We start from the raw sequence: 55,831 nt of genomic DNA, 5'->3' as shown, positions 1-55,831 counted from the left end.
AGCGTCGGATAGGCCGCCGCCTCGCCCTTGGCGAATTTGTTGATGGTGAATTCGCCGAGCCGCGACACCAGCGCGCCGTTGTGCTCGCGGTACTGGATCGACGCCGCGGGCGAGCAGACGCCGTCCATGTTGGGCGACTTGCCGGTGGCGTAGGACGACAGCGAGCAGCGGCCTTCTTCCATCACGCACAGACCGCCGAAGATGAACACCTCGGTCTCGCAGTTCACCTCTTTGGTGATCGCCGCGATCTCCTGCACGCTCAGCACGCGCGGCAGCACCACACGCTTGGCGTTGAAGCTGTCGATGTAGAACTTGATCGAATCCGCATTGGCGGCGGCCGCCTGCACCGAGACGTGCAGACGCTGCTGCGGATGCTTCCGCGCGCAGTAATCCATCACGCCGACGTCGGCGAGGATCAGTGCGTCCGCCTCGGCCTCGACCGCGTCGTCCACGGCGCGCTGCCACAGCTCGACATTGCCGGCGCGTGCGAAGGTGTTGATCGCCACCAGCACGCTGACGCCGTAACGATGCGCGTGGGCGATCGACTCGCGCATCTCCTGCCGGCTGAAATTCAGTCCGGGAAAATTGCGCGCGTTGGTCTCGTCGTTGAAGCCGCAATAGATCGCGTCGGCGCCCGCCGCGACGGCGTCGTGCAGGGCGGCGGGCGTGCCGGCCGGACAGATCAGTTCCATGGTCTAACCTCCGCCTCCGACGCCCATCTCTTCGCGATAGCTCGGCTGCGCGCCCACCAGGCTGCGCAGGATTCGTTCGATCGGCGCCGCCAGCGGGCCGAACCACGCCACCGACTCCTTGAGAAAATCGACGCGGGAATCGTCGATCGCGTTGCGCAGCGCCACCACGGCTTCCATGTCGCCGTCGATCTCGATGTCGCGCGAGAAGAACAGCGCGTCGCCATCATAGGAGCCGTCGGTCATGCCGATCAGCGCCGACAGCGGTCCGGCGATGCGCGCGTCGATGTTCGACGGCAGCGTGCGCACCACGGTGACGCGCGGGTTCATCCGCCGCGGCTCGAGCACGAAGGCCAGCGGCAGATCGGTCGGCGCGAGGCCGTAGCGCTTGCCGGTGTGGGTGCCGAGACGATCGAAGATGCGGGGATGCCGACTGCGGATCTCCCGCAGGCAAATGCCGAGCAACACCTGCAGGGGCAACAGCGGCAGAACCCGCGTTGCGAGGGCAAGCGGCGCGGGCATCCTGGAGACGGACGAATTGGATACCGACATGGGCCACCTTATGAGGAACCATTCGTTTAAACAGTCCCACCGGTACTTCTTTGCGCCTGATCAAAGACAGCTCCGATCGCAGGTGCTGACCAGAGGTGTCCGCACGGAGACACCATGCTCAGCCGCGTCAAACCGCCCTTCCCGGACCTCCGCGCTTTCACCGCCTATCTGGAATCCCGCGGGCAATTGCACCGGATCCGCAAGCCGGTGTCGGTGGTCCACGACCTCACCGAGATTCATCGCCGCGTGCTGCACGCCGGCGGCCCGGCGCTGTTGATCGAACATCCGATCAAGGCCGACGGCACGCCGTCGCAGATGCCGATCCTGGTCAATCTGTTCGGCACGGTCGAGCGCGTCGCCTGGGGGCTCGGCATCCTGCCGGAGAACCTGTCGCGGCTCGGCGAGGCGCTCGCCGAGATGCGCGAGCCGGCGCCGCCGCAGAGCCTCACCGACGCACTGAGCAAATTGCCGATGGCCAAGGCCGCGCTGGCGATGCGGCCGAAGCTCGCCAAATCGGCGCCGGTGCAGGATGTCGTGCTGACCGGCGATGCGGTCGATCTCGGCCGGCTGCCGGTGCAGATTCCCTGGCCGGGCGAACCGGCGCCGCTGATTACCTGGGGACTGGTGTTCACCAAGCCGGCCCCCGGCGCCGGTGGCACCGACAATGTCGGCGTGTACCGGATGCAGGTGCTCGGCAAGGACCGCCTCATCATGCGCTGGCTGGCGCATCGCGGCGGCGCCAAGCATCATCACCAATGGAAGGCCGGCAATCGCGAGATGCCGGTGGCGATCGTGATCGGCGCCGATCCGTCGATGATCCTGTCCGCGGTGCTGCCGCTGCCGGAGACCGTGTCGGAAATCAAATTCGCCGGCTTGCTCAGCGGCGAGCGGCCCAGCCTGACCTCGTGCGTGTCGATCCCGCTGCAGGTGCCGGCCGACGCCGAGATCGTGCTGGAAGGCTTCGTGTCGCCGACCGAAACCGCGCCGGAAGGCCCCTATGGCGACCACACCGGCTACTACAACGCGGTCGAGGAATTCCCGGTGATGCGGATCACCGCGATCACCATGCGGCGCAATCCGATCTATCTGTCGACCTATACGGGCCGGCCGCCGGACGAGCCGTCGCGACTCGGCGAGGCGTTCAACGACGTGTTCCTGCCGGTGGCGCGCCGGCAATTCCCCGAGATCGTCGATCTGTGGCTGCCGCCGGAAGCGTGCTCGTACCGGATCGCCGTCGCCTCGATCAAGAAGCGCTATCCCGGCCAGGCGCGGCGGCTGATGATGGGGCTGTGGTCGATGCTGCCGCAGTTCAGCTACACCAAGCTCTTGATCATCGTGGACGACGACGTCGATGTCCGCGAATGGGCCGACGTGATGTGGGCGGTGTCGACGCGCTGCGACACCTCGCGCGACATGGTGTCGATAAGCGACACCCCGATCGACTATCTCGATTTCGCCTCGCCGAAATCCGGCCTCGGCGGCAAGCTGGGGATCGACGCCACCAACAAGATCGGCACCGAGACCGAGCGCGAATGGGGCAAGGTGCTGGAGATGGATCAGGACGTGATCGCGCGGGTCGACGCGATGTGGACCAGCCTCGGCCTCAGCCCCGCGCCGACACCTGGCGCGGCGCAGCGCAGGCTGCTGCGATGAGCGCGCCGCGCCGCATCGTCGTCGGCATCAGCGGCGCGTCCGGCGCCGCGGTCGGCCTGCGCATCGTCGAATTGCTCGCCACCACCGACTGCGAGATCCATCTCGTGGTGTCGGCGGCGGCGGAACGTACCATCGCCTACGAGGTCGGCGCCCACGCACTGGCGCACACGATCGAGATTGTCGACCGCTATCACGACTTCAACGACGTCGGTGCCAGCATCGCCTCGGGCTCGTTCCGCACCGCCGGCATGATCGTGGCGCCGTGCTCCATCCGCACATTGTCGGCGATCGCCACGGGCAATCTCGACAATCTGCTGGTCCGCGCCGCCGACGTGCAGTTGAAGGAGCGACGGCGCCTGGTGCTGATGCTGCGCGAGACGCCGCTGCATCTGGGGCACCTCCGCAGCATGGCGCAGGTGACCGAAATCGGCGGCATCGTGGCGCCGATCTCGCCGGCATTCTATCAGCGGCCGCGCTCGATCAGCGAGATGATCGACCACATCGCGCTCCGCGCCATCGGCCTGCTCGGCCTCGACGACCTCGACCTCGCCGCGCCGGAATGGTCGGACGACACGCCGCCGACCTGCCCGAAGAGCTAAATAACTCGGGCAGCAGACAGCGCCGAACACAGACTATCAGCCGCCATTGCGAGGAGCACCCGGATCGGCGCTTCGCGCCGTCCGAGCACAGGCTCCGCGACGACGCAATCCAGCTCAGTGCACGGAGCGCTGGATTGCTTCGCTTCGCTCGCAATGACGGCGGCAGCGTCAGTCTTGCGGCTCATTTCAGGGAATCTCACCCGCACAGCGGAATCCGTTCGGGCGCGGCTTCCTTCGGCACGTCCTTGCGCAGATCGACGTCGCGCGTCAGCGGGAAGAAATCGCCGGTGCGCTCGGTCTTGAGATAGGTCGTGATCAGCGTTTTGGCCGGCAACGCACCGAGGCGGCAGGCTTCGGCGCCGACGCCGATCGTGAGCGAGCCGCGTTCGCCCTTCGCCTTATGGGCGGCCATCTCGTCGCGCACGGCGAGCAGCCGCGGCACATCGGCCGGCGCGATACGGAAGGCGTAGATCATGCTGTCGTTGGTCACTTCGCCGGCCAGCGACAGCAGTTCTCCGGGATCGTCGAGATCGGCCAGCACGAACGCCTGCTCGCGCTTGTCGGCGCCGACCGCCACGGTGACCCGCAGCGTGACGCGGCGCGGCCGCAGGCCCTGCGGCAGCCGCACGGCGATCCGCAACGCCGCCGGATCGGTCGCGGCCAGATCGGTGCGGGCCAGCTTGACCATCGACGTCACCGGAACCGAGCTGCAGGCAGTCAGAACGCCGAGCGCCAGAGCGGCGGCGGCGAGTTTGAACGAAACCGGGAAGCGCATCACTCTCATCCAATCTTGACGATGATAAATTATCGTTCTACGATAATTTCATCTCGAAATAGATGATGGAGCTCCCCAATGCAAGCAGGACTGTCGAGCCCTCCAACTGGACTGGCTGGTCCGGCCGCGGCGAAGCTCGTGCGGCTGTCGAGGGCGATGCAATGGGTGACGACCATTGGGATCGTGCTGATCGTGGGGCTGGTCGGCGCCGCCTTCGTGGTGCCGAGCTGGACCCGCAATGTTTTGCTGACGAAACTCGGCGAGATCGGCGCGCGGCTGCCGCTCGACGCCGGCAATCAGGCGCTGGCGGCGATCATCATCGCGGTGCCGGTCGCGGTGATGCTGTGGGGGCTGATCAATGTGCGGACTCTGTTCGGTGAATTCGCTCGCGGCCACGTGTTCACCGCCACGGCCGCAAGCCACCTGCAGCGCTTCGGCATCGCGGTGCTGGCGCAGGGCCTGCTCGGTCCCGTCACGGCGACCGCCCTCGCGTTGGCGCTGTCCCTGAGTAATCCGGCAGGCCAGCGGATGCTGGTGCTGACCTTCTCGAGCAACGACTACGTCTCGGTGATCGTCGGCGGCGTGCTGATCGCGGTCGCCGCGGTAATGCGCGAGGCGACGCGGCTCGCCGACGAGAATGCGAGCTTCGTGTAGTCGATGGCGATCGTGGTCAATCTCGACGTGATGCTGGCGCGGCGCAAGATGCGCTCGAAGGAACTCGCCGAGCGCATCGGCATCACCGAGCAGAACGTCTCGCTGCTGAAGTCCGGCAAGGTCAAAGGCATCCGCTTCGACACGCTGGAGCGGATCTGCGCGGCGCTCGACTGTCAGCCCGGCGATATTCTGGAGTTCGTCGCCGATCGCGCCGAATGAAAAACCGGCACCCACCCGAAGGGTGGATGCCGGCAGGTCTTGAACAGGGCAGATCGAACAGAACCAGGACGGATTCCTGGATGCGCTGCCTCAGCGCATCTGTCCCGCGGCGAGATGCTCATGGGGCCGCCAGTCTTCTGCGGCGGCGTCCCAGTAGTGCGCCTCGTCGAACCGCTTCCAGCGCGCGGTCTCGGACACCATCTCGCGTCCGCCATACACCAGCGCGACGAGGCCGATCAGGCCGACCAGCACGTAGATCGCGGCGATCAATGCAACAATGGTCAAGGCTTCACCCTCACTGTCGTGGTTGATGAACTGCACCCGGATCACTCGCGGCGGGTGCGCCGCGTTTCATCGAAGGTCAGGAATTCGCCCAGGCGAACCAACCGGACCGACGCGCCTGCACCGGCACGGGCGCCCGCACGACGGGCTCCGGCTGCCGCAACTGCGCACGCCGGAATAACCGCTGACGAATGTCGTCGAGAACCAGATACGCGATCAACGCGGGTGCGACGGCACAGGCCAGAAACAACACAAGCGAACCAAGCGAATCCAGATACACGCTACAATCTCCTGCCGTTGTTGAGCCGGAAACCTAGACGTGGGTACCTCTGGCTGCATTGCGCCGGATCAATTCCAACCGGCCGCAACGGCCCGATCCGGATCTAACAGATGATGTAGTTAGTTGATTATTAATCGATTTTCCGCGCCGTGGCAACGCTGCATTGAACTTCAACAGCTCGTGACCATCACGCCGCGTCACAACATCGCACGAGGGATGTGGCGATCATCTAGACCGGCTTCAGCCGGTAGTGACTGACGCCCCATTCGTCGCCATCGGCGTAGCCGAATAAGCCCGAGGTCGCGAGGAAGAACCAGCGCCAGCGCCGCATCCACAGCGCGGTGTCGTCGCCATAGACCGGACGCAGGATGGTTTCGATCTCGGTCTCGTGCTTGTCGAAATTCGTCAGCCAGTCCTCGGCGGTCCGCTGATAGTGCCGCCCGCTCCAGCGCCACTGCTCATCGATGCTGAACAGATCGCCGTACTGCCGGATCAGCTTGTGGCTCGGCATTACGCCGCCGGTGAAGAAGTGCTGCGCGATCCAGTCGGCGCGGTCGGCGCGATCGAACAGATAGGCGCCGCTGCGATGCGTGAAGATGTGCATGAAGAACAGCCCGCCCGGATTGAGCCAGCCGCGGATCCAGCCGAGCAGCTTGCGCCAGTTCATCATGTGCTCGAACATCTCGACCGAGACGATGCGATCGAACTTCTCGTGCGGCTCGAACGCGTTCATGTCGCAGGTGATGACCCGCAGATTGAGCAGCCCGCGCGCCGCGGCCTCGCTCTCGATGTAGTGCCGTTGCGAGGCCGAGTTCGACACCGCCACGATGCGCGAACTCGGCAGGTGGCGCGCCATCGCCAGCGACAGCGAACCCCAGCCGCAGCCGAGTTCGAGAATCGACTGGCCGTCGCGCAGATCGGCGTGCTCCATGGTGATCCGCAGCGCTTCGTCTTCGGCCTGCGCCAGCGTGGTGTCGGCCTCGCGATAGAAGCACGACGAGTACTTGCGGTTCGGCCCCAGCACCTTGCCGAAGAACGCGGCCGGCACCTCGTAGTGCTGGGCGTTGGCCGCGTCGGTGTGTTCGGCGACCGCGCGCGACGCCATCTCGCGGGCGAAGGCGGCGTCGGCGGCCTCGTTGCCCTGCGCCAGCCTGGCGGCGGTGCGGGCACACAGACGGTTGATGCCGGCGCGGATCACCGCATCCGGCAGCGGCACGCGCTCGGCGACGCCGATGATCGAGGAAACGAAACTCATAGTCCGGTCAGCCTCCGGGCGGCAGCGGGAAGAACTTGCTGGTCCGCGCCTGATACGCCTTATAGCGCTCGCCGCGTGATTTGAGCATCTGCTCTTCGAGCGGCGGGATGCCGGTGACGTGGACCAGGATCCAGTACATGAACAACGGCGCCAGCAGCGCGGCGTAGCCCCATGGATAGGACAGCGGGTCGGCGAACGGTATCGCGATCACCGGATAGCTCAGCCAGCCGAACCACTGGAAGAAGTAGTTCGGATGCCGCGACCAGCGCCACAGCCCGGCGTTGCAGACCTGCCCCTTGTTGGCCGGATTGTCGCGGAATGCCTTGAGCTGCGAGTCCGCCAGCCCCTCGCCGGCGATGCCGATCGCGAGGATCAGGAGACCGAGCCAGTCCTGCAGCCGCAACCCGCCGGCCGGCGCGCGGGCGGCGACGAAGATCGCGAACACCAGCGGCACCGAGCCGTAGGCCTGCTGCTGCAGGAACACGAACATCTTCCTCGGCGCATCCGCGCCCCAATCCTTGGCGAAGGCGGCATAGCGCGGATCGTCGGTGATGTGCCGGGTGCGCGCCGCGATATGCGAACCGAGCCGCACCGACCAGGCAACCACCAGCGCCGCCACCAGCCATTGCCGCGCGTTCGGCGAGGCACCCTCCACCGGCCACAGCGCCGCGCCGGCGCCGGTGAGGCCGAGCGAGAACGTCCAGATGGTGTCGACCCAGCCGGAGTTGCCGGTCTTCTGCTGCACCAGCCAGGCGCCCGCCATCAGCACGCCGAGCGCAAGCGCAATCGCCACCAGAGCTTCGAGATACAAAACCGTCATCAGCTGTCCATTCATTCCCGCGCCACGCAGCCGACATACGGTCGCGCCAAACGTCCGGTTTCACGGACACGGCCCGGCGCCTCGCGCGGTCGAGCAGTAGCGGAAAACCTCTGCTGAGACTTCCTTCCGCGTCGCACTGTGCCATATTGATAGAAACAGCCGCTTCCGGCAAACCGGAGATCGAACGCGCGATGGCATCTGGCCCCTCTTCCCGCTCGGCGATGGAGATCGAACTCACCAAGCTGTCGTCGCCGCGGATCTTCCTGGTGCGGATGCTGGTCTTCCTGGTGCTGTGCGGGCTGATCGCTGTCGTGCTGTACAAGCAGGTGGTGGCGGCGTTCCTCGCCAATCCGGGGCTCAACGCGCTGATCCTGGCGGTGCTGGCGATCGGCATCGTGCTGGCGTTCCGCCAGGTGATCCGACTGTATCCGGAGGTCGCCTGGGTCAACAATTTCCGCCTCGCCGATCCCGGCCTCGCTCTCGACCGCCGGCCGACGCTGCTGGCGCCGATGGCGGCGATGCTGGGCGGCGAGCGCAACGGCCGGATCTCGATCTCGCCGCAGATCATGCGGCATCTGCTGGATTCGATCGCCACACGGCTCGACGAGGCGCGCGACATCTCGCGCTACATGACCGGCCTGCTGGTGTTTCTCGGCCTGCTCGGCACCTTCTGGGGACTGATCGAAACCGTCGGGTCGATCGGCGGCGTGATCAGCGGCCTCAAGGTGACCGGCGACGCCGGCTCGCTGTTCGACACGCTGAAGGAAGGCCTCGCCGCGCCGCTCGGCGGCATGGGCATCTCGTTCTCGTCGTCGCTGTTTGGCCTCGCCGGCTCGCTGGTGCTCGGCTTTCTCGACCTGCAATCGAGCCAGGCGCAGAACCGGTTCTACACCGACCTCGAGGACTGGCTGGCCTCGACGGTGCGCGGCGCCACGCCGGAGGGCGCGCTCGCCGGCAGCGCCGAGCTGCAGACCGCGATCGAACGGCTGCGGCTGACGATGGAGGACGGCGGCGCCAACCGCGCCACCACGGCGGCGATGGCCAACCTGGCCGACGCCATCCAGAACCTCGTCGCCCATATGCGCAACGAGCAGCAGATGATCCGCGAATGGGCCGACGCCCAGGGTGAACAGAACCGCGAGATCAAGGAACTGCTGACCGCCCTGGTGCGCCAGCGGGAGAAGAGCTGATGGGACTGGCGCGCGGACGCCGTCAGGAGGCCGGCTTCAACTACTGGCCCGGCTTCGTCGACGCGCTGTCGACCCTGATCCTCGGCATCGTGTTTCTGCTGTCGGTGTTCCTGGTGGTGCAGTTCTTCCTGTCGCAGGAGGTCACCGGCAAGGACAAGGCGCTGCAGGAGCTGAACGCCCGCATCGCCCAGCTCAACGATCTGCTGTCGCTGGAAAAGCTCGGCAAGCTGAACCTCGAGGAGCAGCTCTCGCAGGTCCGCGCCGGCCTCACCGCCGCGGAGGGCGAGCGCGACCGCGTCAAAAGCCTGTATGACGGCCTCGCCGGCGCCGGCAACGACGCGGCCGGCCGCGCCGGCGAACTCGGCAAGGCGCTCGACTCGGAGAAGCAGATTTCGGCCCGCGCGCTGGCGCAGGTCGAGGTGCTGAATCAGCAGATCGCGGCGCTGCGCCGCCAGCTCGCCGCGCTCGAGGAGGCGCTCGACGCCTCCGAGAAACGCGACAAGGAATCCCAGGGCCGGATCGCCGATCTTGGCCAGCGGCTGAATGTCGCGCTGGCGCAGCGGGTGCAGGAGCTGTCGCGCTATCGCTCGGAATTCTTCGGCCGGCTGCGCGCGATCCTCGGCGACCGCCCCGATATCCGCATCGTCGGTGACCGCTTCGTGTTCCAGTCCGAAGTGTTCTTCGATACCGGACAGGCGGTGCTGCTACCCGAGGGCCGCGCCGAACTCGACAAGGTCGCGCAGGCGCTGATCGAGATCGGCAAGAAGATCCCCGAGGAGATCCCGTGGGTGATCCGCGTCGACGGCCACACCGACAAGCGGCCGATCTTCGGCGCGTTCAAGTCGAACTGGGAATTGTCGAGCGCGCGCGCCATCGCGGTGGTGCAATATCTGATCACGCTGGGCGTCCCGGCGCAGCGCCTGCTCGCCGCCGGCTTCGCCGAATTCCAGCCGCTCGACACTGCCAACACCGAAGACGCCTTCAAGCGCAATCGCCGCATCGAGCTGAAGCTGACGGAGCGGTGAGTCCCGGCATGTTAGCAAAGCGTCATGGCCGGCTTGACCCGGCCCTCCATCCGACGAATGCTTCCGAACAAGATGGATGCCTGGATCACGTCCGGGCATGACGAATGTGCCCGGATGACAGCAGCCTTCACGCTCCGCCCCTATGCCGACACTGACGAAGACGCCGCGATCGGCCTGTGGCTGCGTACCTGGCGGCTGGCCTATCCCGACATCGACTTCGACAAGCGCGTCGACTGGTGGCGCGAGCGATGGCGCAGCGAACTCGTCCCCAAGGCCGAGATCATGATCGCCGAAAACAGCGGCGGCATGATCGGCTTCGTGACGATCGATGGCGCGGGCTATCTCGATCAGCTCGTGGTCGAGCCCGAGCATTGGGGCTGGGGCGTTGCCGAAGCTCTGGTCGACGAGGCCAAGCGGCTGTCGCCCCGCGAGGTGACGCTCAAGGTCAACGCTGACAATTATCGCGCCATCAAGTTCTACCGCCGCGCCGGCTTCGCCGTCACCGGCGAGGAAACCAACAGCTCCGGGCGCGCGGTGCTGAACATGCTGTGGCGGCCTGCGCCGTAAGACTTCGTAGTCCACAGCCGGACGTCATCCCCCCGCGAAAGCGGAGGATCAAGTACGCTGCGGCGTCGCGACTTGAATGAACGCTCTGGAATACTGGGTCGCCCGCTTTAGCGGGCGATGACCGGCGGTGAGCGCAACTCAGGAAAAGTCTACGCCGCCTCGAACTGCAGCTTCGCCAGCCGTGCATAGAGCCCGCCGCGGGCGACGAGTTGGGCGTGGGTGCCTTGTTCGACGATGCGGCCGTGCTCCATCACCAGGATGCGGTCGCAAGACAGTACGGTGGCGAGGCGATGGGCGATCACCAGCGTGGTGCGATCGCGCATCAGGCCCTGCAGCGCGGTCTGCACCAGCGTCTCGCTTTCGGCGTCGAGCGACGAAGTCGCTTCGTCCAGCAGCAGCAGCGGCGCGTCGCGCAGGATCGCGCGGGCGATCGCGATGCGCTGGCGCTGGCCGCCCGACAGCATCACGCCGCGTTCGCCGAGCTTGGTGTCGAAGCCGTCCGGCAGGCGGTGGATGAATTCGGTCGCATGGGCTTGCTGGGCGGCACGCTCGACTTCGGCATCGCTGGCCTCGTCGCGGCCGAAGCGGATGTTGTCGCGGGCCGAGGCGGCGAACACCACCGAGTCCTGCGGCACCAGCGCCATGCGTTCGCGCACCGCCTGCGGATCGGCCTCGGTGATCGGCACGCCGTCGAGCGAAATCTTGCCGGCGACCGGGTCGTAGAACCGCAGCAGCAGATGGAACAGCGTGCTCTTGCCGGCGCCCGAGGGGCCGACGATCGCGACCTTCTCGCCGGCCTTGATCGACAGCGACAGCCCGTTCAGCGCCAGATAGTCCGGGCGGGTCGGATAGGCGAAGCTGACATTGTCGAACGCGACGTCGCCGCGCACCGGCAGCGGCAGCGCGCGCGGCTTGGCGGGAGCGGCGATCTGAGGCTTGACGCGCAGGATCTCGAACAGCCGCTCGGCGGCGCCTGAGGCAGCCGAGACTTCGCCCCAGACCTCGCTGAGCTGGCCGAGGCTGGAGGCCGCGAACGCCGCGTACAGGATGAACTGGCCGAGCCGGCCGGGCGTGATCGCCCCGGAGGCGACGTCGTGCGAGCCGACCCACAGGATCGCCACGACGCTGGCGAACACGATGAAGATGATGATGGCGGTGAGGATCGCGCGCGCCTGCGTCGAGCTGCGCGCCGCCTCGTAGGATTGCTCGACCTCGACGCCGAACCGGGCGTTGGCGAGCTTCTCGTTGGTGTAGGCCTGCACGGTGCGCATCGAGCCGACCAGCTCGGATGCGAAGGCGGTGGCGTCCGCCAGCGTATCCTGCGCGTTGCGCGACAACCGCCGCACCCAGCGGCCGAACGCGACCAGCGGGATCACGATCAGCGGGATCGCCGCGACGACGAAGCCGGACAGGCGCGGGCTTGAGATCACCATCATCGAGATGGCGCCGACGAACAGCAGGATGTTGCGCAGCGCGATCGACACCGAGGCGCCGACCGCGGACTTAATCTGCGTGGTATCCGCGGTGAGCCGGGAAATCAGTTCACCGCTGCGGGCGGAATCGAAAAACGCCGGCGACAGCGCGGTGAGATGGGCGAACACGTCGCGGCGGACGTCGGCGACGATGCGTTCGCCGATGGTCATTACGAGATAGTAGCGCGCCGCGCTGGCGACCGCGAGCACTCCGACGACGCCGAGCATCACCGAGAAGTAGCTGTTGATCAGCTCGATGCCTTCCTGGCTGAAGCCGAAATCGATCAGCCGGCGCACCGCCAGCGGCACCACCAGGGTCGTCACCGCCGCGACGATCAGCGCGATCAGCGCCAGCGTCGCCCGGGTCCGGTAGCGGCCCACATAGGGGAGCAATTCAAGCAGAGGCCGCAGCCGGCTTCGCTTGGCCACCGCCTCGACCTGCTCGACCTGGCTGACATCCGCGTCGGCGCGGAACGTGCCGGTGCGCGGCCCGACATTCTCGGTCGCCGCGATCGCGTCGAGCGACAGGCCGATCGGAGAGGCCTGAGGTTCGGACGTTTGCCGTTTGCTTGCTGTCGTCATCGGAACTGCCGCGTTTAGTCTAGAGGCCTTCCAGCCACTCCCCCACATAGGCAGCATCGGTGGCGACTGGCAAATCCGGTACAATGCGGTATCCGGATGAAGTCTGCGCCGATACCTTGTCTAAGTGGCGTCGCTGCGATATAGAGCGCGCCAATTCGCCCCGAAATCATCGAGACTGAGGCGCCGGCGCGCGCAAGGATAGCCCATGAAGACCGAAATTCACCCGGATTATCATAACATTACGGTCGTGATGACCGATGGCACCGAATATCAGACGCGTTCGACCTGGGGCAAGGAAGGCGACAAGCTGAACCTCGATATCGATCCCAAGTCGCATCCGGCCTGGACTGGCGGCACCCAGCAGGTGCTCGACCGCGGCGGCCGCGTGTCGCGCTTCCAGAAGAAGTTCTCGGGCTTCCTCAAGAAAGATTGATGGTTCGGCGGCCCTCGAGGCCCTGAATTGCAAACGCCCCGCGGGTCTCGCGGGGCGTTTTCGTTTTCAGGATAGGGTCAGCTCGACATCCGGGCCCGACGTCGTCGGACCCGGGTCAGATCGCCGTCACAGACTCAGCCTTCGAACGCCGCTTTCAGCATATTCAGCTGCGGCACCAGCGGGTTGCCGATCGACGGGCGCTCCGACGGCGGCGGCAGGTGCATCGTGGCGTCGAGACGGCGGATCCGCGCCTGCAAGCTCATCGAGCGGCCGATCAGGGCCTGAAGCTGTTCCGGCAGCCGCTCCAGCGTATCCGGCGCGCCGGGATCGGCGGCCGACAGCTTGACCTTGGATTTCTCGCGGTTGGCCTGGATCAGCGTCATCTCGCCTTCCTTCACCGCCCGGTGCAGCAGCAGCCAGGAGGCGAGCTGCATCAGCCGCGTGGTGAGGCGCATGCTCTCGGTCGCATAGGTCAGGCTGACCGAGCGTTCGAGGGTTTTGGCCTCGGCCCGTCCATCGCCGTCGAGATAGGCCGCGGTTTCCTCGACGAGGTCCATTCCCTCGCGAAACAACGCGCTGAAAGCGGCCGAATTGGTCAGCCGTTCGCTCAGCACGACGAGCGGGGCTTCGCTTTGCGAAACTTCCGACATGGTTAACGCCTCACGCTAACGATTAAGTGCCGGCTTCTGCCGCCGACTTATGATGAACAAATCATTGCGCGCGCGACGCCGGGAGTCCAGCGCGCGCGCTTGCAACGGTTAACGCGGCTTACGTTGGAAGGATCACCGCGCGCCATGACCAAACTGTGACGGGGTGAAGAAAGCGCAAAAAAGAGCCGCCGTTTCCGGCGGCTTTGAAGTTGATAACAGGGAGGCGTCAAAACAGAGTGGACAGGAGCCACTCGGTCCAAAGATGGACAATGAAAGTAATACGCGGGAAAGCTTAATCGCTCGTAAATAAGCGATCAGCTTAACGAAGCATTTGCCATAAGCCGGCCCGCGTGTGGCGCGACCGGAGCTACGCGTCCCGCGCGAGATCGCAGCTTGCGACCCGTCAGGTCTTGAAGAAGCGGTCGGCCGCCTCGCGGGTGGCCCGCTTCATGGTCATCGCGGTCTCCAGCCGGCCGATCTCTTCCTTGAGCAGAGCGATCCGGTGGCCGAGTTCTTCGACCGAGAGCAGCGAGAGATCCTGACCGATCTCGTGGCTGACTTTGGTCCTCGGCTTGTCGTCCTGTTCGATTGCCATCGCACCCTCCGCCGTTCGTGATCCGGTCCGGTTGCCAGCCGGGCCCGCGCTGTCTAAGCAGGCTGTCTCATCGCATGACACCCGTCACCCCGCCAGCCAAGGACAAATCATGGAACCGGTCCCTTCGCAAATGACCGTGATCGGAATCAGCAAACCTGGCGGACCGGAGGTGCTGTTGCCGGAAACCCGTGCGGTCCCGCAGCCCGGCCCCGGAGAAATCCTGGTCAAGGTGGCGGCCGCCGGCGTCAACCGTCCCGATGTGGCACAGCGCTCCGGCAGCTATCCGCCGCCGCCCGGCGCCAGCGACCTGCCCGGCCTGGAAATTTCCGGTGAGGTGGTGGCGCTCGGCGAGGGTGCGACGAAGCACAAGCTCGGCGACAAGGTGATGTCGCTGGTCGCCGGCGGCGGCTACGCCGAATATTGCATCGCCCAGGATGCCCAGGCGATGACCGTCCCGGCCAGCTTTTCGATGATCGAGGCCGGCGCTACGCCCGAAACGCTGATGACGGTGTGGCACAACGTGTTCGAGCGCGGCGCGCTGCAGCCGGGCGAAACCCTGCTGATCCACGGCGGCTCGTCCGGCATCGGCACGATGGCGATCCAGCTCGCGGTCGCGCTCGGCTCCAAGGTGATCACCACCGTCGGCTCGCAGGACAAGGCCGAGGCCTGTCTCAAGCTCGGCGCCGTCCGCGCCATCAACTACAAGACCGAAGATTTCGTCGCCGCTGTGAAGGAAGCCACCGGCGGCAAGGGCGTCGACGTGATCCTCGACATGGTCGGCGGCGATTACATCGAGCGCAACTACGACGCCGCCGCGATGGACGGCCGCATCGTGCAGATCGCGTTTCTCGGTGGCGCCAAGACCACCGTCAACTTCACCAAGCTGATGATCAAGCGGCTGCACCACACCGGTTCGACGCTGCGTCCGCGCAGCAACGCCGACAAGGCCGCGATGGTCGCGGCGATCGAAGCCAAGGTGATGCCGCTGCTGGCGCAGGGCAAGATCAAGCCGCTGATCGACGGCACCTTTGCGTTGCAGCAAGCCGCCGATGCCCACCGGCGGATGGAGACCAGCCAACATATTGGCAAAATTGTGTTGACGGTCTGAAACGGCCGCGGGTTGTTGCGTCTATGTTTTCTCCGTCTTTCATGTCATTTATCCGTCTCGGAAACGCGCGGGGGCCGCGCTTCCAGATCGGTGCGAACGCGGAGAACTGACTTGCGTCTGATCAGATGCCTTGCGCTTCTGGCGCTGGGCTTGATGCTGATTGCGGCGGCCCCGCAGGCCTATGCGCTCGACGCCGTCAGCGTCCGCAGCGACGCGCCGGCGATCGACCTCACCGGCGTCCTCGAACATCAGCGTAGCGACACCGACCGTATCCAGGTCTCGACCGCACCCGGCACCGACGGCATCGTCCGCCGCATCGAGGTGCGTGCGCGCGAAGGCGGCCAGAACTGGGTGGTGTTCGCGCTCGCCAACAACACCGACGATCAGCTCGATCGTCTGATCGTGGCGCCGCATTATCGCATGGTGTCGTCCGGGCTGTTCTGGCCCGATCTCGGCCTGTCCCGCATCGCCACTATCACACCGTCGACCGGCGACCGGCCGGAGCGCCAGGACTCGACCACCGCCGACATCTTCCGCGTCACGCTCGACCCCGGCTCGGTGATCACCTTCGTGGCCGAACTACGCACCGACAAGCTGCCGCAGCTCTATCTGTGGGAGCCCGAGGCCTACAAGGACAAGGTCAACTCGTTCACGCTGTACCAGGGCATCGTGATCGGCATTTCGGGCCTGCTGGCGCTGGTGCTGACCATCCTGTTCGTGGTCAAGGGCAGCATCATGTTCCCCGCCGCGGCGGCGCTGGCCTGGGCGGTGCTGGTTTATATCGGCATCGACTTCGGGTTCTGGAGCAAGGTGTTCGACATGTCGGCCGGCGCCGAGCGGATCTGGCGCGCCTCCGGCGAAGCGATCCTGGCGGCGACGCTGCTGGTGTTCCTGTTCGCGTATCTCAATCTCAGTCGCTGGCACGTGCGCTACTCGCACATCACGCTCGGCTGGCTCGCCTTCCTCGGTTCGCTGGTGGCGCTGGCGCTGTTCGATCCTGCCGTCGCCTCGGGCATCGCCCGCATGTCGCTGGTGCTGATCGCCTTCGCGGGCTTTGCGTTGATCGTCTATCTGTCGACCCACGGCTTCGACCGCGCGGTGCTGCTGATCCCGACCTGGTTCCTGCTGGTGATCTGGGTGATCGCATCGGGCATGGCGGTGGCCGGCTCGGTCACCAACGACATCGTCGGCCCTGCCCTGCTCGGCGGCCTGGTGCTGATCGTGATGCTGATCGGCTTCACGGTGATGCAGCACGCGTTTGCGGGAAGTGGCGCGACCGGCGGCGTGGTCTCCGACGTCGAGCGCCGGGCGCTGGCGCTGATCGGCTCCGGCGATCTGATCTGGGACTGGGACGTCTCAGCCGACAAGGTGTTCACCAGCCCCGAGACCGAGGCGCTGCTCGGCCTGAAGCGCGGCGCGCTCGAAGGCTCGGCCGCGACTTGGCTCGAAGTGCTGCATCCGCTCGATCAGGACCGCTTCCGCGCCGCGCTCGACAGCGTGCTCGACCAGCGCCGCGGCCGCCTGACCCAGCACTTCCGGCTGCGCACGCCCGACGGCCACTTCATGTGGTTCGCCCTGAAGGCCCGTCCGGTGGTGGGCGCCGACGGCGAAGTCACTCGCGTGGTCGGCACGCTCACCGACGTCACCGAGAGCAAGAACGCCGAAGAGCGGATGCTGCACGACTCGGTGCACGACAATCTCACCGGCCTGCCCAACCGCAAGCTGTTCATGGACCGCCTCGGCGCGGTGGCGAATTTCGCCAAGACGATGCCGAACCTGCGGCCGACCCTGATGGTGATCGATCTCGATCGCTTCAAGCAGGTCAACGACTCGGTCGGCATCGCGGTCGGCGACTCGATCCTGCTGACGCTGGCGCGCCGTCTCACCCGCATCCTCAAGCCGCAGGACACGCTGGCCCGCATCGCTGGCGATCAGTTCGGCCTGATCCTGCTGTCCGAACAGGATCCCGCCAAGATCACCGCCTTCGCCGAGACCATCCGCAAGACCATCAAGGCGCCGATCGCCTTCAACGACCGCGAGATCTTCCTCACCGCCTCGATCGGCCTCGCGCTCAGCGATCCGCAGACCCAGCTCTCCGACGAGATCATCAAGGACGCCGAGCTGGCGATGTATCACTCGAAGCGGATCGGCGGCGACCGTATCGACGTCTACAAGCCGGCGATGCGGGCGCGGAAGTCGGACCGCCTGACGCTGGAATCCGAACTGCGCCGCGCCATCGAGCGCAAGGAAATCACCATCCTGTATCAGCCGATCGTCCGGCTGGAGGACCGCTCGGTGGCGGGCTTCGAAGCGCTAGCGCGCTGGGATCATCCCAAGCTCGGCCGGATGTCGCCGGTGGAGTTCATCTCGATCGCCGAAGAAATCGGGCTGATCATCGAGCTCGGCACCTTCGTGATGGACGAAACCGCCAAGCAGCTCGCGATCTGGCAGCGCGCGATGCGCTCGCGCGAACCGATCTTCGCCAGCGTCAACGTCTCGTCGCGGCAGCTGCTGCGGCATGACCTGATCCACGACATCCGCACCGTGCTGTCGCGCTCGTCGGTGGCGCGCGGCACGCTGAAACTCGAACTCACCGAGTCGCTGGTGATGGAGAATCCCGAGCACGCAGCCCAGATGCTGCAGCGGATCCGCGAACTCGGCTGTGGCCTGTCGCTCGACGATTTCGGCACCGGCCATTCGTCGCTGAGCTATCTGCAGCGCTTCCCGTTCGACACCATCAAGATCGACCAGTCGTTCGTCCGCACCACCAGCCGCGGCACCCGCCCGGTGATCCTGAAATCGATCATCGCGCTGGCGCACGACCTCGGCATGGACGTCGTCGCCGAAGGCGCCGAGACGGATTCGGACGCGGTGGAGCTGTATCAGCTCGGCTGCGAATACGCCCAGGGCTTCGCCTTCGGCGAACCGATGGACGCCGAAGCCGCGATGCGGCTGCTGACCGAAGAGCGGCTGGAAGCGGCGAGCTGACAGCAGCCGCGGCGGGCGAAGTGCGTCATCGCGACCACGCACCGCGCCACCCCACCCACAGCCGTCATCCTCCGCGCATGCGGAGGATCCAGTACGGGGGTGCATTCGCGCTAAATAGCTGACGCCTTGGAATACTGGGTCGCCCGCTCTCGCGGGCGATGACGGGAGTGTGTGTGAGGGTGAACGCCGCCGCTAACTACGCGTGGCCGGCTTCCGCCGAGAGCATCCCCGGCTCGATGCCGAGCTTGTGCAAGGCGCGGTCGTATTTCTCTTCGATGTCGCTGCCGAACACCAGGTCGGCGTCGGCGTCGCAATGCAGCCAGCCATTGTCCTGGATCTCGGTCTCGAGCTGGCCCGGCGCCCAGCCGGCATAGCCGAGTGCGAGGATCGCGCGCTTCGGGCCGGAGCCGCTGGCGATCGCCTTCAGGATGTCGACGGTGGCGGTCAGAGAAATGCCTTCATCGATCGGCAGTGTCGCGTCCTTGATGAAGAAATCGCTGGAGTGCAGCACGAAGCCGCGACCGGTTTCGACCGGCCCGCCGCGCAGCACCTTCATCGACTCGGCGTGATCGGGAAGCTTGATCTGTTCGGGCTTCTCGACGATGTCGAGCTGCACCAGCAGTTCGGGAAAATCGATGCTGCCGGCCGGACGATTGACGATAATGCCCATGGCGCCTTCCGACGAATGCGCGCAGATGTAGATCACCGAGCGCGCGAAGCGCTCGTCTTCCATCACCGGCATTGCGATCAGCAACTGGCCGTCGAGATAGCTCCCCTGCTCCGTCGGCCTGGCCTCGCCGGATTTGGGCCTTTTGGACTTGGTCGCCATCAGGGGATCCTCGCGTTGCACCATTATCCTGATATTGGGTGCCAATCCTGTCAATCAACCAGTCGCCGCAGAGTGTTGCCCCGGTCACAGGCAATTCAGTGGTTCTCGGCGGGTTGCGTGCGTAAATACGTCACATGATCACATTCGTTCCTGTACGGCCGGCGTTGATCGCCGCGGTGTTTGCGCTGCTTTCGGTGAGCGCGGTTCGTGCCGACGACATGTCGCCATGGGTCAGCGAGAGCCACTCCGCGGTGCGGCTGCTGGCCGGATCGCGCAGCGGCGCGGTTTTGCTGGGCGGCATTGCTTTTCAATTGCAGCCTGGCTGGAAGACTTACTGGCGCTCTCCCGGCGACTCCGGCGTGCCGCCGCGGTTCGACTTTTCGAAATCCGACAACGTCGAAGCGGTGACGATCCTGTGGCCCGCGCCGACCGCATTTCCGGACGGCGCCGGCGGCACGTCGCTCGGCTACAAATCGAGCGTCGTGCTGCCGCTGCGCATTGTGGCGAAGAACGCCGACAAGCCGGTGACGCTACGCGCCGCGATCAGCTACGCGGTGTGTGAAAAGCTGTGCGTGCCGGTCGAGGCTGCGCCGGAGCTGACCTTCACCAGTGTCGCCAGCACACAGGACAGCGTGCTCGCAGCAGCTCTCGATACCGTTCCGGTGCCGGCCAATGTCGGCGATCCGAATCCGATCACCATCCGGGACGTGGTGATGCGCGGCGACACCGAGGTCTGGGTCGACGTCGTGGCGCCGCCGGCCAGCAAGGTCAGCCTGTTCGTCGAAGGCCCGACGCCCGAATGGGCGCTGCCGATTCCCAAGCGGGCGCCGAACGCCCCCGAGGGCGTGCAGCGCTTCACCTTTCCGCTCGAAGGCCTGCCGCCCGGTGCGCATGCCGAAGGCGCGGCGCTGAAGTTCACCCTGGTCGGCGCCGAGAAGTCCTACGAGTTCAACGTCAATCTGAATTGAGCCGACGCGCCGTCCGGCGCTTCGCGAGCCGCTCGGCCAGGAAGGCCGCCAGCACTTCGACGCGAGCGGGACGCGGCCCGCCCGGCGGCATCACCAGATGCACAGAGCTCTCGCGCTGGTGCCAGCCTTCCAAAATCACCTCGACCTGCCCGGCGACGATCGCATCGCCGATGATGAACTCCGGCAAATCCGCGATGCCGAGACCGGCGATCACCGCCGGCAGCAGCGCCTCGCCATTATTGACGCGCAGCGGCCCCGATGGCCGCACCGCCGCCTGCTCGCCCTGCGCATTGCTGTAGTGCCAGGCGTTCGGCGTCGACAGATAGGCGTAGCCGAGGCAGCGATGATCGGCGAGTTGCATCGGATGCGTCGGGCGGCCGTGACGCGCCAGATAGGACGCCGCCGCGACCGTGTAGCGCGGCATCGCGCACAGCCGCCGGGCCACCAGCGACGAATCCGGCAGCGATGCGATGCGCACGCCTGCATCGAAGCCCTCGCCGATCAGGTCGACCATCTGGTCGGACAGATGCAGGTCGACCGAAACCTCCGGGTAGGCGGCGAGGAAATCCGGCAGCAGCGGCGCGATCACCTTGACGCCGAAGGTCATCGGCACCGCCAGCCGCACCAGCCCGCGCGGCGCCGCCGATTGCGCCAGCGCCTCGCTCTCGGCCGCCTCGCCGTCCGCCAGCAGTTGCGCGGCGCGCTCGGCGAGCCGGTGGCCCGCGTCAGTGAGAGCCAGCCGCCGCGAGGTGCGGTTGAACAGCCGCGCCCCGAGCCTCGCCTCCAGCCGCGTCACCGCCTTGGAGACGGTCGCTTTCGACAGCGTCAGCTCGGTTGCGGCCGCCGCGAACGACCGCAGCTCCACCACCTTGGCGAAGATCGCCAGCGCTTCGAAGTCCGGCAGCTTGGTCATAGCCCGCCTCCAGATGTTAAATTCAGAAACAATGAGTTTCAATCATTTCTATTTCTGAAACACAAGCGGAGGCTTATCCAGACACCAATCACTTCACCGGCGCCGCAGGCGGCGCCAAACCAGGGAGAATTCCATGATTGAACTTCGTCCCTTCTCCAAGCTCGGCGGCGCCGATCACGGCTGGCTCAAGGCCAAGCACCACTTCTCGTTCGCCAGCTATTACGACCCGAACAACATGGGCCACGGCGCCCTGCGGGTCTGGAACGACGACGAGATTGCGCCGAACACCGGCTTTCCGCCGCACCCCCATCGCGACATGGAGATCATCACCTATGTCCGGGATGGCGCGATCACCCACGAGGACTCGCTCGGCAACAAGGGCCGCACGGAGGCCGGCGACGTCCAGGTGATGAGCGCGGGCTCGGGCGTGCGTCACTCCGAGTACAATCTGGAACCCGAGACTACCCGGATCTTCCAGATCTGGATCGAGCCGACGCAGGCCGGCGGCCAGCCCACCTGGGGCTCCAAGCCGTTCCCGAAGTCGGACCGCTCCGGCAAGCTCGTCACCATCGCGTCGGGCGTGAAGGGTGACACCGATGCGCTGCCGATCCGCGCCGATGCGCGGGTGCTCGCCACCACGCTGAAGGCCGGCGAGAGCGCGGAGTATGACGTCGGCAAGGCCCGGCACCTCTATCTGGTGCCCGCGGTCGGCAGCGTCGAGGTCAACGGCGTCAAGGTCGAGGCCCGCGACGGCGCCGCGATCCGCGACGAGGCCAAGGTCAGGATCACGGCACTCGAAGACGCCGAGGTCATACTGGTCGACGCGGCGTAACGCTGCAGCGCGCCCTCATCCTGAGGAGCGACCTCTTGGTCGCGTCTCGAAGGATGGGGGCGCGCCTCGGCCTTCATGGTTCGAGACGCGCGCGCAAGCGCGCGCTCCTCACCATGAGGGACTAACCAATTAGCAAATCCCCACCAACCACCAACCAAACGGAGACTCCCATGGCGAAGGTTCTGGTTCTTTACTACTCGGCGTATGGCCACATCGAGACGATGGCGAATGCGGTCGCCGAGGGCGCGCGCGAAGCCGGCGCACAAGTCGACATCAAGCGCGTGCCCGAGCTGGTGCCGCCGGACGTCGCCAAGGCTTCATACTACAAGCTCGATCAGGCGGCGCCGGTCGCGACCATCGACGACCTTGCCAATTACGACGCGATCATCGTCGGCACCGGCACCCGGTTCGGCCGGATGGCGTCGCAGATGGCCAACTTCCTCGATCAGGCCGGCGGCCTGTGGGCCAAGGGCGCGCTGAACGGCAAGGTCGGCGGCGCTTTCACCTCGACCGCGACCCAGCACGGCGGCCAGGAAACTACGCTGTTCTCGATCATTACCAACCTGCTGCATTTCGGCATGGTGGTGGTCGGCCTGAATTACGGCTTCGGCGACCAGATGCGGCTCGACGAGGTGACCGGCGGCGCGCCCTACGGCGCCACCACGATCACCGGCGGCGACGGCTCGCGGCAGCCGAGCGCCACCGAACTCGCCGGCGCGAAGTATCAGGGCAAGGCGATCGCCGAGACCGCGATCAAGCTGCACGGCTGATCACGCCAATGCGGGCGTCGCTGATCGCGGCGCCCGCCGGACGCCGGTGCGAATCGCCGCACCGGCTAGCGCCGAGAGATGCGGGAGCATAGATTAATGCAGATGCATTGATCTTGCATGGCTGGTGTTCCGGCCGCGGCCCTACTCGCACGAGGCCCTGCGCTCTATCTCCGCACGGCCGCCGGAGATCGCCCCCATGCTCGAAATGTATTTCATGCTTCAACTCGCCCGCAGCCCACTCCAGGTGATGGCCAGGCGGCTGATGTGTAAGAGCCTCAGCGTTGCCACCCACGGACGGCGGCAGTGTCGCGGATGCACCGGCGCTACGCCGCCCGACGCGGACTGAAACGCCAGGTGACGAGCAGAATGCAGAGCGTGAATGCGGCCGACGCCAGCGCGAAGCGTGGTTCGGTGAGAGCCAGCACGGCGGTCGCCGCCCAGCCGATCGACGAGAACGCTTCGGCGAATGTCGCCAGCCGCGACGAGGTCTGACGGCGGCGGAACTGGCTGCGTCGCGCCTGGACGCGGAACCACAATTGGATCGCCGTCGCCGAAGCCGCCGCAAATCCACAGCCGGTGGCTGTGACGAACGCCAGCAGGGGCGACAGCACGGCAAGCGGCAGAAGCAGCGGCGTCACCACCAGCCCAATGGCGATCAGGACGACTTCGATACGGGCCCGTGTGACTGCCGAGGCCGGGACCGGCGCAGTCTCGATCAGATCGGGCGCGTCTTCGCCAGAGATCGTCAGCCATGCAAGACCTCCGGCCAGTTGACCGGCCGCCATCACGACCACCGGCGCGACCAGCACCACCGCGGTCGAGCTGTCCGAAAAGCTTCGCCACAGCAGCAACGCCGGCGGCACCAGATAGAGCAGCTGCATCAGCGACTGCGACACCAGCCACGGATCGCGCCGCAGCAGAAGCAACTCCTTAAGCCGCAGCGAGCTTTGGCGCGAGCCGCCACGGAAGCGCGGCGTAGTGCGTTGATACGCGATCGTCGCGTTCGCACTCGCCGCGGCAACCACCACCGCGCCGAGCCGCGGCGTGACCCAGATCATCACCAGCCCGAGCAGGATGAGGCTGCCGCTCAGCAGCGCACCGAGCGCCAGCGCATTGCCGAGCGCGGCGCGCGCCAGCCACCACAGCAAACTGTCCGGGCCCGGCGCCCAGCTCGCAGCGACGTCCGAGGTCAGCACCGCGAAGCGCGACAACGTCCCGGTCGACAGGATCGCGGCGATCTGCAGGCCGATCACGAAGCCCGCGCCGATCACCACCGAGACGATCTGCGCCGCGAGCCGCGTCCGCTTCGGCCCGATCAGTTGGAACAGGGCCAGCGCGACCGCGATCGCCACCGCAGAGGCGGAGATGCCGATCGCCGCCACGACGCCATAGGCCGTCAGCCAGTGCGCACCGCCGCCCAGCGCCAGCACGTCGATCACCGGCGCGGCGAACAGCAGCGCCATCGCCGTGACGGTCAGCGCGATCGCCGCCATCCGCACCGAGAACACGCGCGCCAGCGGCACCGGCGACGACATGATCAGATCGAGATCGGCGCGGCTGTAGAACACCCGCGTCACCGATTCGATCGCCTGCGACAGCATCAGCAGCCAGCTCAGCGCCAGCGTGACTGCAATGACCAGCAGGCTTGTCAGGTCGGCATCCTGGTTCAGGCCGGCATAGCGACCGACGAGGCCCCAGGCCGGAAGATGCAGCAGCGCCGCGACCACGATCAACGCCAGCACGATGGTACGAGCCCGGCCGCGGCGGCCGGCCGTCAGCATGCCGAGGAAGTCGCGCCAGGCGAGGCGGAGATCGTGACGCGCAAAGCTGGCCAGCGTGGCGGTGCTCATCCCGGCGCCGCCTCGCCGCCGACCAGCGCGACGAACATGTCCTCGAGGCTCGACTCGCCGCTGCCGATCCGGCTGCGCAGGTCGGTCAGCGTGCCTTCGGCAACCAGCCGCCCGGCGACGATCACGCCGATCCGGTCGGCCATGCGCTCGGCGACTTCGAGGATGTGGGTGGTCATGATCACGGTGCCGCCGGCCTGCACACGCGCCTGCAGGATCTCCTTGACGCGCCGTGCCGACACCGCGTCGAGTCCGGTCAGCGGTTCGTCGAGGATGATCAGCCGCGGCTCGTGGACCAGCGCGCCGGCCAGCGCCACCTTCTGCCGCATGCCTTTGGAGAAACCCTCGCAACGCTGATGCTGGTGCGCCGTCAGGTCGAGCTGCTCTAACAATCGCACGGCCGCGGCTTCGGCGCGATCCGGATCGCAGCCCCACAGTCCGGCGACGAAGGCGAGATATTCCAGCGGCGTCAGCTTGTCATAGATCATCGGCTCGTCCGACACCCAGGCGGTGACCTGCTTGGCGGCGATCGGATCGGCCAGCGCATCGATGCCGAGGATCCGGATCGATCCGGCGTCGGGCTGCAGCAGCCCCGCGACCATCCGCAGCGTCGTGGTCTTGCCGGCGCCGTTGGGGCCGAGTAGCGCGTAGAACTCGCCCGCCCTCACGGTGAGGTCGAGCCCGTCGACCGCGGGGCGGTCATAGCTCTTGGCGAGTCCCCGCAGTTCCAGCGCGTAGCCGGTCGATCCGGTCATGTCGTCCCCGTGGAGCGTGGCTGTGCCGCGACGACCAGAGGATGGCGTCCAGAAGTTTCGCCGCGATGAATCCGGCTGCCGAAACGCCGACGGCCTCCTTTTCGGGGAGGCCGTCGCACGCAGCGGATGGTTAGCAGGTCGTTAGCAGCCGCTCACAGCAGCTTGTCGAGCGTGATCGGCAGATCGCGGATCCGCTTGCCGGTGGCGTTGAAGATCGCGTTGGCGACGGCGGCGCCGACGCCGGTGATGCCGATCTCGCCGATGCCCCGGGCGCCCATGGGTGCACGCGGATCCGGAATATCGGTCCAGATCACGTCGATCTCCGGCACGTCGAGATGCACCGGGACGTGATACTCGGCGAGGCTCGGGTTCATCACGCGGCCGTTGCGCTCGTCGAACTGCGTCTCCTCCATCAGCGCCAGGCCGAGACCCATGATGATGCCGCCGCGGAACTGACTCGCCGCCGTTTTCGGATTGAGGATGCGGCCGCAATCGTAGGAACCGAGGAACCGCCGCACGCGGGTTTCACCGGTGACACTGTTGACGCCGATCTCGCAGAACAGTGCGCCGAACGAATGCATCGACCAATGCTGAGTCTCGAGCGGCGGCGAGGCGCTTCCTTCGGCCGCGATATGATCGCGCCCCGAGCGGGTCAGGATCGACACGTAGCTTTCGTGCCGCGTCGGATCGTCGAGCTTGGCGAGACCGCCGTTCAGGGTTCCGACCTCGTCGGCGCTGAGGCCCGCGAGCGGCGAGTCGTTGCCGGCCAGCTTGAGCAGATCCCTGATCAGCACATGATGCGCGGCGATCACCGAGGCGCCAATCGACGCGGTCTGCTGCGAGCCGCCGGCCAGCACGACACCGGGGAACGCGGAGTCGCCATACGCGAACGTCACCTGATCGCGTGACAGACCGAGCCGGTCGGCGACCACCTGGGTATGCGCCGTCGCCGTGCCCATGCCCATTTCGTGCGCGGCGATTTCGACCTTGGCGCCGCCGTCGCGAGTCAGCGTGATCCGCGCCGCGCCGCCGGGCATGCGGTGATACGGATAGGTCGCGGTCGCACAGCCCATCCCGACCAGCCACTCGCCGTCACGCACGCTGGCCGCGGTCGGGTTACGCTTCGACCAGCCGAAGCGTTCGGCGCCGGTGCGCCAGGCCTCGGCGATGTGCCGCGCCGAGAACGACGTGCCCTTCAGCGGATCTTCTTCCGGCTGATTCAGGACGCGCAGTTCGACCGGATCCATGCCGAGCGCCACCGCCATTTCGTCGATCGCCGACTCCATCGCGAAGCTGCCGACCGACTCGCCAGGTGCCCGCATGAAGGTGTTGGCGAGCATATCGAGATGCACGGTCTGGACGTCGAGCTTGATGTTCGGCGAGCCGTAACTGCTCATCGTCGGCAGGATGAACGGCTCCGGGAACGCGTTCTGCGGCGCGGTCGCAACCGTGCCGGTGTGGATCAGCGAGACGAAGCGGCCCTCGGGCTCGGCACCGATAGCGAACCGCTGCTCGGTGAGCGTTCGGCCGCCGATCAGGCGGTACACGCCCTCGCGCGACAGCGTGATGCGAACCGGACGCCCCGCGAGTTTCGACGCCGCAGCGCCAAGCACCTGATGCTGCCAGAGACATTTGCCGCCGAAGCCGCCGCCGACAAACGGCGACGTGACGTGGACCTGCTCCTCGGCGATGCCGAAGATCTGCCCGAGCGACCAGGCCGTGTGATGCACCGCCTGCGAGGCGTCATGCACGATCAGTATGTCGCCAACCCACGCCACGGTGGCGGCATGCGGCTCAATGGCATTGTGATTGTGCCGCGGCGTCGAATAGCGGCAATCGACCCGGACCGGAGCCTTGGCGAGCGCGGCTTCGGCGTCGCCTTTCTCGGCCTTGAGCGGCTGGCCCATGAACAGGCCAGGCTCGGTGCCTTTGGCTTTCGCGGTGGCGAAGCTGGTCACAGCCGCCTCGGTCTCGTAGGTCGCGCGGATCAGCGACACGGCATGATCGGCCTGTTCCTGCGTTTGCGCCAGCACGACAGCGATCGGCTGACCGTTCCAGTGGATGCGCTCATCCTGCATGATCGGCAGATTGTCGCTGCCGCCGGCCTTCTCGGCGGTCATGAACAGCGGCATCGGCTTCATCCGCGGCGCATTGCGATAAGTCATCACGAGCGCGACGCCGGGCGCGGCTTCGGCCTGCGTGGTGTCGAGCGTGCTAATTCGACCTTTCGGCACGGTGCTGAACATCAGCGCCGCATAGAGCATGCCGTCGAGCGCGAACTCCGCGGCGAACGGCGCGGCGCCCCGGACTTTCAGCGGACCGTCGATGCGCGGGACCGAGGCGCCGATCGAACCGTGCTTGGCGCGGATCAGGGGATCGGGCTCGCCACCCGGCATCCAGCTATCAGGCGCGAGCGCGACGGCCTTCTCCATCACGTCCTGCACGACGCCGCGAACGGCTTGTTTGGCTTCGTTGACGATGCTCATCGGGCATCTCCTGCGAGTTCGCCGAGAACGGCGACAATGGTTCGTTTGGCCAGTTCGATCTTGAAGGCGTTGTCGCGCAGCGGCACGGCCTCCGCGACCTCCGCTTCGGCCGCAGCGCTGAACGCGTCCGCCGTGGCCTCCCTGCCACGCAGCGCCTGCTCGGCCTTCTGAGCTCGCCATGGTTTGTGAGCGACGCCGCCAAGCGCGAGGCGCACGTCCTTCACCTTGCCGCCCTCGATTTCGAGCGCGGCGGCCACCGAGACAAGCGCGAACGCGTAGCTCGAACGATCGCGCACCTTGCGATAGGTCGAGCGCGCCGCGATCGGCTGTGGCGGCAGTTCGATCGCGGTGATCAGTTCGCCGGGTTGCAGCATCGTTTCCAGATCAGGCCGATCTCCCGGCAGACGATGGAAATCGCTGAACGGCAGCTTGCGCGCACCGCCGTTCCCCTCGATGTGCACCACTGCATCGAGCGCGGCGAGCGCCACGCACATGTCGGACGGATGCGTCGCGACACACGCTTCGGAGGCACCGAGGATGGCGTGGTTGCGGTTGAAGCCATCGATCGCATCGCAGCCCTGCCCCGGCTGGCGCTTGTTACAGCGCGAGCCGGCATCGTCGTAGAAGTAAGTGCAACGCGTCCGCTGCAGCAAATTGCCGCCGACCGTCGCCATGTTGCGGATTTGCGCCGAGGCGCCCGCGAGGATGGCGCGTGACAACATCGGATAGTTCCGACGCACGACACGGTGCTCGGCCAGCGCGGTGTTACGTACCGCCGCGCCGATCAGCAGACCACCGTCATTGGTCTCGGTAATTTCCGCCGGCAAGCCGGTGATATCGACCAGCGCGGACGGGCGCTCGAGCGTCTCGCGCATCAGGTCGACGAGATTAGTGCCGCCGCCGAGAAACTTCGCCTGTGCCGCCGCGCCGAGCCGTACGGCCTCGGCGACATCGCCCGCGCGTGAGTAATCGAAAGGAGTCATTCCGCAGCCTCCGCGTAGGTGTCCTGGATCGCCGCGATGATGCCGTTGTGCGCGCCGCAACGGCACAAATTGCCACTCATGCGTTCACGGATTTCATCGTGCGTCGGAGCGACATTTTCGTGAGCGAGATCGCGGGTGACGTGGCTCGGTACGCCACGTTGCAGTTCGGCCGCCATGCCGACAGCCGAGCAGATCTGCCCCGGCGTGCAGTAGCCACACTGGAAGCCGTCGTGCTCGATGAAGGCCTGCTGCAACGGATGCAGCCCCTCCTCGCTCGCCAGGCCTTCGATGGTGGTGACGCTGCGGCCGGCGTGCTGAATGGCCAGCGACAGGCATGACAGGATACGCTCACCATCGACCAGCACGGTGCAGGCGCCGCAGGCGCCCTGATTGCAGCCCTTCTTGGTGCCGTGCAGGTTGAGGGTCTCGCGCAGCAGGTCGAGCAGCGAGACCCGCGGATCTGCGGGGATCGGACACTCGACTCCATTGACGCGGATCGCCGCGCCGGGCGCGGCAGTTCGATCAGCGGTCATATGACCTCCTTCGGGACGTGATGAAGCGGCGCGCACGCAGCCGTGTTCGCGCGCACGTTGTACGGAACGGAAAAATCGCTAACCGCCGAGCGGCTTGTTAGTTCGGAGTGTTGGTTGCGGGACCGATGCCGCGTAGCCCGTCAGGCATCGATGTGAGATAACGAACCAGCAACTCCTTATACGGAACATCGTTCCGTTTATCAAGAGGTATTCTCGTGCCCGAAAAGCCGCCGCGAAAAGGCGCCTCAGCGGCCGGCACGCCGCGTCGGGTCCGGGCGGATGCGCAGCGGAATTTGCAGACGCTGCTCGACGCGGCACTGGCGGTGTTCACCACTTCGGGCGTGGATGCGCCGGTGCGCGAGATCGCCGAGAAAGCCGGCGTGGGTATCGGCACCCTGTATCGGCATTTCCCGCAGCGCTCGGACCTGATCGTCGCGGTGTTTCGCAATGGCGTCGATGCCTGCGCGGACGCGGCCGCGACGCTGGCCAAGGAGCATCCCCCGGTCGAGGCCTTGGCGCGCTGGATGCAACGCTATGTGGACTTCATCGCCACCAAGCGCGGCTTGGCGGCAGCGCTGTATTCCGGCAATCCGGCCTATGACAGCCTGCCGGCCTATTTCGAGCAGCGGCTCCGCCCTGCGCTGCGATCCTTGCTGGACGCGGCCGCCGCTGCGGGCGAGGTGCGCGGGGACGTTGATCCGTTCGATCTGCTGAAGGCGGTTGCGCAGCTCTGCACCTCGGGGCCTGGCGACGACCCGGCCCATACGCGCCGTATGGTCGGGCTGCTGATCGATGGCCTGCGCTATGGCGCCGGGCCAACACCGGCGTCGGGCGACTGACCTCAGCAACGCGGCTCGCGGGGCCGCTTCAACAAGCGCCCCGACGAAAACGGCCTCCGCGAAGGGAGGCCGTTGATCATGTCGTGGTCGTTAGTCGTCGTCGCGCTCGATGATCACGCGGCGGCGGGGTTCTTCGCGATACTGCCGGCGGACCACGACCGTCTCGTCGGGTTCCCGCTCGCGATAGACCCGGCGCTCGCGCACATAGCGGTCCTCGCGGTCGTAATACGGTCCGTGAACGGTGCCGACGGTGACGCCGACCGGCCCGACGCCAATGCCGACTTCATCGGCGCTGGCCGGGGCAACGGCGGCGGTGGAAAGAGCCGCCAGCGCGGCGGCGGTGATGGCAATCTGCTTGATCATCGTGTCGCTCCGTACGTCGAATGGCGATACTGGGCCAATTCGTCGCAGGCCGCTTCGTTCCGCCGGCGTCAGCCACGGGCACGAGCGATCAAGATGCCAAGAGAGGAAGCGGACGATTTGAAGGATGGTGGGCGCGACAGGGATCGAACCTGTGACCCCCTCGATGTCAACGAGGTGCTCTCCCGCTGAGCTACGCGCCCTTAGATCGTCTTCACGGGTGGCGTCCCTATATCGGCTCTGGGCCGGTCAGGCAAGGACACCAAAGCAGGATTTCGACGCCAATCTCAGGCGGCGAGCATCTTGTTCACTTCGCTGACCAGTTCACGCAGGTGCACGGGCTTGGACAGCACCTTGGCGTTCTTCGGGGCTTCCGAATCGGAATTCAGCGCAACCGCGGCGAAGCCGGTGATGAACATGATCTTGATGTCCGGATCGAGCTCCGACGCGCGGCGCGCCAGCTCGATGCCGTCCATCTCCGGCATCACGATGTCGGTCAGCAGCATTTCGAACGGCTCCTCGCGCAGCCGTTGATAGGCCGACATGCCATTGTCGAAGGAGGATACCTGGAACCCGGCGTTTTCCAACGCCTTGACCAGGAACCGGCGCATGTCGTTGTCGTCTTCGGCGAGGAGGATCTTGTGCATCATTGCTGGACTTCGCATCCGGTCGGGAAAATGTTGATTCACTTAGACCGGCGTTTGGTAAATTTCGGGTGAAATTCCGGCCGCGGATAGCTCGCAGGCGGCGATCCTGCGCTGGATCACGTGCCGAATCAACGAATGGCGGCACTTTCGCGTGTCGCGATCGTTAGGCTGCACTCTGGAATGATTTTGCTTGGCAGGTCGCCCCGATTTCCCACAATGTCAGATTTAGCGACATCGGCGGCTCGCGCGTGGAGACTAGCGGATTTGACGGGCGGACGACGATGACCGAATTTGACGGTGAATTCTCGCCCCCGTTCGAGATTGCCGAGCCCGAGGTGTGGCGCGCGCCGATCATTTTCAATTCGCCGCATTCTGGGTCGGTGTATCCCAACTCGTTCCTCAACGCGTCCCGGATCGACCTGGAGGCGCTGCAGCGCTCCGAAGACTCGTTCATGGACGAGTTGATCGACCACCTCTCGGTCCGCGGCTTCCCGGTCGTCCGGGCGCATTTCCCGCGGTCCTATATCGACGTCAATCGCGAGCCCTACGAGCTCGACCCACGGATGTTCGTCGGACGGCTGCCGAGCTTCGCCAATACTCGCTCGATGCGTGTCGCCGGCGGGCTCGGCACGATCCCGCGTGTGGTCGGCGACGGCCAGGAGATCTATCGCGAGCGGATTGCCGTCGAGGATGCGCTCGCCCGGATCGAGACGCTGTACAAGCCATACCATCGCGCGCTGCGCCGGCTGATCAACAAGGCGCACCAGACCTGGGGAACGGTGATTCTGGTCGATTGCCATTCGATGCCGTCGGTGGGTGTCGCGCGCGACGAGCCACGCCGTCCGGACGTGGTGATCGGCGATCGTTACGGCACGAGCTGCGCCGCGCTGATCCCGAGCGTGGTCGAGGAGACCATGGCGGCGCGTGGCTATTCGGTCGGCCGCAACAAGCCTTACGCCGGCGGCTTCATCACCGAGCACTACGGCAATCCGTCGAGCGGCCTGCATACCGTGCAGGTCGAGCTCAACCGTGCGATCTACATGGACGAGCGGCTGCGCCAGCGCAGCGAGCGATTCCGGACGGTCGCAGAGGATTTCACCGTGCTGGCCGACGCGCTGGCGTCGATCCCACTAAGCGATCTTGGGCCGTTCCAGGCCGCGGCCGAATAGACCGAATTCATCAACCGAAGCCTGCCGACTTCGTCCGACATCGTACCGTAAACGCGTGCTGATAGAAAAAAGGGCCGCTTGCGATGGCAAGCGGCCCAAGTCTAGGGAGGAAACGCCCAAGGAGGGCAGCGATAGCGCGAGGCGCTACCGCACCGCAACAATATGCGGCCGCGACGCACAAAGCGCAAGTGTTTTTGAGCGTTTTTCTATGCAAAAAACGCATGTCAGGGCACCGGCGACACGCGCTGGGCGGTGGCATTTATTTGAGCCAAATCAATGAGATGAAATCGGTTGTCTCACCTCGGATGCGGCACAATAACGCCGGTTCCACCTGTTGCAGGGACGCCAACTGCGACAAAAAGCGAACTTAACGCAACAAACATCCGAAAAATGTGAATGCCGGCTTCGGTAGATGGTTCACCTACTGGACCCCGTGCCGGTACGTAGAATAAGTGAGGCGGACGGGCTGGGTTTCAGGCAAGCCTAGGGTCGTGCAGTTGTAACCCCGGACTGACAAGGATCCCCCGTGACGGTCATCGATTTCGCCGCCTTCATCGGACGCCTCGCGACGTCGTCCGGCGACACCATCCTGCCGTTCTTCCGCACCTCGCTGACGATCGACAACAAGCAGCCCGGCCGCGATTTCGATCCGGTGACCGAGGCGGATCGCGCCGGCGAAGCGGTGATGCGCCGCCTGATCAAGGCGAGCTTCCCCCAGCACGGGATCATCGGCGAGGAGTTCGGCAACGAGCGCGAGGACGCCGACTACGTCTGGGTTCTGGATCCGATCGACGGCACCAAGTCCTTCATCGCCGGCTTTCCGGTGTGGGGCACGCTGATCGCGCTGCTGCACAAGGGCACGCCGGTGTTCGGCATGATGCACCAGCCGTTCATCGGTGAGCGCTTCTCCGGCGACAATGGCTCGGCATCGTACAAAGGCCCGTCGGGCGAGCGCCGGCTGAGCGTCCGCCGCTGCACCGCGCTGAAGGAAGCGACGCTGTTCACCACTTCGCCGTTGCTGATGAACGACAGCGACCGCGCGATCTTCGAGAAGGTGCAGGCCGAGGCGCGCCTCACCCGGTTCGGCGGTGACTGCTACGCCTACTGCATGCTGGCTGCCGGCCAGCTCGACCTGGTGATCGAAACCGAGCTGAAGCCTTACGACATCGCGGCCCTGATCCCGATCGTCACCGGCGCTGGCGGCATCGTCACCACGTGGGAAGGCAAGCCGGCGCAGAGCGGAGGCCGGATCATCGCGGCCGGCGACAAGCGCGTCCATGAGGCCGCGCTCAAGATCCTGAACGGCTGACCGCCGCAGCGGCCTCACCTTGGCGGGGCCAGTCCTTCGATTATCGCGCGGAGCGCGGCCAACCAGTCGGTCCGATCCTCGCCGCGAGCGAGCGCCAGCGCGGCACGGTCATAGGCCGCGCCAAGAAGTTGCGCGGTCGCCTCGACCGGCACCGGCCTGATCGCGCCTGCGGCCAAGGCCGCCACCAGACCTTCCCGCAGGGTGCGCACGCCGTTGCGATCGTCGATCGCATCGACCTCGGCGCGACCGAGCACGGCCGGCGCATCAATGAGCAGCAAGCGCGTCCGTCCCGGCATCGCCATCGCGTCCAGATAAGCCTCGCCGCCGGCGATCAGCGCAGCGATCGGCGAGTCGGGCGACGGCGCCGCCTCGATCTCCGCCGCGACGGCGGCCGATTCGCTCTCGATCACCGCGTGAAACAGCGCCTGCTTTTCGACGAAGTGGTGATACAGCGCGCCGCGGGTCACGCCGGCGGCCTTCACGAGGTCCGGCGTGCTGGTATTCGCATAGCCGTGGGCGACGAAGGCCTCGCGCGCCGCCGCGATCAGCGCCGCCCGCGTCGTGGTCGATCGTTCCGGATTGGTGCGTCGCTTCGCCGCGAGCATACATACAGCCTGTATGTTATTAAAACATACACAGTGTATCTTTCTTCATCCAGGGAGGGAAGCATGCGGACCACGAGCTATTACCCCGTGATCATGACCGCCGACGTCGGTTCAACAGCGCGGTTCTACGTGGCTCATTTCGGCTTTCGGCCGCTGTTCGAATCCGACTGGTACGTGCACCTTCAGTCGGAGGACGATCCGACGATCAATCTGGCCGTGCTCGACGGCGCGCACGGCACCGTGCCGGAAGCGGGGCGCGGCCGGATTGCGGGCCTGATCCTGAATTTCGAGGTCGACGATCCGGATGCCGAATATGCCCGGCTGCAGGCAGCTGGACTGCCGATGCTGCTGCACCTGCGCGACGAGGATTTCGGCCAACGGCATTTCATCACGGCAGACCCGAACGGCGTGCTGATCGACATCATCAAGCCGATCCCGCCGAAGGGCGACTACGTGGCTCAGTACGCCGAGGGAGCCGCCGCAACGCAGGCATAAGCGGGACAAAGGTTGTGCGGGCGCGCGCGATCGGTCAGGTTGCGCGCCGTGTCCGATCCGTTTCTCCTGCTCATCGCCGCCGTCTTCGCTTTCGCGGGCTTCATCAAGGGTGTCATCGGCCTCGGCCTGCCGACGGTGTCGATCGGCCTGCTTGCCGTGGTGATGCCGCCGGCCCAGGCGCTGGCGATCGTGATCGTTCCGGCGATCGTTACCAACATCTGGCAGACGTTCGCGGGATCCTATCTGCGCGACATTCTGCGCCGCTTGTGGCCGCTGATGCTCGGCACCGTGATCGGCATCAGACTCGGCTCAGGGCTGATGACCGGCCCCTATGCGCGCTACGGCACGCTCGTGCTCGGCATGCTGCTGGTGATCTACGGCATCGTCGGCCTCAGCCGCGCACGCTTCCAAGTCTCGCGCGCGCACGAGAAATGGCTGGGCGGCCCGGTCGGCCTCGTGACCGGCGTGGTCTCGGCCGCAACCGGCGTGCAGGTGATCCCGTCGATGCCGTTCATGCAGGCGATCGGTTTGGAGAAGGACGAGCTGGTGCAGGCGCTCGGCGTGTTCTTCACCACCGCCACGCTGGCGCTGGCGTTCAACCTCACCGACGCCGGCCTGCTGTCGGTCGCCACCGCCCTGCCCGGCGCCGTCGCGCTGGTCGCGGCTTTCGCCGGGATGTTCGCCGGCCAGGCAGTGCGGACCCGGATGCATCCGGATCTGTTCCGGCGCTGGTTCCTGGTCTCGATCATCGGCCTCGGCTGCTACCTCTGCGCCGAAACGCTGGTGCGGATGTTCGGCTGATCAGCGCGCCTGCAGCAGCGCGACGCGCAGCCCGAGCGCCACGAACAGCGCGCCGAGGCCACGGTTGATCCACAGCATCACCGTGCCCGAGCGACGCAGCCGATCCGCCGCCCGTGCCGCGAAGGCGGCGAGCGCGAGACAATACAGCGTCCCGTTGGCGACGAAGATCAGCCCGAGCAGCAGGAACGCCAGCGCCTGATGCGGTGCGTCCGCTTCGACGAATTGCGGCAGGAAGGCGAGGAAGAACAGCGCGACCTTGGGGTTCAACGCATTGGTCAGCGCGCCCTGACGAAACACCTGTGCGGGCCGCAGCGCGGCCGCCGCCTCCGGCGCCGACGCAAAGCTGGTGGCTCGCGACAGCACCATGCTGATGCCGAGCCAGATCAGATAGCCGGCGCCGATCAACTTGACCGCCGCGAACGCCAACGTCGAAGCCATCAGCAACGCCGACAGCCCGACCGCAGCCGCGGTGACATGCACCAGGCAGCCCGCGCTAACGCCGAGCGCAGCCGCGGCGCCGCCCCGCCAACCGAACTGCAGGCCGCGCCCGACGATGAACGCCGTGTCGGGGCCCGGCGTGACATTGAGTAGCAGCCCGGACGCCACGAACAGCCAGAAGTCGTGAATGCCGAGCATCGTCCGCCCCTCGTTCGACCCCGATATTCGGCCATCTCCACCCGCGATCGACGCACGGTCAAGTGCCATCGCCGGCCGCGCAGCAACACGATGCCGCGGACAAAAAAACGCTTTGTTAAGCTGATTGAAACCGCGGCCGGGCCTCCTGACCGCGGGGGCCTTTGACGAGCAGACGGGATCGATACGCATGACACGAACAGGCAACAGGCTGACGCGCACGGCGGCTATCGCACTGCTCGGAGCCGTGCTGCTGCCCGGTGCGGCGTCGGCGCAGAGTCCGTTCGACGTGCTCAACTTCTTCACCGGTTCGCCACCGGACAAGAGCGCGGCGCCGGCCGCGCCGCGGCGTGCCGCCGTCACCGCCCAGCAGGAGCCGGTCGCGGCCTTGCCCGGCAGTAACGCCGCGCCGGCCTGGAGCGGCGAGGACGGCGCCTCCGGCCATCCGCTGATGACCGCGCAGGCGATCCGCGAAGCCGCGGCCAATTTCGACAATTGCGTCGCCGCGTTCTGGCCCGACGCTGCACGCCGCGGCATCTCGCGCGAGAGCTTCGAGCGCTTCACGGCGAATCTGTCGCCCGACCTGCGGCTGATGGACCTGATGGATTCGCAGCCGGAATTCACCAAAGCGATCTGGGACTATCTCGACATCCTGGTGAACGACAACCGCCTGGCGCGCGGCCGCGAGATCCTGGCGCAGTACAAGCCGCAGTTCGACGCCGCCGAACGCGCCTACGGCGTCGACCGCTACATCATCGCGTCGATCTGGGGCATCGAGAGCAACTACTCGACCCAGATGGGCGACCGCTACGTGCTGAACTCGACCGCCACGCTGGCCTGCGTCGGCCGCCGTCAGGCGTACTTCAAGGACGAATTCCTGACCGCGCTGGAGATCCTGCACCGGGGCGACCTGCGCCCCGAACAACTGCGCGGCTCGTGGGCCGGCGCGTTCGGCCCGACCCAGTTCATGCCGACCGCGTTCAAGCGCTTCGCCGTCGATGCCGACGGCGACGGCCGCCGCGACGTCGTCGACAATCCCGCCGACCTGATCGCCTCGACCGCCAACAACCTCAAGAAGGACGGCTGGCAGAGCGGCCAGACCTGGGGCTACGAAGTCGTGATGCCGCAGGGCTTCAACTACATGATGGCCGACCGCAAGCAGATGCTGACGCTGGCACAGTGGGAGCAGATGGGCGTGCGGCGCCCGAACGGCCTCGGCTTCCCGCGCGGCAACGAAAAGGCGTACTTGCTGGCGCCCGCCGGCTCGGAAGGCCCCGGCTTCCTGATGCTGAACAACTTCCGCACTATCATGAAGTACAACCCGGCCGAAGCCTATGCGCTCGCCATCGGCCATTTCGCCGATCGCCTGCGCGGTGGCGCCCCCTTCGTCCAGCCCTGGCCTCGCCACGAACGCGTCCTGTCCCGCAGCGAACGCCTCGAACTCCAGCAACTCCTCGCCCAACGCGGCTTCTACCGCGGCACCCCCGACGGACAGTTCGGCAGCATGACAAGGGAGGCGCTGCGGAATTTCCAGGCGTCGATCGGAGCGCCCGCGGATGGGTTTGCGACGGGGGATATGTTGGAGAAACTGAGAGGACGGTGAGGACGATCGGCAGTCTTGCTACGCAGCATGAACTCAGAGTCCGCAATCAGTCCGGTGTCCACTCAGATCGCTCGCGGTTGACAAAGCAGCTGTCGCGGGCGCTAGATGGCGCCATGATCAACCGCGCCGCTCATCGCAATGCTAAAAACCGCGCCTCCTTCGGGGCCGGGGATGCGCGCGCGCGTTAGATCGATCGCAGTCTGCACTCACCCAACCCCGCCGGTTTCGACGGGGTTTTTTATTGTCCTCCGTCGGCCGGCTCCTCTCAGGAGACACCACGATGGAGACCGAATCCGAACCGCCGAGCGGCCTGTGGCTGCCGCTGATCACGCCGTTCCGGGACGGCGCGCTCGACGCAGCCTCATTGCGCCGGCTGATCGCCCACTATGCGCGGCAGCCGATCGACGGGCTGATCCTCGCCGCCACGACCGGCGAAGGCCTTACACTCGACGAAGGTGAAGTCGAGCAATTGGTGATGCTGACGGCCGAGGCGCTCGCCGAGGCCGGCCGCGTTCTCCCGGTGCAGCTCGGGCTGTCCGGCAGCGATACGCGCAAGCTGGTGCGGACGCTGGCGCGCACCGCGAACTGGCCGGTCGATAGCTATCTGATCGCGACGCCCTACTAAACGCGGCCGTCGCAGGAGGGCCTGGTGTTACACTTCGAGGCGCTGGCCGACGCCACGACGCGGCCGATGATGCTCTACAACATCCCGGCCCGCACCGGCGTCAATCTCGGCAACGAGGCAATGCTGCGGCTGGCGGAGCGCCCCAACATCGTCGGCGTCAAGGATTGCTGCGCCGAGCTGCGGCAGACCGTCGAGCTGCTGCGGCTGCGGCCGCGCGGCTTCGCGGTGCTGAGCGGCGAGGATGCGGTGTTCTACGGCGCGCAGGTGCGCGGCTGTGACGGCGCGGTGCTGGCCTCGGCGCATCTCGAGACCGCGGCGTTCGCGGCCGTGCGGCAGCGGATCCTGGCCGACGACCGGCTCGGCGCCTCGCTTGAATGGCACCGCCTCGCCGAGCTGCCGCGGCTGCTGTTCGCCGAACCGTCGCCAGCGCCCGTGAAATATTGCCTGTGGCGGCAGGGGCTGATCGACAGCCCGGAGCTGCGGCTGCCGATGACCGGCATCAGCCCCGCCCTCGCCGGCGCCCTTGATGCACGACTTTCGGTCACCAAATCCGCGGGTTACGCCGGCCATGACCGCCGTGCTCCGGCCCGATGAACCGGAAATGCCAAGATCGGCCGCGGCCCTTGACGGCGGCGGCCGATCGCCGGCGTATGATGCCCGCGAAGGCTGCCCGCTTGCGGCCCGAATCCGCTAGTATAGAGCGAGTTCCTCCTCACCCGTTGCGAGCGCGGCCGAGCGTATGTCCGACAAGCCGAAATCCCTGCTAGGCGCCCTGACGGCGCGCGGGCCGAAATGGGCGATCGCCGGGCTGCTGCTACTTGGCATTGCCGGGCCGGCGTCGGCGCAGTTCTTCGGCTTCGGCGGGCCCTCGCAACCGCCGCCACGCCCGCCACGCGGCGTCGGAGGCTATAACAACGGCGGCGGAGGTGGCTTCTTCGGCAGCGACGTGTTCGCGCCGTTTCAGCATCAGGCGCCGCCGCGCCGCGCTCCGGCCCGCGAGGACTATTCGCGCGCGCCCTCCCCGGAGAAGCGCGAGACGCAGGCCGAGCGCAATGTCGTGGTGCTCGGCGATGCGATGGCCGACTGGCTCGCTTACGGCCTGGAGCAGGCTTACACCGAGCAGCCCGAGATGGGTGTGATCCGCAAGCACAAGACCGTCTCCGGTCTGCTGCGCTACCAGCCCAAGGGCGAGCCATCCGACTGGATCGGCGCCGCCAAGGAGATCCTGGCCGGCGAGAACCCCGACGCCATCGTGGTGATGCTCGGCCTCAACGACCGCGCGCCGATCACCGAGCCGGTCGCCGACAAGGACAAGAAGAAGGACGCCGACGCCAAGCCCGACGCGGCAAAGCCCGACGCCGCCAAGCCCGACGATAAGCCCGCCGAAAATGCGGCGGCCGATGACGACGACGAGGACGACGGCGCGCCCCAGATCATGGCGCCGGAGAAATCCAAGCGCGGCAGCGGCGTCGCGCAGTTTCGCGACACGCGCTGGGCCGAGCTCTACAGCAAGAAGCTCGACGAGATGATCGCGGTGCTGAAGGCCAAGGGCGTGCCGGTGCTGTGGGTCGGCCTGCCCGCGGTGCGCGGCACCAAATCGACCTCGGACGCGCAGTTCCTCAACGCGCTGTATCGCGACGCCGCCGCCAAGGCGGGAATTACCTACGTCGATGTCTGGGACGGCTTCGTCGACGAAGGTGGCCGCTACATGCTGCAGGGCCCGGACTTCGAAGGCCAGACCCGCCGGCTGCGCTCCTATGACGGCGTGTATTTCACCAAGGCCGGCGCCCGCAAGCTGGCCCACTACGTCGAGCGCGAGATCGCGCGCCTGCTCGCGGCGCGCTCCGGCCCGATCGCGCTGCCGACCGAGCCGGCGACGCCGGACACGACGCCGGCCAAGCCGGAAGGCCCGCCGCCGCGGCCGATCGCCGGCCCGATTGTGCCGCTGGTCGCCTCCGCGGTGTCGACCGACAAGCTGCTCGGCGGCCCGGGCGCGTCGACCGTTCCGGTTGATGCGTTGGTCACCCGTACACTGGTGAAGGGCGAACCACTCGCCGCGCCGGCGGGCCGCGCCGACGATTACGCGTGGCCGCGTCGCGAGATCGTGGTCGAAAAGGCGCAGGAGCCGCCGCCGCCCAAGGAGCCGCCAAAGAGCGCGGTGCCGATGGCGAGCAACACGCCGGGCAGCGCGACGGCATCGCGCGAGGGTGGTCCGCAGCAACAGCAGACGCAGCAACGCCGCGTCGTCCGAGCTGCGCCGCCACCGCCGCCGCCCGCCGCATCCGGCTTCTTCGGCTTCGCCCCGGCCCAGCAACAACCCCAAGTCCGCCGCGCTCCGCCGCCGACCGCATCGGGCTTCTTCTCGATCTTCCGGTGAGCGCGATGCCCTCGGCCGAACGCGCGCACTGTTAGTCCGCATCAGCCGCGATCCATGACGCTCGGCCCTCATGGTGAGGAGCCCGGCGAAGCCGGGCGTCTCGAACCATGAGGCGGCATGGCTTGCGACTCGCGGCGCATCCTTCGAGACGCCTGGCTGCGCTCTGCGAGCTTCGCCAGGCTCCTCAGGATGAGGTCGCGATGCGTTGAAGCGTTGCGCTGCTACAAAATCAGCCCGCCGTCCACCGCCAGCGTTTGCCCGAGCACGTAGCTCGACAGCGGCGAGGCGAGGAACAACGCGACGCCGGCCATGTCTTCGGGCGTGCCGAGGCGCTTCATCGGGATGCCTTCGATGGCGCCGGCGAGACGCCTGGGATTGTCGGTGGTGACCTTTGTCATCTTGGTATCGACCAAGCCCGGCGCGATGCCGTTGACGCGGATGCCGTCTTCGGCCCAGGCCTGCGCCAGCGTGCGGGTCAGGCCATAGGCGCCGGTCTTCGAGGCGTTGTAGGCGGGGTTGCCCTTGGTGGCGTGGAACGCCGCGGTCGACGACACGATGATCAGCTTGCCCGACGACGCCTTCAGCATCGGGTGGAATTTCGTCGCGCAGGCCATCAGGCTCATCAGGTTGACTTCCATCACGTGGCGGAAGCCGTCCATCTCGAATTCGCCGCGGCGATAGATCACCGCGCCCTGCGCCAGGATCAGCACGTCGAGCCGGTCGATCGGCGGCGCGAACGCCTCGACGGCCTGCGGCTTGCCGACGTCGAGCTGGACGTAGGTCAGCCCGTCGAAGTGACTGCCGTCCGCCGCCGTGTAGTCCGTCTGCGATGCGCGCGTCCCTGTGACGCATACCTTGGCGCCGTGCGCGCGAAACGCCTGGGCGATGCCGTTGCCGATGCCGCTCGAGCCACCGACGATCAGAACCTGCTTGCCGCCAAAATCGAGTTCGTTCACCGCGAACCTCCCTTGTTGTCGTTGCCGCGGCTCTTGCGATGGCCGCGTTTGACCTGTGTGTCGATCGATGCCAGCCTTGTCAATCGGAGGCCGGCCGCGTCGCGCGCCCGCGTATTCCGCAACAAGAAACAACCGGAGGAAACCGATGTCCTACAAACCCCTCAGCCGCTCCGTCAAAGGCCTGCGCGTGCTCGTCACCGGCGCCGCAAGCGGCATGGGCCGCGCCACCGCGCATGTGTTCGCCGACGAAGGCGCGCGCGTCGCCGTCACCGACGTGACGCTCGCCGGCGCACAGCCGGTCGCCGACGCCATCAAGGCGCGCGGTGGCGATGCGACCGCGTTCGCACTCGACGTCGGCAATGCACAGGCGATCAAGAGCGGCGTCGAGCAGATCGCGCAGACGCTCGGAGGGCTCGACATCGTCATCAACAATGCCGGCATCTCGGCGGCGCTGCCGATCGACGACGCCAATTACGACGCGGTGTGGGACCGCGCGCTGAACATCCTGCTCACCGCGCATCCGCGCGTGATCCGCGCCGCGCTGCCGTATTTGCGCAAATCGCAGAGCCCGCGCATCGTCAACATCGCCTCGACCGAAGCGCTCGGCGCCACCGCAACCCACAGCCCGTATTCGGCGGCGAAAGCCGGCGTCACCGGCCTGACCCGTTCGCTCGCGGTCGAACTCGGCCGCGAAGGCATCACCGTCAACTGCATCTGCCCCGGCCCGATCACCACCGGCATGACCGACCGCATCAGCGACGAGCACAAACAGAAATACGCCCGCCGCCGCACCGCGCTGAATCGCTACGGCGACCCGGAAGAAGTCGCCCACATGACCCTGAGCCTGTGCCTTCCCGCGGCATCGTTCATCACCGGCGCAGTGATCCCGGTGGATGGCGGCTTGATGGCAAGGAATGCGTGAGGATCCCGCACTGACCTCTCGCCTCGTCATTCCGGGGCGCGCGAAGCGCGAGCACGGAATCCATACGCCGCAGCATGAGCGGTGCGGCAAAGACGTCGTCACATGCGCCTCGACGTAACCGCGAGCACAGGGGTTATGGATTCCGGGCTCACGCGCTTCGCGCGTGCCCCGGAAAGACTCGCGGAGAGTTCGTGCCTTCTCGCGTCGCCGCACACCCAGCCGTCATCCCCGCGCATGCGGGGATCGAGTATCCCAGAGCGCCGACGTTGAGCACACACAGCAGCGACGCTTTGGGATACTGATCGCCCGATCAAGTCGGTCAATGACGGAGGAGCGCGGTGCGCGCGCAACGCCTCACCGCGCGCCCACCGCGGCGATCTTTGCGGCGAAGGAGCGTGCTTTCGGGACACAGCGGGCTCGCGGGCCTTCCTCGGCCTCTACTGGTCCCGTCCAGCCTCTGAAGCAGCGGCCGCTCGTAGTAGCGGCGGACGGTGACCCTCGGCCTCCCGGCCACGTGGCTGCGACCCACGCCACGCAGGATGCCGCCCCCCGCCTCAAGGCGCCTCCGGAGGCGCCCCTCGATGGGGGAGGGTGGCAAGGCCTATAGTCCTAGCAACACCCATGTCAAGCGCTTCTCCGACTTCGAGTTAGAAGCTGCAAGGTGTAAGAGACAAAGCGGCATTCTGATTCTTAAGCAACTATATTTGGAGGCAATATGGCCCGTCGCGTGAACCTTGATGCAATGATCCCTCGCGAGGACTTCGCGATAAAGGAAGAGGAAACGGCAATCGATCTGTTCAAAGACTTTCCAATCACTCATCTCTCGCCGGATTCTCCGTATCTTAAATTATTGAGAAAGCCAGACTTCCAACGCGAGACTAACCACTGGAGTCCCGAACAGGTCGCAACTTTTATCGCAAGCTTTCTTGATAACGAAGTCATTCCTTCACTGATACTTTGGAAGTCACCCGGGTTCATATTCGTTCTTGATGGGGGTCATCGGCTGAGCGCACTGCGTGCGTGGGTTGAGGATGACTACGGAGATCGCAGCATTTCTCTGAACTTCTACGGCAACGAAATTCCGAAAGATCAAAAGAAAATTGCCGCTCGAACTCGAAAGCTGATCGAGGAAAGGGTCGGAAGATACACAACGCTCAAGGGAATAGTCGGAAGCAAAGTAGCGAATCTCGACACAAAGAGAGCAAACACGCTATTCACAAGATCTCTGACGCTCCAATGGGTTCAAGGCAGTGCAGACGTCGCCGAAACCTCGTTTTTCAAAATCAATTCCCAAGGCACGCCTCTTGACGACGTCGAGACGATGCTCATCAGAAATCGACGAAAGCCAATAGCAATTAGCGCGCGAGCTATTCTTAGGGCCGGAACTGGAAATGCTTACTGGTCCTCCTTTGAAGAATCCCGAAAGGTCATCGTCGAAGAACTCTCAAAGCAGCTCTATGCGAGCTTCTTTGAACCAGAAGTCGACATTCCTCTTAAAACTCTTGACGTCCCACTTGGCGGATCTGTTTCGCCGGTTGACGCGCTGAGCTTACTCATCGAATATCTGACGATTGCTGGCACAACGCAGTCACAAGGAACTAGATCGATCGAGCGATATAGCGATGACGCCTCCGGCGAAGAGACTATTGAGGTACTCAAAGCTGCGCTTCGCATAGTTCAGCGCATGACAGGAAATTCAGAAAGCAGCTTAGGACTTCATCCAGCAGTTTACTTCTACAACGAACGGGGAAAATACAGCAGATTCTTATTTTTGGGGATGGCCGCGCTGCTATCGGAAAGACTACGCAACAACGACAATCATTTCTTCAAAAAATTCACGTCGGCTAGGGAGAATATGGAAAAATTTCTGATGGAGAATAAATCGCTTATAGGAATTCTCCTTCAGAATATGGGCAAAGGCAACCGCGTAGCGAAGATGCGGGACCTCTTTGCATTTCTCGTTGCCGAGTCGGTGAATCGCCTAGTCTTGCCGGAAGAAGCAATCTCTCAATTAGGCTTGAGAGGGCGAATAATCGACGTCAACACTACGCAAACAGGGCCAACCAAGTTCTCCGACGATGACAAGTCTCAGATCTTCATAAAGAAGGCACTAGCAAACGCCCTTACCTGTACAGTGTGCGGCGGGAAGCTCGACCCAAATAAATCGGTCTCGTACGATCACCTCACGCGAGTGAGGGACGGCGGGATAGGTCATCCGTCGAATGGTGACCTTGTTCACCCCTATTGCAACACTGGCGTCAAGAATTGATATTTCAGCAAGATGGTTTGGCAACGCCGACATCCTGACGCGGCGAATAGGTAGCGCAGCTACGCGGACCCGGAACCTCGAAGCGTTGTGCCGGGTATCAGATTCCGGGTTCACGCAGCTTCGCTGCGTGCCCCGGAATGACTCGCGGAGAGTTTGTAGTTCGTAGGATGGGTTGAGCAACGCGAAACCCATCGCTGCGCGGCGGGGCTTTGATGGGTTTCGCTGCGCTCAACCCATCCTACGACGCTGCTATGTGCGGCCTACCTCGGCAGCGTCGTGCTTCCCATCAGGAACCGGTCGATCGCCTGCGCGGCGAGCCGCCCTTCCCTGATCGCCCAGACCACCAGCGACTGGCCGCGGCGCATGTCGCCGGCGGCGAAGACTTTGTCGATCGAGGTGGTGAAGCGGTCGAGGTCGGCTTTGACGTTGCCGCGTTGGTCGAGGGTGACGCCGAGCTGGGTCAGGAGGCCGTCCTTGACCGGGGAGACGAAGCCCATCGCCAGCAGCACGAGGTCGGCTTCAATGACGAATTCGGTGCCGGGGATCGGTTGGAATTTGCCGTCGACGCGGACGCAGTTGAGCTTCTTGACCTGCCCGCCCTCGCCTTCGAACGACACCGTATTGACGGCGAAGTCGCGGGCCGCGCCTTCGGCCTGGCTCGACGAGGTGCGCATCTTCATCGGCCAGTTCGGCCAGGTCAGGCCCTTGTCTTCCTTCTCGGGCGGCGCCGGCATGATCTCGATCTGGGTGACGCTGGCGGCGCCCTGACGGATCGAGGTGCCGATGCAGTCCGAGCCGGTGTCGCCGCCGCCGATCACGACGACGCGCTTGCCGGTGGCGAGGATCTCGGGCTTGTCGCCGAGCGGCTCGCCGGAGACGCGGCGGTTCTGCTGCGTCAGGAAATCCATTGCGAAGTGCACGCCGGAAAGCTCGCGGCCGGGGATCGCCAGATCGCGCGGATACTCGGCGCCGCCGGTCAGCGCGACGGCGTCGTATTGCTTGAGCAGCTCGGCCGGATCGACCGCACCCGGGGCGTTGCCGCCGACCGGGGTGTTGTAATGGAAGGTGACGCCTTCGCCCTCCATCTGGGCGACGCGGCGGTCGATCAGATGCTTTTCCATCTTGAAGTCGGGGATGCCGTAGCGCAGCAGGCCGCCGGCCTTGGCGAGCTTCTCATAGACGTGGACGTCGTGGCCGGCGCGCGCGAGCTGCTGCGCGGCCGCGAGGCCGGCCGGGCCGGCGCCGATGATGGCGACGCTCTGGCCGGTCTTGATCGACGCGATCTCCGGCTTGACCCAGCCGTTCTCGAAAGCGCGATCGACGATGGCACATTCGATGGTTTTGATCGTGACCGGGTTGTCGTCGATGTTCAGCGTGCAGGACGCTTCGCACGGCGCCGGGCAGATGCGGCCGGTGAATTCCGGGAAGTTATTCGTGGAGTGCAGGTTGCGCGCAGCTTCCTGCCAGTTGTCGTTGTAGACGAGGTCGTTCCAGTCCGGGATCTGGTTGTTGACCGGACAGCCGGGCGTGCCCGGATGCGCCGAGCCAGTGCCGTGGCAATACGGAATGCCGCAATTCATGCAGCGCGCGGCCTGGTCGCGCAGGTCCTTGTCGCTGAGCGGGACGACGAACTCGTTGTAGTTCTTCACCCGCTCCGCCACCGGCGCATATGCGCGGTCGTGACGCTCGATTTCCAGAAATCCCGTGACCTTGCCCATCGAAACTAACGCCCCGAATCTTGTCTTTGACTTTGTGTCGTGTGCCGCATCCCGCCGTCATTGCGAGGAGCGAAGCGACGAAGCAATCCAGCCCGGTGTGCGGAGCCTCTGGATTGCTTCGCTTCGCTCGCAATGACGAGGAAGCGTTGGTGAACTACGCGCCGATGGCGATTTTCGGCTCCTCGGCGGCGCGGCTTTTCAGCTCGCGCAAGGCGCGGCGATACTCGACCGGCATCACCTTGCGGAACTTCGGCAGCCACTCTTTCCAGTTCGCCAGGATCTCGGCGGCGCGTTTGGAGCCGGAATATTTGGCGTGGCGCGAGATCAGCACGTGCAGCCGCTCGACGTCGCTGCCGAGCAGGTCGGCGAACACGTCGACCCGGCCGTGCGCCTCGAGATCGCCCGACTGGTGATAGGTGCCTTCGTTGATCATCTCTTCCGACAGCACCGGCTCGAGCTCGACCATCGCCATGTTGCACAGCTTGGCGAAGCTGCCGTCCTCGTCCAGCACATAGGCGACGCCGCCCGACATGCCGGCCGCGAAGTTGCGCCCGGTCTTGCCGAGCACCACGACGATGCCGCCGGTCATGTACTCGCAGCAGTGATCGCCCGCGCCTTCGACCACCGCGACGGCGCCGGAGTTACGCACCGCGAAGCGCTCGCCGGCGACGCCGCGGAAGTAGCACTCGCCTTCGATCGCGCCGTACATCACAGTGTTGCCGACGATGATCGACTGCTCCGGCACGATGCCGGAGATCGCCGGCGGCCGGACGATGATCTTGCCGCCCGACAGGCCCTTGCCGACATAGTCGTTGCCTTCGCCTTCGAGATCGAAGGTGATGCCGCGCGCCAGCCAGGCGCCGAACGCCTGACCCGCGGTGCCTTTGAGGTGCACCTGGATGGTGTCGTGCGGCAGGCCGTTGTGGCCGTAATGCTTGGCCACCACGCCGGACAGCATCGCGCCGGCGGAGCGGTTGGTGTTGTTGATCTCGGCCTCGAACTTCACCGGCGCGCCGCGGTCGATCGCCGGCTGCGCCTTGGCGATCAGTTCGCGGTCCAGCACCTTCTCGAGGTGATGGTCCTGCGTCTCCGAGTGATAGATCGTCTGACCCTTCTCGGCCTTCTGCTTGTAGAACAGCTTGGAGAAGTCGAGACCCTTGGCCTTCCAGTGCGCCACCAGCGCCTGCTGGTCGAGCATCTGCGACTGACCGACCATCTCGTTGAAGCTTCGATAGCCGAGCGCCGCCATCAGCTCGCGCACTTCTTCGGCGACGAAGAAGAAGTAGTTGATGACGTGCTCGGGCTGGCCGGTGAAGCGCTTGCGCAGCACCGGGTCCTGCGTCGCGACGCCGACCGGGCAGGTGTTGAGATGGCACTTGCGCATCATGATGCAGCCGGCCGCGATCAGCGGCGCGGTGGCGAAGCCGAACTCGTCGGCGCCGAGCAGGGCGCCGATGACGACGTCGCGGCCGGTGCGGAAGCCGCCGTCGACCTGGACGACGATGCGCGAGCGCAGCCGCTCCCGCACAAGCGTCTGATGCGTCTCGGCGAGGCCGATTTCCCACGGCGAGCCCGCGTGCTTGATCGAGGTCAGCGGCGAAGCGCCGGTGCCGCCCTCGAAGCCCGCGATGGTGACGTGGTCGGCGCGCGCCTTGGCGACGCCGGCCGCGACCGTGCCGACGCCGATTTCCGACACCAGCTTGACCGAGACCGCGCTGGTCGGATTGACGTTCTTCAGATCGTAGATCAGCTGCGCCAGATCCTCGATCGAATAGATGTCGTGATGCGGCGGCGGCGAGATCAGGCCGACGCCGGGTGTGGAGTGGCGGACCGCCGCGATGGTCGCGTCGACCTTGTGGCCGGGCAGCTGGCCGCCTTCGCCGGGCTTGGCACCCTGCGCCATCTTGATCTGCATCATGTCGGAGTTGGCGAGATACTCCGTGGTGACGCCGAACCGGCCCGAGGCGACCTGCTTGATGGCGGAGCGCATCGAGTCGCCATTGGCCATCGGCTTGAAGCGGTCGGCTTCCTCGCCGCCCTCGCCGGTGTTCGACTTGCCGCCGATCCGGTTCATGGCGATCGCCAGCGTGGTGTGCGCCTCGCGCGAGATCGAGCCGAAGCTCATCGCGCCGGTCGAGAACCGCTTGACGATCTCGGCCGCCGACTCGACTTCCTCGAGCGGCACCGGCCTGCGGCCTTCGGCCTCCGCGCCCTTGATCTTGAACAGGCCGCGCAGCGTCAGCAGACGCTCCTGCTGCTCGTTGAGGATGCGGGCGAACGCGCGGTAGCGCTCCTGCGAATTGCCGCGCACGGCGTGCTGCAGCGTCGCCACCGACTCGGCGGTCCAGGCATGGTCTTCGCCGCGCGACCGGAAGGCGTATTCGCCGCCGACGTCGAGCGCGCTCTTGTAGACCAGCGCGTCACCGAACGCGTCGTGATGACGGCGCACGGTCTCCTCGGCGATCTGCGCGAGGCCGACGCCTTCGATCTGCGAATGCGTGCCGGCGAAGTACTTGGCGATGAAGTCGTTGCGCAGGCCGACGGCGTCGAAGATCTGCGCGCCGCAATACGACTGGTAGGTCGAGATGCCCATCTTGGACATCACCTTGAGCAGGCCCTTGCCGATCGACTTGATGTAACGCTTGACGATCTCGTAGTCGTCGAGCTTGGCCGGCAGCTTGTCCTTGAGCGAGATGATGGTCTCGAACGCCAGATACGGGTTGATGGCTTCGGCGCCGTAACCCGCGAGGCAGGCGAAGTGATGCACTTCGCGCGGCTCGCCCGACTCGACGACGAGGCCGACCGAGGTCCGCAGTCCGACGCGGATGAGATGATGATGCACCGACGCGCAAGCGAGCAGCGAGGGGATCGGAATCCGGTCGCTGCCGGTGGCCCGGTCGCTCAGAATGATGATGTTGACGCCGTCACGCACCGCGGCTTCGGCGCGGGCGTTGAGCTCGTCCAGCACCTGCTCCATGCCGGCGGCGCCGAGCCCGGCGTGGAAGGTAGTGTCGAGCGTGCGTGACTTGAAGTGCGAGTCGCCGATCTCGGAGATCGAGCGGATCTTTTCCAGGTCACCGTCGGTGAGGATCGGCTGACGCACTTCGAGGCGCTTGGTGCCGGCGAGCCCCTCGGTATCGAACAGGTTCGGCCGCGGGCCGATGATCGACACCAGGCTCATCACCAGCTCCTCGCGGATCGGATCGATCGGCGGATTGGTGACCTGGGCGAAGTTCTGCTTGAAGTAGGTGAACAGCGGCTTCGGCTTGTCCGACAGCGCCGACAGCGGGGTGTCGTTGCCCATCGAACCCGAGGCTTCCTCGCCGGTCGACGCCATCGGCGTCAGCAGGATCGAGATGTCTTCCTGGGTGTAGCCGAACGCCTGCTGCCGATCGAGCAGCGGCAGGTTCGAGCGCTGGCCCTTGACCGGCGCGTCCGGCAGTTCTTCGAGCACGATCTGGGTGCGATGCAGCCAGTCCGCGTAAGGCTGGCTGGCGGCGAGCTGCGCCTTGATCTCGTCGTCCGGAATGAGGCGACCTTGTTCGAGATCGACCAGCAGCATCTTGCCCGGCTGCAGCCGCCACTTGGTGACGATTTGATCCTCCGGGATCTTCAGCACGCCCATTTCGGACGCCATCACGATGCGGTCGTCCTTGGTGACGAGATAGCGCGCCGGGCGCAGGCCGTTGCGGTCCAGCGTCGCGCCGATCTGGCGGCCGTCGGTGAAAGCCAGCGCGGCGGGGCCGTCCCACGGCTCCATCAGCGCGGCGTGATATTCGTAGAAGGCACGGCGCTGCTCATCCATCAGCGGGTTGCCGGCCCACGCCTCCGGAATCATCATCATCACCGCGTGCGGCAGCGAGTAGCCGCCGCGCACCAGGAATTCGAGCGCGTTGTCGAAGCAGGCGGTGTCCGACTGGCCCTCGTAGGAGATCGGCCACAGCCGGCTGATGTCCTTGCCGTACAGCTTGGAGTGCACCGAGGCCTGGCGCGCCGCCATCCAGTTGACGTTGCCGCGCAGCGTGTTGATCTCGCCGTTGTGCGCCACCATGCGGTACGGATGCGCCAGCGACCAGGTCGGGAAAGTGTTGGTCGAGAACCGCTGATGCACCAGCGCCAGCGCGGATTCGAAATCCGGCTCGCTGAGATCGGGATAGTACTTGCCGAGCTGATCGGCCAGGAACATGCCCTTGTAGATCACGGTGCGGCACGACAGCGACACCGGATAGTAGCCGGCGAGGCCGCGCTCGCGGCGCTGATAGATCGCGTTCGAGATCGACTTGCGCAGGATGTAGAGCTGGCGCTCGAATTCGTCCTCCGACTTGGTCAGCGGACCGCGGCCGATGAACACCTGCATGTTGGCGGGCTCGGTCGGCTTGACGGTCTCGCCCAGCGAGGAGTTGTCGGTCGGCACTTCGCGCCAGCCGAGCAGCGTCAGGCCCTCGGCCTTGATCTGGTCGGCGACGATGCTCTTGATCACCTTCCGCCACGACGAGTCGCGCGGCATGAACAGCGCGCCGACGGCGTATTCGCCCGGCGCCGGCAGCGAGAAGCCGAGTTCGGCCGCCTTGCGGCTGAAGAAGGCATGCGGGATCTGCACCAAGATCCCAGCACCGTCGCCGGCGCGCGGATCGGCGCCGACCGCGCCACGGTGCTCGAGGTTGCACAGGATCCGGATCGCATCCGACACGATCTGGTGCGACTTCACGCCCTTGATGTTGGCGATGAACCCAACGCCGCACGCGTCCTTTTCGCGCGACAGGTCGTACAGGCCCTCGGCTTCCGGACGCCAGGTATGCTCGCGCGCAGGCGTTTTCACGGCCGGGCCCGCCGTCAGCGCATTGGCAACCATGTTCTCGCGCTCAACCTCAGACCCGCTCATTTTGTCCTCATTCATCCTGGCAAGGATTCGTCCAGCAGCGGCACACTTCGGGCGTCCGCGGCACCCTCCGGGCCACCGCTCGCCGCCGCGAGCCACGATTTTTAGTATTCAGACCCCGGTGTCCATATCGCCCAATGGACAAGGCAGGAGTCTCGCGCGGCGTCAGACGCCGCTGTTTACGCTGCAAGGCCCGTGCTGGGCTACCACCGTAATTGAGACAGTGTTGCTGTCCTAGCAAGACCTTGTCAAATTTTTGTCTAGCACACAAGCGCGCGCGAGTCCTGCTTTGGAAGCGTTCGAACCTGATTTCGTGCCCCGGTTTTACGCTGAAAGCGCCCCGATCCGGCCCAAGCGAGGCCCAATTCCACCCTGAGGCTCCGTCGCGTCCGCAGAGGCCCGGACAACGGCGCCCACGGACCTTGCAGGGAGCAAAGACATGCATTTCATCGGGTGGACCATCTCGGGATGGACGATTGCGGTCGGCCTGACGGCGGCGACAACGGCCACGATGGCACAGCCTGTGCCGCGCGGGGCCGGGGCCCCGGCGGTGACACGGATCTCGGACATCGACGAGCCCTATGCGGCGCTGCCGCCGCCGCCGCGCTTCCGCCATGCCATCCCGGACGACGGTTATGTGCCCGACGTGCTGTCGCCGCGCGAGATCGCCGACATGGCGCGCGACGGCGGCTTCGAGCCGCTCGGCGTGCCGTTCCAGCGCGGGCTGGTCTATACGATGTCGGCGCTCAATCCCGATGGCGACGACGGCCGGCTGGTGGTCGACGCCCGCAGCGGCCGCATCCTGCGCTTCATGCCCGCCTGGCAGATGGGCGACGCCATGGAGACCGTGACGGTCGCGAGCTACGGCCGAATCCAGGGTCTGCCGCGCTTCATCGAACACAATCCGCCACGGCCGCCGCGCGCGGTCGGTCGCGTCGCCAGCCGCACCCCGACGACGCCGCTGCCGCGCCCCTCGCCGCAGCAATCGACCAAGGGCCCCTCGCCCGCCGCCGCCAGCACAGCCGCCACCGCGGTCACCCCGGCGAAGGATGTCTCGAAGCCTGCGACCGACTCGGCCAAGGTCACGCCGGGCAACACAGAGCCGGCCAAGATTGACGCCGCGCCGAAGCAGGAAGCCGCGGTCGCGCAGACCAAACCCTCCGCCGCTCCGTCCCCTGCCCCCCTCGAAGCCAAGCCCGCGCCCGCCGGCCCGGCTCCGACCATCCAGCCGACCGAAGCGATGCCGCCCGTGCAGGGGCTGGAGTAAAGCGTAGTCCGTCCTTTGGCGGGCGTTCGCGCGCTCCACACTCCCCCCGTCATTGCGAGGAGCGCAGCGACGAAGCAATCCAGCGCAGTGCATGGCGCTGGATTCCTCCGCTTCGCTCGCACTGACGGCGGGGAAATGCGGCTAGCAAGCATCGGCGCCGCCAACACATACGCACGCCCTAAAAAGCAAAACGCCCCGGTTTCCCGGGGCGTCGGCGTGTTGTTAGTTGAGAGAGGCTGCGCAGGTTACGCGGCGGCCTTCTCGCTGGCCTGATCGACCACTTGCGGCGCGGCCTGCGCCGAGGTGGCGATCGGAATGCTGCGGGGCTTCTTGGCCTCCGGAATCTCGCGGACGAGATCGACGTGCAGCAGTCCGTTTTCGAGGCTGGCGTTCTTCACCGTGACGTAGTCGGCGAGCTGGAAGGCTCGTTCGAAGGCGCGCGCGGCGATTCCGCGATACAGCACCTCGGATTTGCTGCCGTTCTCGTTCGCGGTCTTCTCGCCCTTGATGGTGAGCTGGTTCTCCTTGGTCACGATCGACAACTCGGCCGGGGAGAAACCGGATACGGCGACGGTGATACGATACGCGTTATCGCCGGTGCGCTCGATGTTGTAGGGCGGATAGCCCGGCGCCGCCGCATCGCCGGACGTCTGGTCCAGCAGATTGAACAGGCGGTCGAAGCCGATGGTGGAACGATAGAACGGGGTGAGATCGAACGTACGCATGGTCAAGTCCTCCTAGAAGCGACTATTTGAATACCCGCCCGCCATCGGGCCGGGCATCGTCTGTATGCAGCCGGGGCTGGGACTGAGTGCCAGTTCCTGCCCCTTGGTGTGGCCTGCATGAAAATGATATGGGAGGGACGTTTCGGGGTTCAAGAGGTCCCCCGCCATCTTCGCGCCCTCGATTCTTCTCGCTGTCTCCCAGCGCTTTAACCCCTCCGGATCCGGCTCATGACGCTCGTCTCGATTCCCGCCAATCCGGTCCCCGAAGGCGCGATCTCCGGCACCATCAAGACGCCCGACGGCACTGAGCTGCGGTTCGCCCGCTGGCCGGGCCCGGCCGGGCGCAAGGGTACGGTCTGCGTGTTCACCGGCCGCACCGAGCAGATCGAGAAGTACTTCGAGACGGTGCGCGACCTGCAGGACCGCGGCTTCGCGGTGGCGATGATCGACTGGCGCGGCCAGGGCCGTTCGGCGCGGCGGCTGCGCGATCCGCGCAAGGGTTATGTCCGCAACTTCGCCGACTACGAAGTCGACGTCGAAACCTTCGTCCGCGAGATCGTGCTGCCGGACTGTCCGCCGCCGCACTTCGCGCTGGCGCATTCGATGGGCGGCGCCGTGATGCTCCGCATCGCCTATTCGGGCAAGCGCTGGTTCGACCGCATGGTGCTGTCGGCGCCGATGATCGACCTGCCGGGGCGCGCCACGTCGCTGCCGGTGCGGCTGCTGGTGCGGGCGATGCGGCTCGCCGGTCAGGGCGGCCGCTACGTGCCTGGCGGCAACGACGTGCTCGCCAACACCGAGCCGTTCGTCGGCAACGCGTTGACGTCCGATCCGGTGCGCTACGCCCGCAACGCCGCGATCGTGGCCGAGGATCCTGCACTCGGCCTCGCCTCGCCGACCATCGCCTGGGCCGACACCGCGTTCCGGACCATGCACGGCTTTCGCGCCGCGGACTATCCGTCGAAGATCCGCCAACCGATCCTGATGATGGCGGCGAGTCACGATACGATCGTCTCGACCGCCGCGATCGAAGAGTTCGCCTATCATCTGCGCGCCGGCTCGCATCTGGTGATCGCCGGCGCCAAACACGAGATCCTGCAGGAGCAGGATCGCTACCGACAACAGTTCTGGGCGGCGTTCGACGCTTTCGTCCCGGGAACGCCGCTGTTCTGATTGACATTGTCGCGGCGACACGATTCGGTCGCCGGGTGGAACTTCGAAGGTCCGCCCGAGGTTGCTGCTGCAACCGTTGGTCGTTTTGTCCCGCGTTTCGAGAGTTTTCCCTCCATGAAAATCCGCAAAGCCGTCTTCCCCGTCGCCGGTCTCGGTACCCGCGTTCTCCCCGCCACCAAGGCGATGCCGAAGGAGATGCTGACCATCGTCGACAAGCCGCTGATCCAGTACGTCGTCGATGAGGCGCGCGAAGCCGGGATCGAGCACTTCGTGTTCGTCACCGGGCGCAACAAGGGCGTGATCGAAGATCATTTCGACCGCCAGTTCGAACTCGACGTGACGCTGGAGAAGCGCAACAAGACGAACGAGATGGCGATCCTGGCGCGCGACCAGCCCGAGGCGGGCGCGATGAGCTTCACCCGTCAGCAGGCGCCGCACGGCCTCGGCCACGCGGTGTGGTGCGCCCGCGACATCGTCGGCAACGAACCGTTCGCCGTGGTGCTGCCGGACGAGCTGGTGCTCAACACGCCCGGCTGCCTGAAGCAGATGATCCAGGCCGCCGAACAGCTCGGCGACAAGGCCAATGTCATCGCGGTCGAGGAAGTGCCGGAGGACAAGACGCATCAATACGGCATCTGCGGCGTCGGCAAGCGCGACGGGCGGATGTTCGAAATCGACGGCATGGTCGAGAAGCCGAAGCCCGGCACCGCGCCGTCCAACCTGTCGATCTCCGGCCGCTACATCCTGCAGCCCGAGATCTTCCAGATCCTCGCGACGCAAGAGCGCGGGGCCGGCGGCGAGATTCAGCTTACGGATGCGATGATCGGGCTGTCGAAGACGCAGAAGTTTTACGGCGTCGAGTTCGAGGGCGAGCGCCACGATTGCGGTTCGAAATCGGGGTTTCTGCGCGCCAATATCGCGTTTGCGTTGCGGCGCCCCGACCTGCGCGACGGCCTGATCGCCGACATGAAACGCTACCTCGGGGACTGAGGCAAACTTCAGGCAACCAGATGCAGGTCGTTCCGACTGGCGGCGACCACGCAGCAATTGCGGCCGAGGTCCTTGGCCGCATAGAGCGCCTTGTCGGCGGCCTCGAACAGCATCGACCAATGCTGTCCGGCCGCCGGCGTCATGCTGGCGAGACCGATGCTGACG

The 55,831-nt window shown here is 65.9% G+C and carries 51 protein-coding genes, 1 tRNA gene and 1 pseudogene (2 of these 53 only partly in view); 26 read left to right on the top strand and 27 right to left on the bottom strand.

Features of this window, described 5'->3' with window-relative positions:
- Both ubiU and ubiT read right to left on the bottom strand, forming a co-directional pair.
- Positions 1–692 carry the 5' portion of a ubiquinone anaerobic biosynthesis protein UbiU gene (gene ubiU, locus ACFFJ6_RS11445; RefSeq protein ID WP_378387668.1) on the bottom strand. Its footprint begins 286 nt before the window's first position, so only the first 692 of its 978 coding nucleotides appear in the window; its start codon is at positions 690–692; its stop codon lies off the left edge, out of view.
- Between the two features lie 3 nt (positions 693–695).
- Complete coding sequence (gene ubiT, locus ACFFJ6_RS11440; protein ID WP_378387666.1) at positions 696–1,241, bottom strand: ubiquinone anaerobic biosynthesis accessory factor UbiT; 546 nt, start codon at positions 1,239–1,241, stop codon at positions 696–698.
- A 114-nt stretch (positions 1,242–1,355) separates the two neighbouring features.
- Between ubiT and ACFFJ6_RS11435 the strand changes: the two genes are divergently transcribed.
- On the top strand, positions 1,356–2,894 hold the full coding sequence (locus tag ACFFJ6_RS11435) for a UbiD family decarboxylase (protein ID WP_378387664.1): 1,539 nt from the start codon (positions 1,356–1,358) through the stop codon (positions 2,892–2,894).
- Complete coding sequence (locus ACFFJ6_RS11430) at positions 2,891–3,493, top strand: UbiX family flavin prenyltransferase (RefSeq protein WP_378387662.1); 603 nt, start codon at positions 2,891–2,893, stop codon at positions 3,491–3,493. Before ACFFJ6_RS11435 ends, ACFFJ6_RS11430 begins: the two co-directional genes overlap by 4 nt.
- A 196-nt stretch (positions 3,494–3,689) precedes the next feature.
- On the opposite strand, the gene ACFFJ6_RS11425 is transcribed toward ACFFJ6_RS11430, so the two are convergent.
- Complete coding sequence (locus ACFFJ6_RS11425) at positions 3,690–4,268, bottom strand: hypothetical protein (RefSeq protein ID WP_378387660.1); 579 nt, start codon at positions 4,266–4,268, stop codon at positions 3,690–3,692.
- A gap of 78 nt (positions 4,269–4,346) precedes the next feature.
- Between ACFFJ6_RS11425 and ACFFJ6_RS11420 the strand changes: the two genes are divergently transcribed.
- Together ACFFJ6_RS11420 and ACFFJ6_RS11415 are read left to right on the top strand one after the other, a co-directional pair.
- Positions 4,347–4,922: a DUF2975 domain-containing protein gene (locus ACFFJ6_RS11420; RefSeq protein ID WP_378387658.1), complete on the top strand. Its 576-nt coding sequence runs from the start codon at positions 4,347–4,349 to the stop codon at positions 4,920–4,922.
- 3 nt (positions 4,923–4,925) lie between these two features.
- Complete coding sequence (locus tag ACFFJ6_RS11415; protein ID WP_378387656.1) at positions 4,926–5,141, top strand: helix-turn-helix domain-containing protein; 216 nt, start codon at positions 4,926–4,928, stop codon at positions 5,139–5,141.
- A 90-nt stretch (positions 5,142–5,231) separates the two neighbouring features.
- On the opposite strand, the gene ACFFJ6_RS11410 is transcribed toward ACFFJ6_RS11415, so the two are convergent.
- The 4 genes from ACFFJ6_RS11410 to ACFFJ6_RS11395 all read right to left on the bottom strand — a co-directional run bounded on the left by ACFFJ6_RS11410 (position 5,232) and on the right by ACFFJ6_RS11395 (position 7,778).
- Positions 5,232–5,426 carry a hypothetical protein gene (locus tag ACFFJ6_RS11410; protein ID WP_378387654.1) on the bottom strand — a complete coding sequence of 65 codons (195 nt, stop codon included), beginning with the start codon at positions 5,424–5,426 and terminating at the stop codon, positions 5,232–5,234.
- Positions 5,427–5,502: 76 nt separating this feature from the next.
- Complete coding sequence (locus tag ACFFJ6_RS11405) at positions 5,503–5,703, bottom strand: hypothetical protein (RefSeq protein ID WP_378387652.1); 201 nt, start codon at positions 5,701–5,703, stop codon at positions 5,503–5,505.
- 229 nt (positions 5,704–5,932) lie between these two features.
- Positions 5,933–6,958 (bottom strand): SAM-dependent methyltransferase, encoded by a 1,026-nt coding sequence (locus tag ACFFJ6_RS11400; protein ID WP_378387650.1) that lies wholly within the window; start codon positions 6,956–6,958, stop codon positions 5,933–5,935.
- Positions 6,959–6,965: 7 nt separating this feature from the next.
- A complete protein-coding gene (locus ACFFJ6_RS11395; RefSeq protein ID WP_378387648.1) occupies positions 6,966–7,778 on the bottom strand; it encodes a DUF1295 domain-containing protein in 813 nt (270 codons plus the stop codon).
- 191 nt (positions 7,779–7,969) lie between these two features.
- On the opposite strand from ACFFJ6_RS11395, the gene ACFFJ6_RS11390 reads away from it, so the two are divergent.
- The 3 genes from ACFFJ6_RS11390 to ACFFJ6_RS11380 all read left to right on the top strand — a co-directional run bounded on the left by ACFFJ6_RS11390 (position 7,970) and on the right by ACFFJ6_RS11380 (position 10,560).
- The gene (locus tag ACFFJ6_RS11390) at positions 7,970–8,968 is read left to right on the top strand and encodes a flagellar motor protein MotA (RefSeq protein WP_378387646.1); all 999 of its coding nucleotides are present in this window, start codon (positions 7,970–7,972) and stop codon (positions 8,966–8,968) included.
- Positions 8,968–9,993 (top strand): peptidoglycan -binding protein, encoded by a 1,026-nt coding sequence (locus tag ACFFJ6_RS11385; RefSeq protein WP_378387644.1) that lies wholly within the window; start codon positions 8,968–8,970, stop codon positions 9,991–9,993. The genes ACFFJ6_RS11390 and ACFFJ6_RS11385 overlap by 1 nt, the downstream gene beginning before the upstream one ends.
- Positions 9,994–10,107: 114 nt before the next feature.
- Positions 10,108–10,560, top strand: coding sequence for a GNAT family N-acetyltransferase (locus tag ACFFJ6_RS11380; protein ID WP_378387642.1), 453 nt, complete (start codon positions 10,108–10,110; stop codon positions 10,558–10,560).
- Between the two features lie 149 nt (positions 10,561–10,709).
- On the opposite strand, the gene ACFFJ6_RS11375 is transcribed toward ACFFJ6_RS11380, so the two are convergent.
- The gene (locus ACFFJ6_RS11375) at positions 10,710–12,614 is read right to left on the bottom strand and encodes an ABC transporter transmembrane domain-containing protein (protein WP_378387640.1); all 1,905 of its coding nucleotides are present in this window, start codon (positions 12,612–12,614) and stop codon (positions 10,710–10,712) included.
- A 205-nt stretch (positions 12,615–12,819) separates the two neighbouring features.
- On the opposite strand from ACFFJ6_RS11375, the gene rpmE reads away from it, so the two are divergent.
- Entirely contained in the window at positions 12,820–13,047 is a 228-nt protein-coding gene (gene rpmE, locus ACFFJ6_RS11370) for a 50S ribosomal protein L31 (protein ID WP_054163797.1), read from the top strand.
- A gap of 134 nt (positions 13,048–13,181) precedes the next feature.
- Here the strand turns inward: rpmE and rcdA are convergent, their stop codons facing one another.
- The gene (gene rcdA, locus ACFFJ6_RS11365; protein ID WP_378387637.1) at positions 13,182–13,697 is read right to left on the bottom strand and encodes a protease adaptor protein RcdA; all 516 of its coding nucleotides are present in this window, start codon (positions 13,695–13,697) and stop codon (positions 13,182–13,184) included.
- 403 nt (positions 13,698–14,100) lie between these two features.
- Positions 14,101–14,292 carry a DUF1192 domain-containing protein gene (locus ACFFJ6_RS11360; RefSeq protein ID WP_378387635.1) on the bottom strand — a complete coding sequence of 64 codons (192 nt, stop codon included), beginning with the start codon at positions 14,290–14,292 and terminating at the stop codon, positions 14,101–14,103.
- A 109-nt stretch (positions 14,293–14,401) separates the two neighbouring features.
- On the opposite strand from ACFFJ6_RS11360, the gene ACFFJ6_RS11355 reads away from it, so the two are divergent.
- Positions 14,402–15,400: an NAD(P)H-quinone oxidoreductase gene (locus ACFFJ6_RS11355; protein ID WP_378387633.1), complete on the top strand. Its 999-nt coding sequence runs from the start codon at positions 14,402–14,404 to the stop codon at positions 15,398–15,400.
- A gap of 111 nt (positions 15,401–15,511) precedes the next feature.
- Positions 15,512–18,388 carry an EAL domain-containing protein gene (locus tag ACFFJ6_RS11350; RefSeq protein ID WP_378387631.1) on the top strand — a complete coding sequence of 959 codons (2,877 nt, stop codon included), beginning with the start codon at positions 15,512–15,514 and terminating at the stop codon, positions 18,386–18,388.
- 196 nt (positions 18,389–18,584) lie between these two features.
- Here the strand turns inward: ACFFJ6_RS11350 and ACFFJ6_RS11345 are convergent, their stop codons facing one another.
- On the bottom strand, positions 18,585–19,217 hold the full coding sequence (locus ACFFJ6_RS11345) for a YqgE/AlgH family protein (RefSeq protein ID WP_378387629.1): 633 nt from the start codon (positions 19,215–19,217) through the stop codon (positions 18,585–18,587).
- Between the two features lie 134 nt (positions 19,218–19,351).
- Here ACFFJ6_RS11345 and ACFFJ6_RS11340 point away from each other — a divergent pair, with 134 nt between their 5' ends.
- Positions 19,352–20,185, top strand: coding sequence for a protein-disulfide reductase DsbD domain-containing protein (locus tag ACFFJ6_RS11340; RefSeq protein ID WP_378387627.1), 834 nt, complete (start codon positions 19,352–19,354; stop codon positions 20,183–20,185).
- Here ACFFJ6_RS11340 and ACFFJ6_RS11335 read toward each other — a convergent pair.
- Positions 20,172–21,098: a LysR family transcriptional regulator gene (locus ACFFJ6_RS11335; RefSeq protein WP_378387625.1), complete on the bottom strand. Its 927-nt coding sequence runs from the start codon at positions 21,096–21,098 to the stop codon at positions 20,172–20,174. The two genes, ACFFJ6_RS11340 and ACFFJ6_RS11335, sit on opposite strands and share 14 nt — an antisense overlap.
- Before the next feature lie 133 nt (positions 21,099–21,231).
- Between ACFFJ6_RS11335 and ACFFJ6_RS11330 the strand changes: the two genes are divergently transcribed.
- Together ACFFJ6_RS11330 and wrbA are read left to right on the top strand one after the other, a co-directional pair.
- Entirely contained in the window at positions 21,232–21,930 is a 699-nt protein-coding gene (locus tag ACFFJ6_RS11330) for a pirin family protein (protein WP_378387622.1), read from the top strand.
- A 170-nt stretch (positions 21,931–22,100) separates the two neighbouring features.
- Positions 22,101–22,700 carry an NAD(P)H:quinone oxidoreductase gene (gene wrbA / locus ACFFJ6_RS11325; RefSeq protein WP_378387620.1) on the top strand — a complete coding sequence of 200 codons (600 nt, stop codon included), beginning with the start codon at positions 22,101–22,103 and terminating at the stop codon, positions 22,698–22,700.
- 323 nt (positions 22,701–23,023) lie between these two features.
- On the opposite strand, the gene ACFFJ6_RS11320 is transcribed toward wrbA, so the two are convergent.
- The 5 genes from ACFFJ6_RS11320 to ACFFJ6_RS11300 all read right to left on the bottom strand — a co-directional run bounded on the left by ACFFJ6_RS11320 (position 23,024) and on the right by ACFFJ6_RS11300 (position 29,304).
- Positions 23,024–24,550, bottom strand: a complete 1,527-nt coding sequence (locus ACFFJ6_RS11320) for a permease (protein WP_378387618.1) — start codon at positions 24,548–24,550, stop codon at positions 23,024–23,026.
- Entirely contained in the window at positions 24,547–25,302 is a 756-nt protein-coding gene (locus ACFFJ6_RS11315) for an ABC transporter ATP-binding protein (protein WP_378387615.1), read from the bottom strand. The genes ACFFJ6_RS11320 and ACFFJ6_RS11315 overlap by 4 nt, the downstream gene beginning before the upstream one ends.
- 152 nt (positions 25,303–25,454) lie before the next feature.
- Positions 25,455–27,734 (bottom strand): xanthine dehydrogenase family protein molybdopterin-binding subunit, encoded by a 2,280-nt coding sequence (locus tag ACFFJ6_RS11310; protein ID WP_378387736.1) that lies wholly within the window; start codon positions 27,732–27,734, stop codon positions 25,455–25,457.
- Between the two features lie 50 nt (positions 27,735–27,784).
- Positions 27,785–28,771: an FAD binding domain-containing protein gene (locus ACFFJ6_RS11305; RefSeq protein ID WP_378387613.1), complete on the bottom strand. Its 987-nt coding sequence runs from the start codon at positions 28,769–28,771 to the stop codon at positions 27,785–27,787.
- On the bottom strand, positions 28,768–29,304 hold the full coding sequence (locus tag ACFFJ6_RS11300) for a 2Fe-2S iron-sulfur cluster-binding protein (protein WP_378387610.1): 537 nt from the start codon (positions 29,302–29,304) through the stop codon (positions 28,768–28,770). Before ACFFJ6_RS11300 ends, ACFFJ6_RS11305 begins: the two co-directional genes overlap by 4 nt.
- Before the next feature lie 215 nt (positions 29,305–29,519).
- Between ACFFJ6_RS11300 and ACFFJ6_RS11295 the strand changes: the two genes are divergently transcribed.
- The gene (locus ACFFJ6_RS11295) at positions 29,520–30,143 is read left to right on the top strand and encodes a TetR/AcrR family transcriptional regulator (protein ID WP_378387608.1); all 624 of its coding nucleotides are present in this window, start codon (positions 29,520–29,522) and stop codon (positions 30,141–30,143) included.
- A gap of 90 nt (positions 30,144–30,233) precedes the next feature.
- On the opposite strand, the gene ACFFJ6_RS11290 is transcribed toward ACFFJ6_RS11295, so the two are convergent.
- The 3 genes from ACFFJ6_RS11290 to cpdR all read right to left on the bottom strand — a co-directional run bounded on the left by ACFFJ6_RS11290 (position 30,234) and on the right by cpdR (position 31,150).
- On the bottom strand, positions 30,234–30,506 hold the full coding sequence (locus ACFFJ6_RS11290) for a hypothetical protein (protein ID WP_378387605.1): 273 nt from the start codon (positions 30,504–30,506) through the stop codon (positions 30,234–30,236).
- Positions 30,507–30,631: 125 nt separating this feature from the next.
- Positions 30,632–30,706: transfer RNA gene (locus ACFFJ6_RS11285), tRNA-Val, on the bottom strand.
- A gap of 84 nt (positions 30,707–30,790) precedes the next feature.
- Positions 30,791–31,150, bottom strand: coding sequence for a cell cycle two-component system response regulator CpdR (gene cpdR, locus ACFFJ6_RS11280; protein WP_011443381.1), 360 nt, complete (start codon positions 31,148–31,150; stop codon positions 30,791–30,793).
- Positions 31,151–31,431: 281 nt separating this feature from the next.
- Between cpdR and ACFFJ6_RS11275 the strand changes: the two genes are divergently transcribed.
- Both ACFFJ6_RS11275 and hisN read left to right on the top strand, forming a co-directional pair.
- On the top strand, positions 31,432–32,319 hold the full coding sequence (locus tag ACFFJ6_RS11275) for an N-formylglutamate amidohydrolase (RefSeq protein ID WP_378387602.1): 888 nt from the start codon (positions 31,432–31,434) through the stop codon (positions 32,317–32,319).
- A 526-nt stretch (positions 32,320–32,845) separates the two neighbouring features.
- A complete protein-coding gene (gene hisN / locus ACFFJ6_RS11270) occupies positions 32,846–33,628 on the top strand; it encodes a histidinol-phosphatase (protein WP_378387600.1) in 783 nt (260 codons plus the stop codon).
- A 14-nt stretch (positions 33,629–33,642) separates the two neighbouring features.
- Here hisN and ACFFJ6_RS11265 read toward each other — a convergent pair whose 3' ends face one another.
- Positions 33,643–34,233 (bottom strand): TetR/AcrR family transcriptional regulator, encoded by a 591-nt coding sequence (locus ACFFJ6_RS11265; protein ID WP_378387598.1) that lies wholly within the window; start codon positions 34,231–34,233, stop codon positions 33,643–33,645.
- A 63-nt stretch (positions 34,234–34,296) separates the two neighbouring features.
- Between ACFFJ6_RS11265 and ACFFJ6_RS11260 the strand changes: the two genes are divergently transcribed.
- Positions 34,297–34,728, top strand: a complete 432-nt coding sequence (locus ACFFJ6_RS11260; RefSeq protein WP_378387595.1) for a VOC family protein — start codon at positions 34,297–34,299, stop codon at positions 34,726–34,728.
- Between the two features lie 48 nt (positions 34,729–34,776).
- Positions 34,777–35,529 (top strand): sulfite exporter TauE/SafE family protein, encoded by a 753-nt coding sequence (locus tag ACFFJ6_RS11255; RefSeq protein ID WP_378387593.1) that lies wholly within the window; start codon positions 34,777–34,779, stop codon positions 35,527–35,529.
- Here the strand turns inward: ACFFJ6_RS11255 and ACFFJ6_RS11250 are convergent, their stop codons facing one another.
- Complete coding sequence (locus ACFFJ6_RS11250) at positions 35,530–36,165, bottom strand: LysE family translocator (RefSeq protein ID WP_378387590.1); 636 nt, start codon at positions 36,163–36,165, stop codon at positions 35,530–35,532.
- A gap of 187 nt (positions 36,166–36,352) precedes the next feature.
- On the opposite strand from ACFFJ6_RS11250, the gene ACFFJ6_RS11245 reads away from it, so the two are divergent.
- From ACFFJ6_RS11245 to ACFFJ6_RS11235, 3 genes and pseudogenes are all read left to right on the top strand, one after another.
- Positions 36,353–37,765, top strand: coding sequence for a lytic murein transglycosylase (locus ACFFJ6_RS11245; RefSeq protein WP_378387588.1), 1,413 nt, complete (start codon positions 36,353–36,355; stop codon positions 37,763–37,765).
- A 280-nt stretch (positions 37,766–38,045) separates the two neighbouring features.
- Positions 38,046–38,984, top strand: a pseudogene (gene dapA / locus ACFFJ6_RS11240) (4-hydroxy-tetrahydrodipicolinate synthase).
- A 145-nt stretch (positions 38,985–39,129) separates the two neighbouring features.
- A complete protein-coding gene (locus tag ACFFJ6_RS11235; RefSeq protein WP_378387585.1) occupies positions 39,130–40,767 on the top strand; it encodes an SGNH/GDSL hydrolase family protein in 1,638 nt (545 codons plus the stop codon).
- Between the two features lie 221 nt (positions 40,768–40,988).
- On the opposite strand, the gene ACFFJ6_RS11230 is transcribed toward ACFFJ6_RS11235, so the two are convergent.
- Positions 40,989–41,723 carry an SDR family NAD(P)-dependent oxidoreductase gene (locus ACFFJ6_RS11230; protein WP_378387583.1) on the bottom strand — a complete coding sequence of 245 codons (735 nt, stop codon included), beginning with the start codon at positions 41,721–41,723 and terminating at the stop codon, positions 40,989–40,991.
- 145 nt (positions 41,724–41,868) lie between these two features.
- Between ACFFJ6_RS11230 and ACFFJ6_RS11225 the strand changes: the two genes are divergently transcribed.
- Positions 41,869–42,645, top strand: a complete 777-nt coding sequence (locus ACFFJ6_RS11225; RefSeq protein ID WP_378387580.1) for an SDR family NAD(P)-dependent oxidoreductase — start codon at positions 41,869–41,871, stop codon at positions 42,643–42,645.
- 715 nt (positions 42,646–43,360) lie between these two features.
- The gene (locus tag ACFFJ6_RS11220) at positions 43,361–44,914 is read left to right on the top strand and encodes a GmrSD restriction endonuclease domain-containing protein (protein WP_378387578.1); all 1,554 of its coding nucleotides are present in this window, start codon (positions 43,361–43,363) and stop codon (positions 44,912–44,914) included.
- A gap of 260 nt (positions 44,915–45,174) precedes the next feature.
- On the opposite strand, the gene ACFFJ6_RS11215 is transcribed toward ACFFJ6_RS11220, so the two are convergent.
- Positions 45,175–46,632, bottom strand: coding sequence for a glutamate synthase subunit beta (locus tag ACFFJ6_RS11215; protein WP_378387576.1), 1,458 nt, complete (start codon positions 46,630–46,632; stop codon positions 45,175–45,177).
- Positions 46,633–46,786: 154 nt separating this feature from the next.
- On the bottom strand, positions 46,787–51,514 hold the full coding sequence (gltB, locus tag ACFFJ6_RS11210) for a glutamate synthase large subunit (RefSeq protein ID WP_378387574.1): 4,728 nt from the start codon (positions 51,512–51,514) through the stop codon (positions 46,787–46,789).
- Positions 51,515–51,950: 436 nt separating this feature from the next.
- Here gltB and ACFFJ6_RS11205 point away from each other — a divergent pair, with 436 nt between their 5' ends.
- Complete coding sequence (locus tag ACFFJ6_RS11205) at positions 51,951–52,778, top strand: hypothetical protein (protein WP_378387572.1); 828 nt, start codon at positions 51,951–51,953, stop codon at positions 52,776–52,778.
- A 245-nt stretch (positions 52,779–53,023) separates the two neighbouring features.
- On the opposite strand, the gene ACFFJ6_RS11200 is transcribed toward ACFFJ6_RS11205, so the two are convergent.
- Positions 53,024–53,503 carry an Hsp20 family protein gene (locus tag ACFFJ6_RS11200; RefSeq protein WP_378387570.1) on the bottom strand — a complete coding sequence of 160 codons (480 nt, stop codon included), beginning with the start codon at positions 53,501–53,503 and terminating at the stop codon, positions 53,024–53,026.
- Positions 53,504–53,731: 228 nt separating this feature from the next.
- Here ACFFJ6_RS11200 and ACFFJ6_RS11195 point away from each other — a divergent pair, with 228 nt between their 5' ends.
- On the top strand, positions 53,732–54,676 hold the full coding sequence (locus tag ACFFJ6_RS11195; RefSeq protein ID WP_378387568.1) for an alpha/beta fold hydrolase: 945 nt from the start codon (positions 53,732–53,734) through the stop codon (positions 54,674–54,676).
- Positions 54,677–54,790: 114 nt separating this feature from the next.
- Entirely contained in the window at positions 54,791–55,666 is an 876-nt protein-coding gene (gene galU / locus ACFFJ6_RS11190; RefSeq protein WP_378387566.1) for a UTP--glucose-1-phosphate uridylyltransferase GalU, read from the top strand.
- Between the two features lie 8 nt (positions 55,667–55,674).
- Here galU and ACFFJ6_RS11185 read toward each other — a convergent pair whose 3' ends face one another.
- Positions 55,675–55,831, bottom strand: partial view of a sensor domain-containing diguanylate cyclase gene (locus tag ACFFJ6_RS11185; RefSeq protein ID WP_378387564.1) — the 3' portion only. 1,355 nt of this gene lie beyond the right edge of the window; the window shows 157 of its 1,512 coding nt (coding positions 1,356–1,512); its start codon lies off the right edge, out of view — the gene reads right to left on this strand; it ends in the stop codon at positions 55,675–55,677.

The organism is Rhodopseudomonas telluris, from assembly GCF_042432815.1.
In the GTDB taxonomy this organism is placed as follows: Bacteria; Pseudomonadota; Alphaproteobacteria; order Rhizobiales; family Xanthobacteraceae; genus Rhodopseudomonas; species Rhodopseudomonas telluris.
Note: the sequence above shows the minus strand (reverse complement) of the source record. Positions and strands in the feature narration are given on the sequence as shown.

Bases quoted from the DNA above. Each gene is read 5' to 3' on its own strand.
- ubiT (WP_378387666.1), bottom strand. From the start codon at position 1,241: ATGTCGGTATCCAATTCGTCCGTCTCCAGGATGCCCGCGCCGCTTGCC.
- ACFFJ6_RS11435 (WP_378387664.1), top strand. From the start codon at position 1,356: ATGCTCAGCCGCGTCAAACCGCCCTTCCCGGACCTCCGCGCTTTCACC.
- ACFFJ6_RS11430 (WP_378387662.1), top strand. From the start codon at position 2,891: ATGAGCGCGCCGCGCCGCATCGTCGTCGGCATCAGCGGCGCGTCCGGC.
- ACFFJ6_RS11425 (WP_378387660.1), bottom strand. From the start codon at position 4,268: ATGCGCTTCCCGGTTTCGTTCAAACTCGCCGCCGCCGCTCTGGCGCTC.
- ACFFJ6_RS11420 (WP_378387658.1), top strand. From the start codon at position 4,347: ATGCAAGCAGGACTGTCGAGCCCTCCAACTGGACTGGCTGGTCCGGCC.
- ACFFJ6_RS11415 (WP_378387656.1), top strand. From the start codon at position 4,926: ATGGCGATCGTGGTCAATCTCGACGTGATGCTGGCGCGGCGCAAGATG.
- ACFFJ6_RS11400 (WP_378387650.1), bottom strand. From the start codon at position 6,958: ATGAGTTTCGTTTCCTCGATCATCGGCGTCGCCGAGCGCGTGCCGCTG.
- ACFFJ6_RS11395 (WP_378387648.1), bottom strand. From the start codon at position 7,778: ATGACGGTTTTGTATCTCGAAGCTCTGGTGGCGATTGCGCTTGCGCTC.
- ACFFJ6_RS11390 (WP_378387646.1), top strand. From the start codon at position 7,970: ATGGCATCTGGCCCCTCTTCCCGCTCGGCGATGGAGATCGAACTCACC.
- ACFFJ6_RS11385 (WP_378387644.1), top strand. From the start codon at position 8,968: ATGGGACTGGCGCGCGGACGCCGTCAGGAGGCCGGCTTCAACTACTGG.
- ACFFJ6_RS11380 (WP_378387642.1), top strand. From the start codon at position 10,108: ATGACAGCAGCCTTCACGCTCCGCCCCTATGCCGACACTGACGAAGAC.
- ACFFJ6_RS11375 (WP_378387640.1), bottom strand. From the start codon at position 12,614: ATGACGACAGCAAGCAAACGGCAAACGTCCGAACCTCAGGCCTCTCCG.
- rpmE (WP_054163797.1), top strand. From the start codon at position 12,820: ATGAAGACCGAAATTCACCCGGATTATCATAACATTACGGTCGTGATG.
- rcdA (WP_378387637.1), bottom strand. From the start codon at position 13,697: ATGTCGGAAGTTTCGCAAAGCGAAGCCCCGCTCGTCGTGCTGAGCGAA.
- ACFFJ6_RS11360 (WP_378387635.1), bottom strand. From the start codon at position 14,292: ATGGCAATCGAACAGGACGACAAGCCGAGGACCAAAGTCAGCCACGAG.
- ACFFJ6_RS11355 (WP_378387633.1), top strand. From the start codon at position 14,402: ATGGAACCGGTCCCTTCGCAAATGACCGTGATCGGAATCAGCAAACCT.
- ACFFJ6_RS11345 (WP_378387629.1), bottom strand. From the start codon at position 19,217: ATGGCGACCAAGTCCAAAAGGCCCAAATCCGGCGAGGCCAGGCCGACG.
- ACFFJ6_RS11340 (WP_378387627.1), top strand. From the start codon at position 19,352: ATGATCACATTCGTTCCTGTACGGCCGGCGTTGATCGCCGCGGTGTTT.
- ACFFJ6_RS11335 (WP_378387625.1), bottom strand. From the start codon at position 21,098: ATGACCAAGCTGCCGGACTTCGAAGCGCTGGCGATCTTCGCCAAGGTG.
- ACFFJ6_RS11330 (WP_378387622.1), top strand. From the start codon at position 21,232: ATGATTGAACTTCGTCCCTTCTCCAAGCTCGGCGGCGCCGATCACGGC.
- wrbA (WP_378387620.1), top strand. From the start codon at position 22,101: ATGGCGAAGGTTCTGGTTCTTTACTACTCGGCGTATGGCCACATCGAG.
- ACFFJ6_RS11320 (WP_378387618.1), bottom strand. From the start codon at position 24,550: ATGAGCACCGCCACGCTGGCCAGCTTTGCGCGTCACGATCTCCGCCTC.
- ACFFJ6_RS11315 (WP_378387615.1), bottom strand. From the start codon at position 25,302: ATGACCGGATCGACCGGCTACGCGCTGGAACTGCGGGGACTCGCCAAG.
- ACFFJ6_RS11310 (WP_378387736.1), bottom strand. From the start codon at position 27,734: ATGGAGAAGGCCGTCGCGCTCGCGCCTGATAGCTGGATGCCGGGTGGC.
- ACFFJ6_RS11305 (WP_378387613.1), bottom strand. From the start codon at position 28,771: ATGACTCCTTTCGATTACTCACGCGCGGGCGATGTCGCCGAGGCCGTA.
- ACFFJ6_RS11300 (WP_378387610.1), bottom strand. From the start codon at position 29,304: ATGACCGCTGATCGAACTGCCGCGCCCGGCGCGGCGATCCGCGTCAAT.
- ACFFJ6_RS11290 (WP_378387605.1), bottom strand. From the start codon at position 30,506: ATGATCAAGCAGATTGCCATCACCGCCGCCGCGCTGGCGGCTCTTTCC.
- cpdR (WP_011443381.1), bottom strand. From the start codon at position 31,150: ATGCACAAGATCCTCCTCGCCGAAGACGACAACGACATGCGCCGGTTC.
- ACFFJ6_RS11275 (WP_378387602.1), top strand. From the start codon at position 31,432: ATGACCGAATTTGACGGTGAATTCTCGCCCCCGTTCGAGATTGCCGAG.
- ACFFJ6_RS11265 (WP_378387598.1), bottom strand. From the start codon at position 34,233: ATGCTCGCGGCGAAGCGACGCACCAATCCGGAACGATCGACCACGACG.
- ACFFJ6_RS11260 (WP_378387595.1), top strand. From the start codon at position 34,297: ATGCGGACCACGAGCTATTACCCCGTGATCATGACCGCCGACGTCGGT.
- ACFFJ6_RS11250 (WP_378387590.1), bottom strand. From the start codon at position 36,165: ATGCTCGGCATTCACGACTTCTGGCTGTTCGTGGCGTCCGGGCTGCTA.
- ACFFJ6_RS11245 (WP_378387588.1), top strand. From the start codon at position 36,353: ATGACACGAACAGGCAACAGGCTGACGCGCACGGCGGCTATCGCACTG.
- ACFFJ6_RS11235 (WP_378387585.1), top strand. From the start codon at position 39,130: ATGTCCGACAAGCCGAAATCCCTGCTAGGCGCCCTGACGGCGCGCGGG.
- ACFFJ6_RS11225 (WP_378387580.1), top strand. From the start codon at position 41,869: ATGTCCTACAAACCCCTCAGCCGCTCCGTCAAAGGCCTGCGCGTGCTC.
- ACFFJ6_RS11220 (WP_378387578.1), top strand. From the start codon at position 43,361: ATGGCCCGTCGCGTGAACCTTGATGCAATGATCCCTCGCGAGGACTTC.
- ACFFJ6_RS11215 (WP_378387576.1), bottom strand. From the start codon at position 46,632: ATGGGCAAGGTCACGGGATTTCTGGAAATCGAGCGTCACGACCGCGCA.
- gltB (WP_378387574.1), bottom strand. From the start codon at position 51,514: ATGAGCGGGTCTGAGGTTGAGCGCGAGAACATGGTTGCCAATGCGCTG.
- ACFFJ6_RS11205 (WP_378387572.1), top strand. From the start codon at position 51,951: ATGCATTTCATCGGGTGGACCATCTCGGGATGGACGATTGCGGTCGGC.
- ACFFJ6_RS11200 (WP_378387570.1), bottom strand. From the start codon at position 53,503: ATGCGTACGTTCGATCTCACCCCGTTCTATCGTTCCACCATCGGCTTC.
- ACFFJ6_RS11195 (WP_378387568.1), top strand. From the start codon at position 53,732: ATGACGCTCGTCTCGATTCCCGCCAATCCGGTCCCCGAAGGCGCGATC.
- galU (WP_378387566.1), top strand. From the start codon at position 54,791: ATGAAAATCCGCAAAGCCGTCTTCCCCGTCGCCGGTCTCGGTACCCGC.